This window comes from Antarctobacter aquimaris, assembly GCF_900184945.1.
In the GTDB taxonomy this organism is placed as follows: Bacteria; Pseudomonadota; Alphaproteobacteria; order Rhodobacterales; family Rhodobacteraceae; genus Maliponia; species Maliponia aquimaris.
The window spans coordinates 1-54658 of the sequence record NZ_FXYF01000011.1 but is presented as its reverse complement, the minus strand read 5'-3'; the positions used below and the strand labels follow the sequence as shown (position 1 = coordinate 54658).

Here is a 54658-nt window from a genome sequence, read left to right as displayed (position 1 = left end):
CGTCCACGCCGCGCTTTTCGAAGAACTCGATCATCGCCCGAGGTGCCGCCGACCCGCCGATCACCAGCTGGTCCAGCGACGACGGTACCGCGCCGCGCTTTTCCACCTCGGCGCGCAGACCCAGCCAGACCGTCGGCACCCCCCAGGAGGCGGTGACCTTCTCCGTCTCCATCAGGTCAAACAGAGACGCGCCGTCCAGCTTGCCCCCCGGCATGATCAGCGACGCCCCCACCACCGGCGCGGCATAGGGCAGCCCCCAGGAATTGACGTGGAACATCGGCACCACCGGCAGCACCCGCGATCCTTCGCTCAGCGACCTTGGTACGGTGATCGACAGGAACAGCGCGTGCAGCACGGTCGAGCGGTGCGAATAGAGCGCGCCCTTGGGGTGGCCCGTCGTGCCCGAGGTATAGCACAGCGCCGCCGCCGTATCCTCTGGCAGCACCGGCCAGTCATAGGTGCCCGGCTGGCCCTCCAGCAGTTCCTCGTAGCAGAGCCACTCCAGCTTGCCCTCGGGAATGTGCACGCGGTCGGTCATCGCCACCAGTTTCAGACCGGCGGGCAGATGCGCGGCCAGCGCCTCGACCAGGGGCACAAAGGTCAGGTCGACGCAAAGCACCCTGTCCTCGGCGTGGCCGATGATGTAGAGCATCTGTTCTGCCGAGAGGCGCGGGTTGATGGTGTGGCAGACCGCCCCCATCCCCGAGATGGCGTAATACAGCTCGAAATGCCGGTAGCCGTTCCAGGCCAGCGTCGCCACCCGGTCGCCGGTCTGCACCCCCAGCGCCTTCAGCCCGTGCGCCAGCTGCGCGGCGCGCGCGTAGGCCTCGGCATAGCTTTCGCGGTGAATGTCGCCCTCGGTGCGGACCGAAACGATCTCGCCGCCCGGATGGGCAAGCGCCGCGTAGTCGAGAATCTCGATGATCCTCAGCGGCATATGCATCATCATGCCTTGCATCTGGCCCTCCCTTGCCGTCAGCCTGCGTCGCGGTAGACTGTGCCTGTCGCCACGCCGCGCGCAACCCAATTCCCGCATAGAGTGACGCAAGGAGCCCCCATGTCCAGCCAGATGCGCCGAATCGCCCTCGCCCGCCGCCCCACCGGCATGCCCGTGCCCGAGGATTTCTCGCTCGATACCGGCCCGCTGCCGCAGCCGAAGGACGGCGAGGTGCTGGTCGAGGTCACGCACCTGTCGCTGGACCCCTACATGCGCGGCCGCATGGACGATGCCGGCAGCTATGCCGCCTCGGTCGATCTGGGCGGGACCATGGTGGGCCAGGGCGTGGGCCGGGTGGTCGCCTCCCAGGCGCCGGGCTTTGCCGCCGGAGACATGGTGACCGGCATGACCGGCTGGGCCAGCCACGCCGTGCTGCCGGGCGCGGACCTGCGCAAGCTCGACAACGCCTTGCCGCCCAGCACGGCGCTGGGGGTGCTTGGCATGCCCGGCTTCACCGCCTGGACCGGCCTGCGCGAATACGGCCGCCCCAAGGCAGGCGAGACGCTGGTCGTCGCCGCCGCCACCGGCCCGGTCGGCTCGATGGTCGGCCAGCTGGCCAAGGCGGCGGGGCTGCGCACCGTGGCCGTGGCGGGCGGACCCGAGAAATGCCGCCTGGCCACCGAAACCTTCGGCTTTGACGCGGCGGTCGACCACCGGGCCTTTGTCGGCGCCTCGGCGCTGCGCACCGAACTCGCCAAAGCCTGCCCCGATGGCGTGGACATCTACTGGGAAAACGTCGGCGGCAAGGTGCTGGAGGCGGTCATTCCGCTGATGAACACCCACGGCCGCATCCCGGTCTGCGGCACCATCGCCTGGTACGGCGGGGCCGAGGCCACCGAGGACCGGCTGCCGCGCGTCTGGCGGTCGATCCTGGTCAAGCGCCTGTCGGTCAACGGCTTCATCATCTTCGACCACTGGGCGCGCTTCCCCGAATTCCTGGCCGAGGTCGCGCCCAAGGTCGCCTCGGGCGAGATCGCCTACCTCGAGGATTTGAGCGAGGGTCTGGAGACCGCCCCCGCCGCCTTCATCGCCATGCTGACCGGCGGCAACACCGGCAAGCAGGTGGTGAAAGTCGCGGACTGACCGTTTCGGCGGGTCGTCACACGGACGGCCCGTCGACCTCCGCCTCCAGCACCAACGGCGCCGCCGGACTGGCCAGGTCGTCCACCCCCAGCGGCTGCGACGGCCGCGCCAGGCGATTTCGGACCACCCAGTACAGCCGCGACTGCGCCCGCGTGATCGCCACATAGGCCAGCCGTTTCCACAACGGCTGGCCAGCTTCCGTCCGCCCCGCCCGCGCTGCGGCGTAGAGGTCGGGGGCAAAGACCTGCACCTCGTCCCACTGCGATCCCTGCGCCTTGTGGATCGTCACCGCCGCGCCGTGCAGAAAGGTCGCCCCCATCCGCGCCGCGTAAGGGAGAAAGGGCTCTTCCTCGTCCGGCTTTTCGATCTTGACGATCGAGGCGGCCGAGACCTGCGGCTCAGTGGCGCCAACCACGTGCAGCCGCGAAAAGCCCGGCTTCTTGCCCGGCCCCAGATAGATCACCTGCGCGCCCTTGATCAGCCCGCGCGCCTCGAGATCCAGCCGCTTCTTGCGATGCTTGAGCGGCAGCTCGATGCCGTCGCAAACCAGCGGCTCGCCGGGCAAAAGACTGTCCTCGGGCGCGCCGTGGACCTGGCGAAAGGCATTGATCAGACGAATCCGCGTGGCGTTGCGCCAGACCAGCACCGGCGAGCGCGCCATCAGGTCGACCTCGACCCGCTGCGCCAGCACCACCCGGTCATCGCGCTGCGCGGCCTGCTCGATCATGCGTTCGAAATCCTCGAAGCTCAGCGCCGGATCGGCCAGCGCATGGGCCAGGTCGAGGATCGGGTTGTCCGCCTCCTGCCGGTGGATGCGGTGCAACTCGCGCTTCTGGCTGTCCTTCAGCCCGTCAAAGACCATCGCGCCGGACTGGTTCACCGGGGCCAGCTGCGCCGGATCGCCGAACAGCACGAGGTTGGGAAAGATCTCCTGAAGGTCCTCGAACTGCCGCTCATCCAGCATCGAGGCCTCGTCGACAAACCCGATGTCCAGCGGCTCTTCGCGGCGTTTCCAGCCTGTGATGAAATCGCTGCCCCTGAGTCCCGCCGCCGCCAGCGCCGCCGGGATCGACTTGTGCTGTTCGTAGACCGCCTTGGCCCGCGCCAGCGCAATATCCGGCAGCCCCTCGATGACCGGAGTCTCGTCCTCGTTGCCCATCAGCCACTCGGCGACGCGCTCGTACTCGGGATCGTAGACCGGGGTATAGATGATGCGGTGGATCGTGGTCGCGGGCACGCCGCGCATGCGCAGGACGCTGGCCGCCTTGTTCGTCGGGGCCAGCACCGCCAGGGTCCGGCGATCTCGCGCGCGGCGGCTTTCGTAATCGCCCGAGACGGTCTCGACCCCCACCGCCTCCAGCGCCTTGACCAGTTCGGCCAGGAGCAGGGTCTTGCCGCTGCCCGCCTTGCCCATCAGCGCCATCACGCGGCCCCGCCCCTCGGTCGCGGGCAGGCAGAGGCCGTCCTCGAGGTCCACGCCGGCAGCGCGCAGCAGGTCGGCCACGCTGTCATAAGCGGCGGCCTGGTCATCGGAAAAAACAAGGGCGGGAAGCGTCATGCGCGCACCCTAGCGCCTGCCAGCCCGGCCCACCAGAACCCAATACCGCTTCTTCTCTGTCCAAATACCCCAACCCGGCCAAACCGCCCGCGCCCCGCCCGGACAACGCAAAACGCGCGCGGGCGTCAGCCCGCGCGCGCCGGTCGGACGCGGCAGCGTCCGAAATGCCTCAGGCGGCGAGTTCCTGTTGGGTGACGGTCTGGCCGAAGGACAGCGCGAACCAGCGCTTGGACATCTCCGGGGTGATCCCCGCGCTGCGCGCGACGCTGGCCTGTCCATCGCGGGTGAACTCCCACAGGCCGACGCTGATCTGGTCGCGGCCTTCGCCCTGGCTGCCCAGCACTTCGGGCGAAGAGCCGATACGGCGGTAGATGCGGACCATGCGGGCGTCGAAGACGCCGATGTAGTGTTCGACCCCGAATTCCTGCATCACCTCGCCCCCGGCCAGCATCAGCGCCGCCGCGACCCCGGGCTTGGCGCCCCGCGCCAGGCAGAACCGGGTGCATTCCCAGATCACCGGCGACTGGATGCGCACGCCGTCGGTCAGGTGGACAAAATGATCGTTCACCATGGTCCGGCCCACGGTGGGCAGCAGCCGCATGGAACCGCCATGGCTGCCGTCCTCGTTTTCCCAGATCACGTAGAGCGGGTTCAGGCCGTCGTACTCGTCCCGCTCGTGACCGTCCGCATCGACCGAAACCTCCCAGCCAAGGCGCGTCTTGAACTGGTCCGCGCGGTCGCGGAACATGGTTTCGGCCAGCTTCGGGAACTTGTGCAGGTCGGTACCGTAAACGTAGCGGATCATTGAGTTTTTCCCCTCGAGATGTGTGTTCGATGGGGTAACTCTGCCAGTGCATCAGTTAACGGGATTCAACCTGAGCGCGCGCATGGCAAACGCGCGCTTTACCCAAGCGCGTTCTCAGACCACGATCACTCCCCGGCTCAGCGCGCGGGCGACCGCGTGGGTGGTGTTCATCGCGCCCAGTTTGTGCCGCGCGCTTTCGACGTAGACCCGCAGCGTGTGCTCGGAAATCGAAAGCGTATCAGCGGCTTGGGCCCGGCTGTAGCCTACCGCGAGCAGCGTCATGGCTTCGATCTCGCGCGGGGAGAGGGGTTGCGCCGGTTCGGGCGTGCGGCCCGGTTCGAATTCCAGTGCCTTCTGGTTGAAGTAGTGCGCGATCAGGATCAGGTCGCGCCGGTTGGTGACTGTGAACGCCTCCCAGTCCTCGTCGCTGCAATTGGTCGACAGCGAAAACAGTGCGAACTGCCCGTTCGGCCCGCGCAGGGGAATCGAGTAGCCCTGGTTGCCGACACCGTGGGCAATGGCATCCTGCATGAGCGCGCGCGACGCCTTGCTGGACCAGTCGAGGCGCTTCCAGTCCACCGGGTGGAACCGCTGGTAGCAGCCCGCCACAACCGGATCGACGCGCAGATAGCCCTTTTCAAGGTAATGGTTGACCCATTCCAGGTCATAGGTCCCGCAACCATACTGCTCACCGTTGCTGTTGACCCAGTGATAGACGATGTGATCGACACCATACCTGTCCCGCAGCTCCTCGATCAGGATCTGTAGATCCTCGAGCCCCTCAGCGGACTCGAGCCGCTCGATCACCCCGTCCAGGCGCGGCGCGTTTGCCGACATAAACCCCAATTCCCTTGCCCTCGGCCTGCGACGTGATCTCTGCCTGTGCCACGAAGGTGGCGTCGTCCAGCTGCGCGGCCAGGGACGGCATGCCGTTGGCGCGTGCGAAGGTCTTCAGGTCAGTGAGAACGTCCAAAATCCAGTCATGTCCCATGGTGAGCCTCGTGCATAGATGGTTAACGCTTCATTAAGACAACTCTAGCATGCGGGTTTCTCCACCGAAATTCACGGAATCTAACTCCCCAGAAATAGCGAGGGGGTCTCCGGTCAAACGACTGAAAGTCTTGGAACCGGCCCGGAAACGCGAAACGCCCGCGATGCCGGGAGGCGATTCGCGGGCGTCAGCTGGCCGGTACGGCCGAGGGAAAGGTTACTTGCGGGCGTCCAGCGCGTCCTCAAGCGTGCGCAGCCCGGTCCGGGGTGCCTGCACGAGGACGGCCATGTTGCCCGGCTTGTGTTCGTTGCGAAGCATCTTCATGTGCGCGTCCGGGATCTCGGTCCACGGAAAGACCTCGGACATGCAGGGATCGAGGCGGCGTTCGCACATCAGCCGGTTGGCCGAGGCGGCCTGCTTGAGGTTGGCAAAGTGCGAGCCCTGCAGGCGCTTCTGGTGCATCCACATGTAGCGCACGTCAAAGGTGCAGTTGAAACCCGAGGTGCCGGCGCAGATCACCACCATGCCGCCCTTCTTGACCACCAGGGTGGAGACCGGGAAGGTCGCCTCGCCCGGGTGCTCGAACACCATGTCGACGTTCACGCCCTTGCCGGTGATGTCCCAGATCGCCTTGCCGAACTTGCGCGCCTCTTTCAGCCAGGCATTGTATTCCGGCGAGTTGACCGTGGGCATCTGCCCCCAGCAGTTGAAGTCCTTGCGGTTGATGACGCCCTTGGCGCCCTGGTCCAGCACGAACTGGCGCTTGCTTTCATCCGAAATCACGCCGATCGCGTTGGCGCCGGCGGTGTTGGCCAGCTGGATCGCGTAGGACCCGAGGCCGCCCGAGGCGCCCCAGACCAGCACGTTCTGGCCAGGCTTCAGCTCGTGCGGGTGGTGGCCGAACAGCATCCGGTAGGCGGTGGCCAGGGTCAGCGTGTAGCAGGCGGCCTCCTCCCAGGTCAAGTGCTTGGGGCGCGGCATCAGCTGCTGGGCCTGCACCTTGGTGAACTGCGCGAAAGAGCCGTCGCCCGTCTCGTAGCCCCAGATCCGCTGCGAGGGCGAGAACATCGGGTCGCCGCCGTTGCACTCCTCGTCGTCGCCATCGTCCTGGTTGCAATGGATCACGACCTCGTCGCCGACCTTCCAGTTCTTCACAGCCGAACCGACCTTCCAGACGATCCCCGAGGCGTCGGAGCCGGCGATGTGGAAGTCCTGCCCATGCACGTCAAAGGGAGAGATCGGCTTGCCCAGGCCGGCCCAGACGCCGTTGTAGTTGACGCCGGCCGCCATCACCAGGACCAGCACTTCCTTGCTGTCGATTTCCCAGGTGTCGACGACTTCCTGCTGAAAGCTGACGTTCGGTTCGCCATGGCGTTCACGGCGGATGGCCCAGGCGTACATCTTCTTGGGCACGTAGCCCATCGGGGGCATCTCGCCGACCTCGTAGAGGTCTTTTTCCGGCGCATCGTACTGGGCGATTGTGGGTTGCGTGTCCAGAGCCATGGCGGCCTCCTGTAGGGTCTGAGTTCTCGGTGCGACCGCTTCTGCAACGCAGAATCGCGGGGCTGATCCCCGAAATATGACGCATTGCGCAACATTGCAACATCCGTTGGCGTGATTTTGAAATTTTATAACCGAGCGAACGCAGAAACATCGGTGCGGGCGCAGAAAGCCCGCGATTGCAGGGGGACCGCTGGATCAGAGCAGGTGCGCAACCGAGTTGGCGTAGTAGCGCGCGACCGGGATCCCTCGCAGGGTGAGGGCGAACTGGCCGTTTCGATCCTCGACGAAGCCGCGTTCTGTCAGGGCGCGGAGGCCGGTTTCCACTGCGTCGGCAAGGTCGCCCTGCGGCAGGCGCACGTGGGCGCGCGCGTCGTCGCCCAGCAGGTCCGTCATCGCCCGGTCCAGCGCGGCGCGGCTGTGCGGGGCCTTCAGCAGGAGATGGCAGAGCAGCGGCACCGGCAGGATCGGGATGATCCCGGCAATCCGCGTCATCAGGGTGTCGGCCAGCGTCTTGGGGTTGGCGACCAGTTCGGGGTGCGCCCGCAGGGACAGCGGCTTGCCAAAGCTCACCGCGGCATAGCCGAAACGGTGAAACCGCCCCGTCAGCCGCAGCCAGGCCTGCTTCGCGATGGTCCGCAGGACCCGCGTGATCGAGGCCTTGAACCGGCGGATGCCGGCCTCTCCGGCGCGGATCAGCACGGTGTCCTCGAGCACCCGGTCATAGTTCAGCCCCACCGGAACAAACACAACATCTCGAGCGGAAAGGTCCAGATCGCCCAGGATATAGGAAATCACCCCCAGCTTGGGCGGCGCCAGCGCCCCGTCGAGACTGAGCCCACCCTCGAGAAAGATCGCCTGCGTCACGCCCCCGGCGGTGGCCATCTGCACGTAGCGGCGCATCACCCGCCGGTAGAGCGGATCGCGCGAGGTGCGGCGGATGAAGTAGGCGCCGGTCGACCGCACCAGCGAGGACAGCGGCCAGACGTTGGCCCATTCGCCGACCGCGTAGGACAGCGCCGAGCGGTTGGCGGCCAGGTAGGTGACCAGCACGTAGTCCATGTTGGAGCGGTGGTTCATCACGAAGATCACCGCGGACTCGGTCCCGATGCCCTTCAGCGGCGTCTCCTGGTGGTCGCCGACCCGCACGCGGTACAGGCTGTTGGACAGCAGGCGGGCCCCGCGCAACCCCAGGCCGAAATAGGTAAATGCCGAGAAAGACGGCACAATTTCGCGCGCGTAGCGGCGGGCGCGTTCAAAGGCGACGTCTTCGCGGACGCCTTCGGTGGCGGAATGTTCGACAATCGCCTGAGTCACGTCGGGGTGGTAAAGCAGGCGCTGCATCAGGTCGTAGCGGCGCAGCAGGCGGAACGGTTCGATCGGGCGTTCCAGCCGCTGGTTCAGGCGCTCCACCGCCTTTTCCAGCCGCCGCCGCAGGAACCAGCGCACCGAGGGAAACAGGAAATGTGTCGCGAAACTGACCGTCGCAAAGGCGGAGATCAGCACGAACAGCCACAGCGGCAGGGTCACGGGCGCGGTCATCGGGGGGACTCTTGCAGGGGGCGCGGCCTCCGGCAAGAGGTGCCGGCGTTTTGTACGTTATGTACGTCCTGTACGCGATTTATGTCTATTTGTACAAAACCGGAAACGCCCCCGAAAGCCCCCGCCGAAAGCACCGCGAACCCCTCTGCGCCCCCTGCCCCGCCGATGCGGCACCGCGGCATCGGCGCGCGGGGGCCTTCCGGCTTTCCTTCCGCCGGGCGGGCAGTATTCTGCACCTGCTCGCGCTGCGTCGCGGCGAATTGACAGCGACATAATATTTCGCTTATCCATGCCTGGACGCAACAAGATTGCCGACCACGATTCACGCCCAACGGAGGCCCCGATGACCGACACGCCGATGCCGCCCCGCGACAAACCCTGGCTCATCCGCACCTATGCCGGACATTCGACCGCGCAGGCCTCGAACGCGCTCTACCGCAGCAACCTGTCCAAGGGGCAGACCGGCCTGTCCGTGGCCTTCGACCTGCCGACGCAGACCGGCTATGACAGCGATCACGTGCTGGCGCGCGGCGAGGTGGGCAAGGTCGGCGTGCCGGTCTGCCACCTGGGCGACATGCGCGCGCTGTTCGACCAGATCCCGCTGGACCAGATGAACACCTCGATGACGATCAACGCCACCGCCCCCTGGCTGCTGGCGCTCTATATCGCGGTGGCCGAGGAACAGGGCGCGGACGTGTCGCAACTGCAAGGCACGGTGCAGAACGACCTGATCAAGGAATACCTGTCGCGCGGCACCTACATCTGCCCGCCGAAACCCAGCCTCAAGCTGATCGGCGACGTGGCGGAGTACTGCTATATCAATGTGCCCAAGTGGAACCCGATGAACGTCTGTTCCTACCACTTGCAGGAGGCGGGGGCGACGCCGGAACAGGAGCTGGCCTTTGCGCTGGCCACTGCCATCGCGGTGCTGGACGAGCTGAAGACCCGCGTCCCGGCCGAGGATTTCCCGACGCTGTGCGGGCGCATCTCTTTCTTTGTCAACGCGGGCATCCGGTTTGTCACCGAGATGTGCAAGATGCGCGCCTTTGTCGATCTCTGGGATGAGATCCTGCAGGAACGTTACGGCGTGGAGGACCCCAAGGTGCGGCGGTTCCGCTACGGCGTGCAGGTCAACAGCCTGGGCCTGACCGAGCAGCAGCCGGAAAACAACGTCTACCGCATTCTCATTGAAATGCTGGCGGTGACGCTGTCGAAAAAGGCCCGCGCGCGCGCGGTGCAGCTGCCCGCCTGGAACGAGGCGCTGGGCCTGCCGCGCCCCTGGGACCAGCAATGGTCAATGCGGATGCAGCAGATCATGGCATTCGAGACCGACCTCTTGGAATTCGACGACCTGTTCGACGGCAACCCGGCGGTGGATGCCAAGGTGACCGAGCTGAAGGCGGGCGCTCGGGCCGAGCTGGCCAATATCGACAGCATGGGCGGCGCGGTCGAGGCGATCGAATACATGAAGGGCCGGCTGGTCGACAGCAACGCCGAGCGGCTGAACCGGATCGAGCGGGGCGAAACCGTGGTGGTGGGCGTCAACAAGTTCACCCACGGCGAGCCCAGCCCGCTGATGGACGCGGACGGCGGCATCATGACCGTCGACCCGGCGGTGGAGCAGGAGCAGATCGACCGGCTGAACGCCTGGCGCGCGGACCGCAACGAGGGCATGGTCAAGGCAGCACTGGCGGACCTGCGGGCGGCGGCGGTGGCGGGGCGCAACGTCATGCCGGCCAGCATCCTCTGCGCGCGGGCCGGGGTGACGACGGGCGAATGGGCGGCGCAGATGCGCGCGGTGTTCGGCGAGTATCGCGGCCCTACCGGCGTGTCGCGCGCGGTGTCCAACAAGACCGAGGGGCTGGACGACCTGCGCGCCGCGGTGGACGCGGTCAGCGACCGGCTGGGCACGCGGCTGCGGTTCCTGGTGGGCAAGCCGGGGCTGGACGGCCATTCCAACGGCGCCGAGCAGATCGCCTTTCGCGCGCGGGACTGCGGCATGGAGATCGACTACGAGGGCATCCGCCTGACGCCCGAACAGATCGTCGAGGCGGCGCGCAACGGCGCGCATGTGGTCGGCCTGTCGATCCTGTCGGGCAGTCACATCCCGCTGGTCGAGGAACTGATGGACCGGATGCGGGCCGAGGGGCTGGGCCATGTGCCGGTGATCGTCGGCGGCATCATCCCCGACGAGGACGCGCGGCGGCTGACGGCGATGGGGGTGGCGCAGGTCTACACCCCCAAGGATTTCGAGCTGAATGCCATCATGCGCGATATCGTGACGCTGGCCGATCCCGCCTCTGTCGCGGCGCAATAACCCGCCCATTTCCCTGGTCCGGATTTGAAAAGCCCGCCGTTTCGGCGGGCTTTTGCCTTGCTGCATTGCGGCATATCTGCGGTCTTTTGATTTCGCCAAAAGATCAGCTATTGTCTATACCAAAGCGTATTGGCGCTGAATAGCACCAGCTTGCGCCACGAATTCTTGAAAATTCCAAAGATTGACACAAACTGTCACTTGAAACCCCACAACTCCCCGATCAGAACACGCAAAACAACAAAAGGACGGCAGAGATGGAAATGGACCTGGAAAACCTGACGCGCGATGAATTGCAGCAATTGATCATCGACGCGCAAAAGGCGATGAAAACGGTGGACATGCGCCGCAAGGCCGAGGCGAAACGCGCCGCAGAAAAGGCCGTGAAGGCCTATGGCTATTCGCTGGACGACGTGCTGGAAGGCGCGCCGAAAGGCAGCAAGGGCGCCCCGAAATACGCCAACCCCGCCGACCCGAGCCAGACCTGGACCGGCCGCGGACGCAAGCCGAACTGGGTGATCGACGCGCTGAAGGCGGGCAAGTCGCTGGAAGATCTCGCGCTCTGACATGACCATTCATATCGGAGCGGCCCCGGGGGAGATCGCCGAAACGGTCCTGATGCCCGGCGATCCCCGGCGCGCCGAATGGGCCGCGAAGACCTTTCTCGACGACGTGCGCTGCGTCAACGAGGTGCGCGGGATGTCGGGCTTTACCGGCACCTGGCGCGGCCACCGGGTGTCGATCCAGGGCTCGGGCATGGGAATGCCCAGCCTGTCGATCTATGCCAATGAACTGCTGCGGGACTATGGCGCCAGGACGCTGATCCGCATCGGGTCCTGCGGCGCGATGCAAAAGGACGTGAAGATCCGCGATATCGTCATCGCGATGACTGCGTCAACCATTTCGACTCCGTCAAAGGGGCTGTTCCGCGAGTTGAGCTATGCGCCCTGCGCGGATTACGGGCTGTTGGCGGCGGCGGTCGATGCGGCGCGGGCCAAGGGTGTGACTCCGCATGTCGGCGGGATCTATTCGTCGGATGTTTTCTATGACGAGCGGCCGGACCTCAATGAACAGATGGTGCGGCACGGGGTGCTTGCGGTGGAAATGGAAGCGGCGGAGCTGTATTGCGTCGCCGCCCGTTTTGGCGCGCGGGCGCTGGCGGTGCTGACGGTTTCCGATCACCTCATCACTGGCGAGGCGATGCCGTCGAAGGACCGCGAGCAATCGTTTGGCGAAATGGTCGAGATCGCGCTGGAGGCGGCCTTCGCCGGTTAGGCGGGCGGGGCTCAGGCCCCGCCCCCCATGCCGTGACTGCGGTCGTAGCCGTTGACACGCGGGCTGTGCCAGCCTGCCAGCGCGCCCGGGACCGGGCGCAGCACCTCCACCTGAAGCGGATAGCAGGCGGAGGTGTCCGAGCTGTGTTCGGCCGAGCAATCGCCGCCGGGACAGGCGCTGAGCGCGCCCAGCAGGTCGATCTCTGCGAAAAAGGTCAGGTGGTCGCCGGGGCGCACCGGGCTGGCCTTCATGAAATACTGCCCGGTGTCGCGGGTGAAGCCGGTGCACATGAAGACGTTCAGCACGTCATGCACGTGACGCTCGGCCTCACCCGTGGACAACCCGCGCGCCGCGGACAGGGCGCGGATCAGGTTGGAATGGCAGCAGTGGTGGTAGTGCGTGCCGGACAGCAGGTTGCCGGTGTAGGGGTCGCAGCGCGTGCCGATCACGTCATGCACCGACCCGCCGAAGGCATCGAAGCCGTACCAGTCCAGCGTGTCGGCGACGATGGTCGCCATCTGACGCAGGAAGGGAAAGCTGGACCACAGCCGGTCGCCGGTGGTGACATGGGTGCCGTGCAGCGCGCGGGTCTTGCCGGAATAGAAGCGTTCCGTCAGGTCGTGCGCGTTCCACAGGTTGAGGTCGCCCACCTGCGGCCCCTCGACAGAGACGATGCGAAAGAAGTGCCCGGCCGGGACGGCAAAGGTGCAGGCCTCGCGCGGGGCGGCGCGAGTGGTGTGGGTGATCTCTGCCCCCTCCAGCGCGGCGCGGTAGAGGCCAAGGTCCGGTTTCGGCAGGGTCTCAACGGGGTAGCAGATCACCGGGGCGATGGCGCGGCGGGCCTCTGCGTCAGGCGGTTGGGTCATGTGCGGACTCCCTTTTTCCCGCGACTGAACCCCTGAATGCGGCGAAAGGCAAGGTGGCGCCGGTCAGGGGGGCGGTTCGCGGTCGTGCCGGTGACGCCATTCGCGGGCATAGACCGACTCTTCGCCGTACTTGCGGGCAAGGGCCGCGGCGCGCGCCTCGGCCTCGGTCGCGGTTTCGGCGCGAACGGTCGCGTCGGTGATGGCAGCCCGCCGTTCGAAGGGCACGACCTGCACCATGGGCGTTCCGGCGGGCAGCGCCACCCCTTCGCCCGGGTCCGTCCAGAGAAAGGGGATGTTGACCGGCACCTCGAGCGCGTCGCAGTCGACGACGCCGTTGAAGGCGGTGAACGGCAGTTCGAAATGGTTGACCGGGTGCAGGAAGGCGGCCGACCAGCCGGGCGGCAGGACGATGCGCCAGGGGTTGATGAATTTCAGCGGCATCCGCCCATGGAACGGCGCGTCATAGGCGCCGATCTGCGCCGGGTGGTGCTGTTCGACCGGGGCAAAGGGCAGGTCCGTGGCCCAGTGAAAGCGCAGCTGGCCAAAGCTGTCGCGCGAGGTCTGGATGTCGAACGGCAGCGGGATGATCCAGCCCAGGGCAAAGGCATCGGTCACCGGCAGGCAGGCGCGCACGGTATGGGCCTGCAATCCGTGCGCATCGGGCATGCCCAGCGCACGCGGCAGGGCGCGGAACCACTCCGGCAGGAATTTCGCCGCCGGGCGGGGCGGCGGGATGCGGCCGTCAAGCGCAGGCGGACAGAGGAAGGCGAGGCTGGACATCGGCGGGCGCTCCTTTGATCGCCACAGTGCCGGGGGTGTCGCGGGCTGTCCATGGGGTCCCGCATCTGCCCCGTTTACCGCCGCACGGCCGCCCCCTAGGGTGGCGGCATGACCTGGCCCCGCAACAGACCCGACCCGCGACAGGACGGCGATTCCGCCGCCGGGATCGAGGTCACGGAGGATTTTGAGCCGTTCACCCAGCGCAACGACATCTTTACCCGCGCCTTCTGGGATCCGAAGGTGCGCAGCGCGAAGACGGACGCCTTTTTCGCCTCCTACCGGATGGAGGCCGCGCCGCGCCGGGGCGACGGCTTCAGCCAGCGCGACTTTGCCCTGCGCAACGCGGCCTGGCTGGTGTCCGACCTGATTTCCAACCGGCAGGCGCAGGACGGGGTGCGCGAGGGGTTCCAGGCGCCGATCCGCTGCGACACGCCGGTCGCCGAAGACCGCGCCGAGATGGGCGGGCCGGAGGCGGCGGCGGCAGAGGTCAAGCGGGTGGCGCGGTTCTTTGGCGCCGATCTGTGCGGCATCACCGATTTCGACCGCCGCTGGCTGTACGCCAGCCGGGTCGACACCCGCGACATGAGCGAGGCGCCGCACGGCCTGCCCGAGGGGCTGACCTCGGTCATCGTGCTGGGCCACGAGATGGACCGCGAGTTGGTGGCGACCTACCCCTCGGCGCTGGCCGGGGCGGCAACGGGGCGCGAATACAGCCACGAGGCGGCGGTGGCGATGCAGTTGGCCGCCTACCTGCGCAACCTGGGCTACGAGGCTGTGCCGTCGATGAACGACACCGCGCTGGTGATCCCCTACGCGGTCAAGGCGGGCTTGGGCGAATACGCGCGCAACCAGCTGGTCATTACGCCCGAGTTCGGCCCGCGCCTGCGGTTTTCCAAGATCTTCACCAACCTGCCGCTGGCGCATGACGCGCCCACGCCGCGCGGGGTGCGGGCGTTCTGCGACATCTGCACGAAATGCGCCGACGCCTGCCCGGTCAAGGCGCTGCCCTACGGGCCGCCGACGGACGCGGGGCCGAATGTGTCGGCGATCCGGGGGGTGCGGAAATGGACCTCGGACGCCGAGAAATGCTTTGGCTTCTGGGCCAAGACGGCGACGGACTGCGCGATCTGCATGCGGGTCTGCCCGTTCAACCGGGATTTCACGCGGCTGCGGGACCGGCTGTGGCTGCGGTTGGCTTTGGGGCGGCTGCGGCGGGTGGCGCTGTGGCTGGCGCGCGGGCATGGCACGCGGAAAAAGCCGTCGGACTGGTGGGCGCGGCGCTGAGGATCAGGCGCGCAGGCAGGTGCGGGGCGGTTCGCCCGGTTTGCCCTCGACACGCGCGCCACAATGGATGCAGGTCCATGAACTGGCGTCGCCGTGGCGGCGTTCGCGCCAGCGGCAGTGCCGCGTGGCCCGGTTGGAAAACACCGCGATCAGGACAAAGGCGAGGATGAGACCGACGACGACAAGCATGCGCTTTCCCTAGTCGTTTGGGTCGATCGGCGAAAGGCCCGGGGGTCGTTCGGCCGTAGGAGGGGCGCGCCCGAGCCTGGGTGCGGTTTGGAATGGTCCGCGGCACGCGGCAAACGAGACCGGGACGCGTTTGCATGACAAGGCAAAACCCCGAGACGCCGGCAAGCTTCTCGGGGCGGTTGCATTTCGGCGGTGCGGCGGGTGTCAGACCGCGCGGTCGACCATCATCTTCTTGATCTCGGCAATTGCCAGCGCCGGGTTCAGGCCCTTGGGGCAGGTCTTGGCGCAGTTCATGATGGTGTGGCAGCGGTACAGCTTGAACGGATCCTCGAGCTGGTCGAGCCGCTCACCCGTCGCCTCGTCGCGGCTGTCGATGATCCAGCGGTAGGCGTGCAGCAGCGCGGCCGGGCCGAGGTAGCGGTCGCCGTTCCACCAGTAGGACGGGCAGGCGGTCGAGCAGGACGCGCACATCACGCATTCATAGAGACCGTCGAGTTTCTTGCGGTCCTCGATGGACTGGCGCCATTCCTTGGCCGGGCGGTTGGTCTTGGTCTCCAGCCAGGGCATGATGCTGGCGTGCTGGGCGTAGAAATGGGTCAGGTCGGGGATCAGGTCCTTGACCACCGGCATGTGCGGCAGCGGGTAGATCTTGACGTCGCCGGTGATCTCGTCGAGGCCGTAGATGCAGGCCAGCGTGTTGATGCCGTCGATGTTCATCGCGCAGGACCCGCAGATCCCTTCGCGGCAGGAGCGGCGGAAGGTCAGGGTGGGGTCGATCTCGTTCTTGATCTTGATCAGCGCGTCCAGGACCATCGGGCCGCAGCTGTCCATGTCGAGGAAATAGGTGTCGACCTGCGGGTTCTTGCCGTCATCGGGGTTCCAGCGGTAGATCTGGAACTTGCGGACGTTTTTCGCGCCCTCGGGCTTGGGCCAGGTCTTGCCGGTCTTGATCTGCGAATTCTTGGGGAGCGTGAATTGGACCATCTCTCTCTCCTTAGCGAAGCAGGGCTGGCAGGCCGGTCGTGGCCAGGCAGCGGAGGGTTTCGGGTTTGGACGCGATGTCCCGCGTGATCTGGAGCGTGTTCTCGTTCGGGCCAAGCAGGGCGTCCGCCGCCAGCGTGCGGATCTGCTGCGCGCTGGCGTTGTCGATGAGGCAGTTCAGCGTCGGTTCCACCGGCACGCCGGGGAATTGTTCCATCACCACCGGGGTCAGCGCCGAACGCGCGGCGTTGCGGGCGATCTGGTCCTGCGACTGCGGCGTGCAGGCGGTGAGCAGGAGAAGGCCCGCGACCAGCGCCGGGGCGCGGGCGTGACGGCGCGGGGCGCCCGCGCGCCCTGCCCCGCCCTTTGTCCCGGCGATGGTGCGCATCAGAAGGTCCGCGCCTTGGGGGCGATGCGCTTGAGCTCGATGCCGCCCTGCTCTTCGGTGGTGAGGGGGTCGGTGATCACCGGGCGGTAGGTCAGGTCGACCTTCGGTCCGTCGACGCGGCTGATGGTGTGGACGCGCCAGTTTTCATCGTCGCGGGTGGCGAAATCCTCGTGCGCGTGGGCGCCGCGCGATTCCTTGCGCGCCTCGGCGCCGACGATGGTGGCCAGCGCGTTGGGCATCAGGTTGGTCAGTTCCAGCGACTCCATCAGGTCGGAGTTCCAGACCAGGCTGCGGTCGGTGACCTTGATGTCGTCCATCTTGGCGGCGATGGCGGTCATCGCCTCGACGCCGTCGGCCATGGTCTTGGCGGTGCGGAAGACGGCGGCGTCGCGCTGCATGGTCTTCTGCATCTCAAGGCGCAGTTCGGCGGTGGGCATCGTGCCCTTGGCGTTGCGGATGCCGTCGAAACGGTCAAACGCCTTGTCGATCTGGGACTTGGGCGCGGTCGGCACGGCGCTTTCACGGTCGACGACCTTGCCGGCGCGGATCGCGGCGGCGCGGCCAAAGACGACGAGGTCGATCAGCGAGTTGGAGCCAAGCCGGTTGGCGCCGTGGACTGAGGCGCAGCCGGCCTCGCCCACGGCCATCAGGCCGGGCACGATGCGGTTGGGGTCGCCCTCGGTGGGGTCCAGAACCTCGCCCCAGTAGTTCGTCGGGATGCCGCCCATGTTGTAGTGCACGGTGGGCAGGACCGGGATCGGCTCCTTGGTGACGTCGACACCGGCAAAGATCTTGGCGCTTTCGGAGATGCCGGGCAGGCGTTCGGCCAGCGCCTCTTTCGGCAGGTGCGACAGGTTCAGGTGGATGTGATCCCCCTCCTTGCCCACGCCGCGGCCTTCGCGGATTTCCATCGTCATGCAGCGGCTGACGTAGTCGCGCGGCGCGAGGTCCTTGTAGTTGGGGGCGTAACGTTCCATGAAGCGTTCGCCCTCGGAGTTGGTCAGGTAGCCGCCTTCGCCGCGCGCGCCCTCGGTGATGAGGCAGCCCGAGCCGTAGATGCCGGTGGGGTGGAACTGCACGAACTCCATGTCCTGGAGCGGCAGGCCCGCGCGGGCCACCATGCCGCCGCCGTCGCCGGTGCAGGTGTGGGCGGAGGTGGCCGAGAAATAGGCGCGGCCGTAGCCGCCGGTGGCCAGCACGACCATCTTGGCGTTGAAGACGTGGAAGGTGCCGTCGTCCAGCTTCCAGCAGAGCACACCCTTGCAGACGCCGTCCTCCATCAAGAGGTCGATGGCGAAATACTCGATGTAGAACTCGGCGTTGTTCTTCAGCGACTGGCCGTAGAGCGTGTGCAGGATGGCGTGGCCGGTGCGGTCGGCGGCGGCGCAGGTGCGCTGCACCGGCGGGCCTTCGCCGAACTCGGTGGTGTGGCCGCCAAAGGGACGCTGGTAGATCTTGCCTTCTGCGGTGCGCGAGAAGGGCACGCCGTAGTGCTCCAGCTCGTAGACCGCCTTGGGCGCCTCGCGGGCGAGGTATTCCATGGCGTCGGTGTCGCCCAGCCAGTCGGACCCCTTGACGGTGTCGTACATGTGCCACTGCCAGTTGTCCGGCCCCATGTTCGACAGCGAGGCGGCGATGCCGCCCTGTGCCGCGACGGTGTGCGACCGGGTCGGAAAGACCTTGGTCACGCAGGCGGTGCGCAGGCCCTGTTCGGCCATGCCGAGGGTGGCGCGCAGACCGGCGCCGCCCGCCCCCACGACCACGACGTCATAGTCATGCGTCTCGTATTCGTATGCTGCCATTGGTGTTTACCTATCGATCTTGTGCGGGGGACGGGGCCGCGCAGGGGGCGCCCGCCGCTGTCAGTGTGGGAGGTCGCGGCTAGAGCGCGAGGCGGGCGACGGCAAAGACGCCGACAGCGGCCGCGCCGTAGCTGAGGCAGGTCATCGCCAGGATCAGGATCTTTTCCATCGGACCATGAACGTAGTCCTCGATCAGGACCTGCACACCCATGTTGAAGTGGTGAAAGCCGACAAGAATGGTCAGCGCCGCGACGATGGCCGGGAAGGGCCGCGCGTAATAGGCGGTGATTTCCTCGTAGCTGCCGCCCAGCGCGGAGCCGAAGGTGAAGACGAAGAACGGCACCAGGATCAGCAGCGCCACCGAGCTTTTCTTCATCGCCCAGTGGTGCGCGGTTCCGGATTTGGCCGCGCCCCAGCCCACGGCGCGCTTGCGGTCGGTCAGGAATGCCATGGGTCTCTCCTCAGACGACGACGATGGTGAAGATGGTCAGGACGAAGGAGCCGATGATCACGCCCCAGCCGAGCATCTCGGCGCGCTCGATCTCGAGCATCTTGGCTTCGTCCCAGATCAGGTGACGGACACCGGCCAGCAGGTGATACCAGATCGCCCAGGCCGAACCGAGCATCACCACGTCCCCGAACCACGAGGTCAGCACCGCGTCGGCATAGGCGAAATACTCGGGCGAGGTCGCCGCGGCGAGAAACCACCAGACGATCATCAACGACCCGATCAGCAGCGCGTTGCCGGTGATCCGGGTCAGGATGGAGGTGATCGAGGTCAGTTGCGGGCGGTAGACTTGCAGGTGCGGAGACAGCGGGCGGTTGCCCCGGTTCACGTCGGCCATGGAGGTGTCCTTTCGGTTCCGTTGAGTCTGTTCTACCTCTTTCAAAGGGCGTGTCACGGGGCACCCCCGCGAAATTCTGCGGTTTTTTGGCGCAACTGGCCGGATTTTCCGGTCTTGTGATCACACTCCCGCGGAGTGTGATCACAGTATTTGCGCTAACGTTGCGGGGTTTGCATCCGTTCCGCGGGAATCGAGCCCGGGGGCGCGGGTGTCGCGCCTGCGGCGGTCTGCTTGGTGATTTCACGCAGCAGCTTTTGCCGGATGCGCCTGGGGTAGTCGGCGTAGCCGTTCGCCGTGGCGACAAAGGCGCCGGGGCCGTGGATGACGTTTTCGTAGAAATAGGCGGTGAGATCCGCCTCGGCCCCCTCGATCGCCAGCGCGTTGACCACGATGCCCTGCGCGCCGAGCGCGGGTTTCAGGGTGGCCGGTTCGGGGCCTTCGTTGGACAGCCCGTCGCCGGACAGGTCGATCACCCGGCGGCGGCAGTCGGGCACCTCGGCGAACAGCGCGATGGCGGCGCGCAGGGCCTCGCCGATGGCGGTGGAGAAGTGGCGCCAGGCGCGCGGCGCGGTTTCGATGTCGCGGGCCAGCGCCTCGGCCTCGGCAAAGCTGGCGATCTCGCGCCAGGGCAGCGTGACCTGCTGGCGCGAATTGCCGGTCCATTGCAGCAGGGCGACCCGGGCGCGGCCCTCGACCAGCGCGCCGACCACCGCGCCGTCGCGCAGCGCGGCGGCAAGGCCCTGCATCTGGATGTCGTATTCCTGCACGTCGACCGAGCCGGACACGTCCACCGCCAGCACCAGCGCGATTTCGCAGGCGGCAAGCCGCAGCGGCAGCAGGCAGAGGACAAGGATGGGCAGGAGGCGCATGGCGGCGATGACACGCCCGCGCCGCGCCGCGCGCAAGTCACGAGACGGTGACCGTGGACCGGGGGCCTATTCGGACAGCCTGTAAAGGTCGCGCAGGTAGGGCGGGAACTCGGTGCACATGACGATCTCGGGGCCGTCGGCGACGTAGAAGGCGTTCGGCTCTCCGCAGTCCTCGACGACGACGGTCAGCGGTTCGGGCCAGCGGAAGATCGTGTTCAGCTCGGCGATCTCATCGGCCATCAGCCGGGCCAGCGGGCTGTCGTCCTCGGAGACGAACGCCAGCGGGTGGCCGCCGGCGTCGGAGAGATCCTCCAGCACCGGGCGCCAGCTGGACCAGGCGAGGTTGAATTCCTCCTCGCAGACCTCGGCGCGCTCTTGGGGCAGGCCCATGTCGGCGGCGAAATCGTCGCGGTCCTCGGTGTTGGCGCCGTAGAAGAGGCACACGGTGTTGTAAAAGCGCTGTTCGTCGGGGCCGTGGCTGTCCCACCAGGCGATCTCGTAGTCCTCGTGATCGCGCATCATCGCCTCGGCGGCAAAGCCGAAGGAGGCGTCGTAGGCGAGGTCGAGCGCCGACGCCGGCTCGAACATCCAGTCGATCAGCAGGATCGATGCGACGTCGGCGGCGTCCTCTTCCTGGCCGTAGACGGGCAGCTGCAAGAGGTCGATCATGGCGTGGCCAAGCTCGTGGTAGAAGATGGCGAGGATGTTGGCCTCGACAAAGGCCTCCTCGGCCTCGTCGGCCCGGGCGGGGGCGGTCAGGCTGGCCAGCGCCAGTGCGCCCGCCAGCAGCGCGCGCGGCGCGGACCGTTTCAGGAAGGCGGGCGGTGCCGGCGGTGCGGGTGGGAAGGTCATGCGCGGTGATCCCCTGAGCGGGCCGATTCGGCCCTTGGGGACGATGGTAGGCGGGCGGCGCGCGCCCGCTCCAGCGGTTTTTCGCGCGGCTCGCGCTCAGACCGGCATCAAGGCCCAGTAGTCGAGGTCCAGCAGCACGTCGGGCAGGTATTTGCCATCCGGGCCTTTCAGCTCGAACGGGCCGCCGCCCTTGGTGGCGACCAGCCGCAGGCGGATCGCGCCGACGCCGGGGGCGCTGGTCTGAGCGGTGTCCAGCACCTCGGACCAGGCCTTGACCGTGTTGCCGGCGAGGCAGGGGTTGGCGTGCGCGCCGCCGTTCAGCCCGACGATCATCTGCGCGTTGGCCAGCCCGTTGAACGACAGCGCGCGCGCCATGGAGATCACGTGACCGCCGTAGATCAGCCGCTGATCGGGGCGCGCGGTGACGTCGAAGTGGACCTTGGAGGTGTTCTGCCAAAGGCGGGTGGCCATCATGTGCTCGGCCTCCTCGATGGTGACACCGTCGACGTGGTCGATGGTCTCGCCCACCGCGTAGTCCGACAGGCGGTGCCGCTCACCGGCGAGGGTGAAGTCGTAGTTCGAGAAGTCCAGCCCCTCCGGGATCACCAGGTCGGCCGGATCGACGGTGGACTTCAGATCGGGGATCACCGGATCGGGCGCGGGGGCGTCCATGTCGCGTTTGCGCAGCATGACCCAGCGAGCGTATTCCATCACCGTTTCGCCGTGCTGGTTGATCCCGCGCGAGCGGACGTAGACCACGCCGGTGCGGCCGTTGGAGTTCTGCTTCAGCCCGATCACCTCGGACTGCGAGCGGATGGTGTCGCCCGGCCAGACCGGCTTCAGCCAGCGCCCCTCGGCATAGCCGAGGTTGGCCACCGCGTTCAGCGAGACATCCGGCACCGTCTTGCCAAAGACGATGTGAAAGGCGGCGAGGTCGTCGATGGGGGCGGCGGGCAGACCGCAGCTCCGGGCGAATTCGTCCGAGGAATAGAGCGCGTGGCGCATCGGGTAGAGCGCGTGATACAGCGCGCGCTCGCCGCCCGAGATGGTGCGCGGCACGGCGTGGTCGATGACCTCGCCGACGCGGTAGTCTTCGAAGAAGCGGCCCGGATTGGTCTTGGCCATGTCTCAGTGATCTCCCAGCTTGGTATCGGGGGTGTAGGTGCCGTCCACCTCTTTGACGACCGCCTGGCCGCAGCGCATGACGCCGTTGGCGGCGTCGAAGGCGTAGGTGGGGCCGCCGTGCAGCGCCCACCCCTTGTTGAGGGCCGCGGTGACCTTGTGGCAGAAGGCCGAGGTGTCGTCCTCGGTCAGGAAGCGGTAGAGTTTCATGGCGTCATCCGAAGGCAGGGTAGCCAAGCAGGCCGTGGACGTAACCGATGACCACCAGCAGCACCAGCGAGGCGGCCATGAAGATGCCGTCCTTGGCGATGGGGCCGGGTGTGCGCGGGGTCCAGTTCGGCTCGGCGCGGTTGATGACGACGATTTCCGCCAGCGCCCACAGCGCGAGGCCGCCGAACAGGACAAAGCTGGGCACGTCGCCGTTCACCAAGAGGTGCGCGAGCGCCCAGAGGGCAAAGCCGGTCAGCATCGGGTGGCGCATCCCGGCCAGCAGCTTGCCCTTCTTGGCGGCGGGGCTCATCAGGTAGATGGCGGCCAGCACCAGCAGGTTCATGATGCCCACGGTGGCGGGCGAGCGGCCCCAGAAAAAGGCGCCGTCGGCCATGCGGTAGCCGAAGATCATCAGCACGACGGACAGCGCCAGCGCCAGCGCGACCGGGCCCTTGCCCTTGTCGCCCATGGGTTCGCGGATGCCGGGGGCGATGCGCTTGAAGAAATGCGCGGCCCACCAGAGCGCTACGCCGAGAATCAATAGAGCCATGTCAGTCTCCCTGTTTGCTGGCGGGAGCCTGCGGTCATTCGGTCAGGGCTGCAATGGCTTCGGCCTTGGCCAGCGTCTTGCGGGCGGTCTCGACGTGCAGGTTCTCGACGATCTTGCCGTCGACCACGGCCACCCCCTGCCCGGCCCTCGCGGCCTCCTCATAGGCGTCGATCTGGCGGCGGGCGAGGTCGATCTCGGCGGCATCGGGGGCAAAGGCGGCGTTGGCGATATCGACCTGCGCGGGGTGGATCAGCGTCTTGCCGTCCATGCCCATGTCACGGCCCTGGGCGCATTCGGCGCGCAGGCCGTCGTCGTCCTTGAAGGCGTTGTAGACGCCGTCGACGATGATCACGCCGTGCGCCTTGGCGGCCAGCAGGCACAGGCCGATGCCGGTGAGCATGGGCAGGCGGTCGGCGCGGAAGCGGGCGTTCAGCTCCTTGGCGAGGTCGTTGGTGCCCATGACCATGCCGGCAAGGCGCGGGTGGGCGGCGATTTCAGCGGCCGCAAGCATCCCGGCGGGGGTTTCCATCATCGCCCACAGCGGCTTGTCCGTCAGGGCGGCCAGCGCGTCCAGTTGCGCGGTGCTCTCGACCTTGGGCAGCAGGAGGGCGTCGCAGTCCATGGCATCGGCGGCGCGGGCATCGTCCTGCCCCCATTCGGTGTCAAAGCCGTTGATGCGGACGATCCGCGTGCGGTTGCCGTAGGGGCGCGACAGCGCCTCGGCCAGGGTGGCGCGGGCGGCGGTTTTCTCGGCCGGGGCGACGGCATCCTCGAGATCGAAGATCACCGCGTCGACCGGCAGCGTGCGCGCCTTTTCCAGCGCCCGCTCCTTGGAGCCGGGAATGTAGAGGACGGAACGGTAGGGGCGCGCGCGCAGGTCCATCTGAGTCTCCTCGGGTAATATTGTTGCGCAGAGATGCGCATTTTTTGCCGGATAGTTCAAGCCAAAATACGCCGCAGCGCAGAAATCGGTCTATCATCGTATACAACGGCGCGTCAAATCCTGTCGATTTGACCGAACGGCCCACAAATCCCGTCGATTTGAGGCAACGCGCGGTGCGTTAACCGGATTGGAAGGGGCGCGGGCGGACGATGTTGCCATGTCGTTGAACGCGGCATGGGCCTGCGGCCACAGGGATGCCGGGCCAGACCAGAGGGGACTTACCCTGCGCCGGACCCGCGGCAAAGCCGCGCGACAGGTCCGGCGCACAGCCGAAAGGTGGGACTATGACGGAGAAGTTCTTCAAGTTGACGATGCTCTCGGCCGGCCTCCTGATCGGGGCGGCGAGCCTGGTCCACGCGCAGGACCTGCGCCACTGCGCGCCGCGCGACCAGGTGGTCGACCGGCTGGCGACGAAATACGGCGAGACCCGGCAGAGCATGGGCCTGGGCGCCAACAATGCGGTGATGGAGGTCTTTGCCTCACCCGAGTCGGGATCCTGGACCATCACCGTGACCATGGCCAACGGCATCACCTGCCTTGTCGCCAGCGGCCAGGCCTTCGAGGAGCTGGCCGAGGTCCTGCCGCCCAAGGGGGACCCTGCGTGAGCCAAAGGGGGGCCGGCGTTTCGGTGAAACACGGCCTCCCCAGGCGCGGTCAGGTGAGCGCGTCCCAGACCAGCTTGGCCCCGGTCAGGCTGAGCGCGACGTAGGCGAAGGCAAAGAACCAGCGTTCCGGCACCATGTGGTGCGCCTTGACCCCCAGCCAGGTGCCCAGAAGCGCAAAGGGCATCAGGAGCGCCGCCAGCTTCAGCGTGTCGAGGGTAAAGATCCCCATCCCGGCGTAGATGCCGGATTTCGACAGGTTGACCGCCCAGAACACCAGCACGGTGGTGGCCTGGAACGTCGTCTTGCGCAGTTTCTGCCCAAGCAGGTAGACCGAGGCCGCCGGCCCGCCGGCATGGCTGACAAAGCTGGTGAAGCCCAGCACCACCCCCAGGGTCAGGCCGACCCCGGGGCCGAAACTGGTCCCGCCCAGCCGGATCAGGCCAAGCTTGACCACCATCTGCCAGGCGACGAACAGCAGCGCGACAAGGCCGATCAGCAGGCGCACCGTGTCCGGGTCCGTCCAGGCGTAGAACAGCGCGCCCAGCAGCGTGCCGGGGATCGAGCCGATCAGCAGCACCTTGGCCGCGCCCCAGTCCCACTTGCGCCAGTAGGCCGGCAGGCTGGCCACGTCGATCAGCATCAACAGCGGCAGCATCAGTCCCAGCGCGGTGCCGGGATCCAGCATGATGGCGAGAATCGAGGAGCTGGCAAAGGCCACGCCCGAACCGAAGCCGCCCTTGGAGATGCCGGCAAAGATGACGGCCGGAATGGCCACCGCAATGACGGGCGCCGTAAGGAGATCCATGCCTGCACCTGGGAATTCGTGTCGCGCTACAGGTCCTTATCCCGACCGCACCGGGCCGGACAAGGCCCCCCGGACCAAGCGCCGCAGCGCAGCGCCCTTGCGCGGAGCCGCGTCAGGGCGTAGGCACACCGCCAAATTAACGCAGGAGCGGAGTTCAATTCCATGGCCAGACCCAAGATCGCCCTGATCGGTGCGGGACAGATCGGTGGCACGCTTGCCCACCTTGCAGCAATGAAGGAACTGGGCGACATCGTCCTGTTCGACATCGCCGAGGGCGTGCCCGAAGGCAAGTCGCTGGACATCGCCGAGTCCGGTCCCTCCGAAGGCTTTGACGCGCGCCTGAAGGGCACGCAGGACTATGCCGACATCGCCGGTGCCGACGTCTGCATCGTCACCGCCGGCGTGGCGCGCAAGCCGGGCATGTCGCGCGACGACCTGCTGGGCATCAACCTCAAGGTGATGAAATCGGTCGGCGAAGGCATCCGCGACAACGCGCCCGACGCCTTTGTCATCTGCATCACCAACCCGCTGGACGCCATGGTCTGGGCCCTCCAGCAGTTTTCGGGCCTGCCCGCGCACAAGGTCTGCGGCATGGCCGGCGTGCTCGACTCGGCGCGCTTCCGCCACTTCCTGAGCCTGGAATTCGACGTGTCGATGAAGGACGTCACCGCCTTCGTGCTGGGCGGCCACGGCGACACCATGGTGCCGTCGGTGCGTTATTCCACCGTCGCCGGCATCCCGCTGCCCGACCTGATCGAGATGGGCTGGACCACCAAGGAAAAGCTGGACGCCATCGTGCAGCGCACCCGTGACGGAGGCGCCGAGATCGTCGGCCTGCTGAAGACCGGCTCGGCCTATTATGCGCCCGCCACCTCGGCGATCGAGATGGCCGAGGCCTATCTCAAGGACCAGAAGCGCGTGCTGCCCTGCGCCGCCTACTGCGACGGCGAGTTCGGCCTGAACGGCATGTATGTCGGCGTGCCGACCGTGATCGGCGCCGGTGGCGTCGAGAAGGTGGTCAACATCAAGCTCAACAAGGAAGAGCAGGAGATGTTCGACACCTCGGTCAAGGCGGTCAAGGGTCTGGTCGAGGCCTGCAAGGCGATCGACGGATCGCTGGCCTGAGCCTTTCGGGGCGCGACCGACACGGAATGAAAAAGCCCCGGTGATGCACCGGGGCTTTTTTGCTTTGTGTCGGCTGGCCGCAGTCAGGACGATTTGCGGCGACGTCCGAACCAGCCAAGCCCGACCATGCCCGCCAGCATCAGCGGCAGCGAAGCCGGCAGCGGAACCGGCGAGATGGTGGCCGCGGCGAGGTAGAACTGTTCGTTGTTGCGCGCCAGGCCCCGGCCGATGACCGGATCGAACGACGCGTCATCGAACCCGAAGGTCGCGCTGGTCACGCCGTTGAAGGTCAGGCCCATCAACTCGCCGAAGGTGTAGCGCGCCAGCGACCCGCCGTTGATGCCGAACAGCAGCGTCTGCGTGTTCGTGGAGGCGAACAACGTGTGCCCTTCCTTCGAGAACAGCAGGTTGCTGAGGGTTCGCGCGCCTTGCCAGGCGATCGTAACCGCTTCGGTCACGGTCACGTTGTCATCGGCCGAACCGGAGGTACACATGTTGCCGGTTCCGCCGCTGGCGGTGGCGCCGGGATTTGCGACGTTCTGGCAGACGCCAAGGCCCGCGTTGCCGTGGTCGAAGTACGGATAGAACGTGCTGTTGGCGAAGAAGGTCACCGCCTCGCCGTCAAACGCCGCATCGGTGATGGTGGTTCCGCTGACCACGCCATGTTCGTTGTTGTTTGAAAACGCGATGAAATCAAGGGTCGCCGCCCGGGTATCGGAGGCCCCGAATGCCAGCGCGCCTGAAGCAATCAGCGCAAGTGACAGTAGTTTCATAATTTTCCCTTTTCTACTTATTACCTTTGGGTGCCCGATGCTCGCCGTAAAGTCCTGCCTTGCCCCGCCGGTAGGTTCGGCGGGTGCATCAAAAGATGCTTAATCCACCAAGGATGCCAGAAAACGGGTGCCGTGGCCTAAGGGAAAACACCCCCCGGCGGATTTTTCGCCGATAATACAACCTCGATAAATTATCCAAGACCTCACGTCGCAACAAAAAGTTGCGAGACCCTCTGCCCCCCGGTCCGACCCTGGCCCTACCTCGCGGGGGCACGTTTGCCGGCTTTCGCGAGCGGGGTTTCCGATTCGGCTGCGCCTGAACCGCCATCCTGGGGGCCGCCAACCGGGCGCGTTTCAAGCACGACACCCGGGCCAGCGCGGTGCGCGATACCCCGGTCAAGGCCGGCGGCCTGACCCGGCCGGGCGGCGGGTGGAAACACGGCTTGAATGCCGCATGTCCGGCGCGCATGGTGGCGTCATGACCCGGTTTGCATTTGCCGCCCTTCTCGCCCTGACCGGCGCCGCCGCCGCGCAGGACACCCCACCTGACATCGACCTGACGCCGCTGGTTGCCTCGGTGGGGCTGACCGACACGCTGACCGCGCTGGAGGCCGAACCCGCCAGCCCGGGGCGAGACTTTGCCCTGGGCGGCCTGCGGTTCCTGCTGGCCATCGAGAAGACCTTGCAGCTGCGCTATCGCCACAACGCGGATTTCGGCGACATGGACCTGCCGGTGCTGCGCCTGCCCCTGCCCGACAACCCCGCGGCCGAACCGTTCTATGCCGCGCTGGTGGCGGACCTGTTCCGCGACCTCGTCGCCGACATGGCGACGGCGCGCGAGGACCTGCGCGGCGCCACCGGTGAATTTGGCGTGACGCTGGACCTGACGCGGCTCTGGTTCGACATCAACGGCAACGGCGCCCCGGACGCGGGCGAGGGCCTGCTGGACGCCGCCGGTGCCGCGCTGGGACAGGGCCTGCCGCAGGACCTGAACGCGCTGACGGTGCGCTTTGACAGCGCCGATGCCGCCTGGCTGGAGGCCTATACCCATCTGCTGGAGGGCTTTGGCCACCTGGTGCTGGCCTTCGATCCGACCGAGGTGATCGAGGAGGTCAACACCAGCATCGCGCAGATGCAGGCGCTGCGCGGCGCGCGCTCGTCGGACTATTATTTCTGGTTCACCGGGCAGGAGAGGTTTGTCGACGCCTTCGCGGTGATCTACGGCGCGGTGAACCGGCAACCGGACGTGGCGCATGTCCACGCCGCGCGTGACAACCTGCTGGCCATGGTCGCGGCGAACCGGCGGTTCTGGGAGATGGTGCCGCAGGAGACCGACAACAACGCGGAGTGGATCCCCGCGCGCGGCCAGGTCTCGGCGCTGGGCATCACCCTGCCGGAGGACACGGCCGACCGCTGGCTGGCGGTGTTGCAGGATGCCGAGGACGTGCTGCTGGGCAAGCAGCTGGTCGGGCACTGGCGGCTGGAGGGCAAGGGCGGCGTGAACGTCGCCCGGCTGTTGCAGGACCCGGTGCCCATCGACATCGTGACCTGGCTGCACGGGCACGGGCTGGTCCGCTACATGGAAACCGGGCCCGTCGTCGACGAGGGCAACCTCAACCGTTTCGCCGAGATGTTCCGCGGCGATGCGCTTTTGTTCATGGTCTGGCTGAACTGAGAGCGCTCACTTCGAATCAGCCCGGAGCGTGACCGGAAAACATTTGTGATCACACTTTTTGGACGTGTGATCACAAATGTCGGAAATCTGCCCAAATCCTGCTCATGCGGCAAAAAAGCAGTTCTAACCGGCGGCCGAGCCTGCGTAGGTAGGGGAAATCCGCAGCAAAACGGGGACAGTCGACCCATGAATATCCACGAATACCAGGCCAAGGCGCTGTTGCGCAGCTACGGGGCTCCGGTCTCGGACGGCCGCGTCGTCCTGAGGGCCGAAGAAGCCAAGACCGCCGCCGGCGCGCTGGACGGCCCGCTCTGGGTGGTCAAGGCGCAGATCCACGCCGGTGGCCGCGGCAAGGGCAGCTTCAAGGAGGCCGACGCCGGCGAAAAGGGCGGCGTGCGCCTGGCCAAGTCGGTCGAGGAAGCGGCGGAAGAAGCCAAGAAGATGCTGGGCCGCACCCTGGTGACCAAGCAGACCGGCCCGGCCGGCAAGCAGGTCAACCGGATCTACATCGAGGACGGGTCCGACATCACGTCGGAATTCTACCTCGCGCTGCTGGTGGACCGGCAGACCTCGCGCATTTCCTTTGTCGCCTCGACCGAGGGCGGCATGGACATCGAGGAAGTGGCCGAGAACACCCCGGAAAAGATCCTGTCGTTCTCCGTCGACCCGGCGACCGGCTACCAGGCGTTCCACGGCCGCCGCATCGGCTTCATGCTGGGCCTCGAAGGCAAGGCGATGAAGCAGTGCGTGCAGCTGATGGGCACGCTCTACAAGCTGTTCGTCGACAAGGACATGGAGATGCTGGAGATCAACCCGCTGATCCTGACCCCCGATGGCACGCTGAAATGCCTCGACGCCAAGATGGGCTTTGACGGCAACGCGATGTACCGCCACCCCGACGTGGCCGAGCTGCGCGACGAGACCGAGGAAGACCCCAAGGAGCTTGCCGCGTCCAAGTACGACCTGAACTACATCGCGCTGGACGGCGAGATCGGCTGCATGGTCAACGGCGCGGGCCTGGCCATGGCGACGATGGACATCATCAAGCTGTACGGCGCCGAGCCCGCGAACTTTCTCGACGTGGGCGGTGGTGCCACCAAGGAAAAGGTCGCCGAGGCGTTCAAGATCATCACCTCCGATCCGAACGTGAAGGGCATCCTGGTCAACATCTTCGGCGGCATCATGCGCTGCGACGTGATCGCCGAAGGCGTGGTCGCCGCAGTCAAGGAAGTGGGCATCGAGGTGCCGCTGGTCGTCCGGCTGGAAGGCACCAACGTCGAGAAGGGCAAGGAGATCATCAACACCTCCGGCCTGAACGTGATCGCCGCGGACAACCTGTCGGACGGGGCCGAGAAGATCGTGAAAGCCGTGAAGGGGTAACCACGTGATCGAGACGTGGATTCGCGCTCAAACCATAAACGCAGACGGTAGCCTCGTCTTCCGTCTGACCGAAGCAAAGTCACGTATTCCGCGCGAGGCTTTCGTCACTGGCACGGCGCCCTCTATAGCGTCGCCGCCGCCGGGTGCGAAAACTATCTCCATCACATGGCCGGACGGGGTTTCGACCGAGCACTTCGTTCGCGGCGATACAAACAAGTACATGATCACTGATCGCACCGACGCAGCCAAAAAGCATCTTGCGCCCCACATAAGCTATTCGGGACAAAAGATCGCAATAACCGCAATTTCCGACGGCGAATTCATAGTTTCGCTTTTGGAAGAGTAATCAGGAGAACGCCACGATGGCAGTCCTCGTCAACGAAAACACCAAGGTCATCTGCCAGGGCTTCACCGGCTCGCAGGGCACCTTTCACTCTGAACAGGCGATCGCCTACGGCACCAAGATGGTCGGCGGCGTCACGCCGGGCAAGGGGGGCACGACCCACCTGAACCTGCCGGTCTTCAACTCGGTCCACGAGGCCAAGCATGTGACCGACGCCAATGCCTCGGTGATCTACGTGCCGCCGCCGTTCGCCGCGGACAGCATCCTCGAGGCGATCGACGCCGAGATGGAGCTGATCATCTGCATCACCGAGGGCATCCCGGTGCTGGACATGATGAAGGTCAAGCGCGCGCTGGAGACCTCGTCCTCGCGCCTCATCGGGCCGAACTGCCCGGGCGTCATCACCCCGGACGCCTGCAAGATCGGCATCATGCCGGGCCACATCCACAAGCGCGGCAAGGTCGGCGTCGTGTCCCGTTCGGGCACGCTGACCTATGAGGCAGTCAAGCAGACCACCGACATGGGCCTGGGCCAGTCCAGCGCCGTGGGCATTGGCGGCGACCCGATCAAGGGGACCGAGCACATCGACGTGCTGAACCTGTTCCTGGACGACCCCGAGACCGAAGCGATCATCATGATCGGCGAGATCGGCGGATCGGCCGAAGAGGATGCCGCCGCCTTCCTGGCCGCCGAAAAGAAGAAGGGCCGCTGGAAGCCGACCGCCGGGTTCATCGCCGGGCGCACCGCCCCTCCGGGCCGCCGTATGGGCCACGCCGGTGCCATTGTCGCCGGCGGCAAGGGCGGCGCCGAGGACAAGATCGAGGCCATGAAGTCGGCCGGGATCGTGGTGGCCGACAGCCCCGCGACGCTGGGCGAGGCCGTGATGAAGGCGATCAAGAACGGCTAGGCGCAACCCGTCCCGGGCCTGTCCCGGGACATCAACGCTGGAGGCCCCGGCGCAAGCCCGGGGCGCGTAGGACCAGATGGCAGACGGTTCGGCAAGATCTCGGCACGCAGCGACCGCCCCCGGACGGGGGCGCGGTGCCGCGCTCTGCCGGGGCGCCGCCATCGTGCCGCCGCTGCCGACGGAGGCCGCGTCATGAGGCGCAACGACACCTCCCCCGCCGGGCGCCCGGGCGTCCCGGGCATCGCGCCGCGCCTGCCATGGCGCGCGATGAACGTGACCATCGGCGGGGTGCTGCTGCTGGCCTGCCTCGCGATCTGGCTGAACGCCGCCGCGCGGCCGCACGCGCTGGACCTGCCGGGCGGGGTGCGGATCGCCGTGCAGGACGCCCCGCCCGGCACCACCCTGCTGACCTATGTGCCCGCCCGGATCGACGAGACCGGGCTGGACGGCTACGCCGCCGCGCTCTGCGGCAGCGGCCGCTACGACATGCAATCCATCCGCCCCACCTGGACCGACCGGCTGCAACACCGCGCCCGCGTCCAGCTGACCTGCCAATAATCGGTAGAGGAGAGACCGATGACCGACCAAAGCCCGAACGACCTCTTCCATGCCTCCTCCTTCATGCAGGGGCACAACGCGGAATACCTCGAACAGATGTACGCCCGCTACGCCGCCGACCCGTCCGCCGTGGATGACGCCTGGGCCGATTTCTTTCGCCAGCTGGGCGATGCCGAGATGGACGTGCAAAAGGAAGCGCAGGGCCCGTCCTGGGCGCGCCGCGACTGGCCGCCGGTGCCCGACGACGACCTGACCGGCGCGCTGACCGGCGAATGGCCGATGCCCGCCGTCCCGGCCGAGGCCAGGGGGGCGGCGAAGAAGATCAAGGAGCAGGCCGATGCCAAGGGCGTGACCGTGTCGGACGAGGTCATCCAGCGCGCCGTGCTGGACAGCATCCGCGCGCTGATGATCATCCGCGCCTACCGCATCCGCGGCCACCTGGCCGCCGATCTCGACCCGCTGGGCCTGCGCGACACCTCGAACCACCCGGAGCTGGACCCCAAGTCCTACGGTTTCACCGAGGCCGACATGGACCGGCCGATCTTTATCGACAACGTGCTGGGTTTGCAGATCGCCTCGCTGCGCGAGATCCTGTCGATCGTCAAACGCACCTACTGCGGCACCTTCGCGTTGCAGTACATGCACATCTCCGACCCCGAGCAGGCCAGCTGGCTCAAGGAGCGGATCGAGGGCTATGGCAAGGAGGTCAAGTTCACCCGCGAGGGGCGCAAGGCGATCCTGAACAAGATGGTCGAAGCCGAAGGCTTCGAGAAGTTCCTGCACGTCAAATACATGGGCACCAAGCGCTTTGGCCTGGACGGCGGTGAAAGCCTGATCCCCGCGATGGAACAGATCATCAAGCGCGGCGGCGCGCTGGGGGTCAAGGAAATCGTCATCGGCATGCCGCACCGCGGCCGCCTGTCGGTGCTGGCCAACGTGATGAACAAGCCCTACAGGGCGATCTTCAACGAGTTCCAGGGCGGCAGCTTCAAGCCCGAGGACGTGGACGGCTCGGGTGACGTGAAATACCACCTCGGCGCCTCGTCCGACCGCGAATTCGACGGCAACACCGTGCACCTGTCGCTGACCGCCAACCCCAGCCACCTCGAGGCGGTGAACCCGGTGGTTCTGGGCAAGGTCCGCGCCAAGCAGGACCAGCTGAACAACCCCGAGCGCACCAAGGTCATGCCGATCCTGCTGCACGGCGACGCGGCCTTTGCCGGCCAGGGCATCGTGGCGGAATGTTTCGCCCTGTCGGGCCTGCGCGGCCACCGCACCGGCGGCACCATCCATGTCGTCGTGAACAACCAGATCGGCTTTACCACGGCGCCGCACTTCTCGCGTTCGTCGCCCTATCCCACCGACAACGCGCTGGTGGTCGAGGCGCCGATCTTTCACGTCAACGGCGATGACCCCGAGGCCGTGGTCCACGCCGCCAAGGTCGCCACCGAGTTCCGCCAGAAGTTCGGCAAGGACGTGGTGATCGACATCTTCTGCTATCGCCGGTTCGGTCACAACGAGGGCGACGAGCCCATGTTCACCAACCCGATCATGTACAACAAGATCAAGAAGCAGAAGACCACGCTGACCCTGTACACCGAGCGGCTGGTCAAGGACGGGCTGATCCCCGAGGGCGAGATCGAGGACATGAAGGCCGCCTTTCAGGCGCAGCTGAACGAGGATTTCGAGGCCGGCAAGGTCTACCGCCCCAACAAGGCGGACTGGCTGGACGGCCGCTGGAGCCACCTCGACAAGCAGAAACAGGGCAAGTACCAGCGCGGCAAGACCGCGATCAAGAAAGAGGCGCTGCGCGACATCGGCAAGGCGCTGACCACGCTGCCCGAGGGCTTCCCGGTGCACAAGACCGTGGCCCGCCTGCTGGAAACCCGCGGCCAGATGTTCGAGACCGGCAAGGGCTACGACTGGGCGACCGCCGAGGCGCTGGCCTTCGGCTCGCTCCAGCTGGAAGGCTACCCGGTGCGGCTGGCCGGCCAGGACAGCACGCGCGGCACCTTTTCGCAGCGTCATTCCGGCATCGTCAACCAGGAGACGGAAGAGCGCTATTACCCGCTCAACCACATCCGCGAGGGCCAGGCGCGGTTCGACGTGATCGACTCGGCGCTGTCGGAATACGCGGTGCTGGGCTTTGAATACGGCTATTCGCTGGCCGAACCCAACGCCCTGACCCTGTGGGAAGCGCAGTTCGGCGATTTCGCCAACGGCGCGCAGATCATGTTCGACCAGTTCATCAGCTCGGGCGAATCCAAGTGGCTGCGGATGTCGGGCCTGGTCTGCCTGCTGCCGCACGGCTTTGAAGGCCAGGGCCCGGAACACAGCTCGGCCCGGCTGGAACGCTTCTTGCAGATGTGCGGCCAGGACAACTGGATCGTCGCCAACTGCTCGACCCCGGCCAACTACTTCCACATCCTGCGCCGCCAGCTGCACCGCTCCTACCGCAAGCCGCTGGTGTTGATGACGCCCAAGTCGCTGCTGCGGCACAAGCTGTGCATCTCGGACGTCGAGGATTTCGTGACCGGCAGCAGTTTCCACCGGGTCCTGTGGGACGACGCGGAAAAGGGCCATTCCGACACCAAGCTGCAACCGGATGACAAGATCAAGCGCGTGGTCATGTGCTCGGGCAAGGTCTACTTCGACCTGCTCGAGGAACGCGATGCACGCGGCATCGACGACATCTACCTGCTGCGGGTCGAACAGTTCTACCCCTTCCCGGCGATCAGCCTGGTCAAGGAATTGGAACGCTTCAAGGGCGCCGAGATGATCTGGTGCCAGGAAGAGCCCAAGAACCAGGGCGCCTGGAGCTTTATCGAGCCCAACATCGAATGGGTGCTGGGCCGCATCGACGCCAAGCACAAGCGGCCCCGCTACGTCGGGCGCGCCACATCGGCCAGCCCCGCCACGGGCCTGGCCAGCCAGCACAAAGCACAGCAAGAGGCGCTCGTGAACGAAGCGCTGACGATGGAAGGAAACTGAGATCATGACCGAAGTACGTGTTCCCACCCTTGGGGAATCGGTGACCGAAGCGACGGTCGCAACCTGGTTCAAGAAGCCCGGCGATGCCGTGGCGGTGGACGAGATGCTGTGCGAACTGGAGACCGACAAGGTCACGGTCGAGGTGCCCTCGCCGGTGGCCGGGACGCTGTCCGAGATCGTCGCCGCCGAGGGCGAGACCGTGGGTGTCGCCGCGCTGCTGGCCAACATCTCCGAAGGCGCCGGCGCGGCCGCCAGCCCCGCCGCGGCCAAGCCCGAAAAGGCCGCCGCCCCGGCAAAACCCGAAAAAGCCGCCGCCCCGGCGGCCGAGGCCAAGGGCGGCGACAGCATCGACGTCATGGTGCCCACCCTGGGCGAGTCGGTGACCGAGGCGACCGTCTCGACCTGGTTCAAGAAGGTCGGCGACGCCGTGGCGCAGGACGAGATGCTGTGCGAGCTGGAGACCGACAAGGTCTCGGTCGAGGTGCCCGCCCCCGTGGCCGGCGTGCTGACCGAGATCCTCGCCGCCGAGGGCGCCACCGTGCAGGCCAACGGCAAGCTGGCGGTGCTGTCCTCCGGCGGCGCCTCGGCCTCGGCTGCGCCCGGCGGAGACGCGGCGGACGGTGAGCAATACACCACCCCGGCCGCCGGCGACGCCGGTCCGGGCAAGGACATCAAGGACGGCCCCGCCGCCGAAAAGGCCATGGCCGAGGCCGGGATCAGCCGTGACCAGGTCACCGGCAGCGGCCGCGACGGCCGCGTGACCAAATCCGACGTCGCCGCCGCCGTGGCCGCCGCCGCCGCGCCGTCGCAGGCCTCGGTCCCGGCGCAGGCGCCGCGCGCCCCGGTCGCCGCCGAGGACGCCGCGCGCGAGGAGCGGGTCAAGATGACCCGCCTGCGCCAGACCATCGCCCGCCGCCTGAAGGACGCGCAGAACACCGCCGCGATCCTGACCACCTACAACGAGGTGGACATGACCGAGGTCATGGCCCTGCGCAACGAATACAAGGAACTGTTCGAGAAGAAGCATGGCGTGAAACTCGGTTTCATGTCGTTCTTCACCAAGGCCTGCTGCCACGCGCTGAACGAGGTCCCCGAGGTCAACGCCGAGATCGACGGCACCGACATCGTCTACAAGAACTTTGTCCACATGGGCATCGCGGCGGGCACGCCGCAGGGCCTGGTGGTGCCGGTGATCCGCGATGCCGACCGGATGAGCTTTGCCGAGATCGAGAAGGCGATCGCCGAAAAGGGCCGCCGCGCCCGCGACGGCAAGCTGTCGATGGCGGAGATGCAGGGCGGCACCTTCACCATCTCGAACGGCGGCGTCTACGGCTCGCTCATGTCCTCGCCGATCCTGAACCCGCCGCAGTCGGGCATCCTGGGCATGCACAAGATCCAGGACCGGCCGATGGTCATCGGCGGCAAGATCGAGATCCGGCCGATGATGTACCTCGCCCTGTCCTACGATCACCGCATCGTCGACGGCAAGGGCGCGGTGACCTTCCTCGTCCGCGTGAAAGAGGCGCTCGAGGATCCGCGCCGCCTGCTGATGGACCTGTAACGGCGGGGGAAACACCGCCCTATGGACGGGTGCGCCAGCGGCGCGCCCGTTCCCCTTTCACAAGGACCCGGACCCCGTCCCCGATGAGCGATGCACACGACAGTCCGCGCAAGGCCCGGCGCATCGCCCTCGCCGCCTGCATGCGCAACGAAGGCCTCTTCCTGCTGGAGTGGCTGGCGCATCACCGTGCGCTGGGCTTCGCTGAGGTCATCGTGGTGACCAACGACATCACCGACGGGTCGGACCTGCTGCTGGACGCGCTGGCGGACAGGGGCCTGGTGACGCATCTGCGGCAGTCCGTCCCCGAGGGCACCGCGCCGCAGGACAGCGGCATGGACCTCGTGCTGTCGCACGCCCGCGCGCAGGGGATCAGCCATCTCCTGCACATCGACAGCGACGAGTTCCTGGTCCTGCATGACGGCACCCTGGCGGACCTGATGGACCGCACCCAGCGCGCCGATGTTGTCCCGATCCCCTGGCGCATGTTCGGCGACAGTGGCGTGACGGACTGGACGCCCGGCGACCTGGTCACGGTGCGCAATACCCGCGCCGAGCCCGCGCCAGAGCCGGGCGTGACCAAGTTCAAGTGCCTGTTCAAGGTCGCCAGCTTTGCCCGCGCCACCGACCACAACCCGCTGGAGCCGCAAACCGACAATCCGTTGGTGCTGACACCGGACGGCGCGCCACTCTCCAACCGTTCGCTGCGACAGCCGAAATCCGCCCGCTTTCGCCCGCACGACATCGCGGCATCCGCAAAGAGCGCGCAATTGTTTCACTACGCGGTCCGGTCGCAGGATTGTTTCCTGATGAAGAACGATCGCGGCGACGGCCAGGGCAAGATGGGCGACACCAAGTACCACCTGAACAGCCACTGGCACCGCAAGGCCAACCGCAACGAGGTCGAGGACCGCACCCTGGCCGACCCCGCGCCTGCGCTGCGCGCCACGCTGGCACACTGGCGCGGCGATCCCGCCATCGCCACGGCCGAACGCGCCTGCCAGGACTGGTTCACCGCCACCCGCGCCCGCCTGCTGACCCCGGAAAACCGCGCCCGCTGGACGCGGGGAAAGGCCACCGCATGACACCCGAACTCACCGCCCTCACGCTGGCCGCGCTGTTGCAGGTGCTGCAATACGTCCTGATGTCGGTGCCCGCCAACCGCGAGCTTGGCACCGGCAAGACCCTGTCGCCGCGCGACGGCATGAACCTGCAAGCCGAGCTGTCGCCACGCACCGCGCGCCTAGTCCGCGCGCTGAACAACCACTTCGAAGGGCTGATCCTGTTCTCGATCGCCGTCTTCGTGATCACCTTCTCGGACCAGGGCAACGGCTTTACCGCCGCCATGTCCCTGCTCTACCTCGCCGCCCGCACGCTCTACATCCCGGCCTACTACTACGGCTGGACGCCCTGGCGCTCGGTCATCTGGATGGTCGGCTTTGTCGCCACCGCCCTCATGCTGCTGGCGGCGCTGGCATGACGCCGCAACACCTCACCACCCGGCCGCATCCTTGGTCCGGAACTATCCCGGGGTGAATGGGCCGCAGGCCCAGAGGGGCAGCGCCCCTCCCCCCGCCGACAACGAAAGGAACATCACATGGCACAATACGACGTCATCGTCATCGGCTCTGGTCCCGGCGGCTACGTGGCCGCCATCCGCGCCGCGCAACTGGGGCTGAAAACCGCCTGCGTCGAGGGACGCGACACGCTGGGCGGCACCTGCCTCAACATCGGCTGCATCCCCTCCAAGGCGCTGCTGCACGCCTCCCACCAGCTGCACGAGGCCGAGCACAACTTTGCCAAGATGGGCCTCAAGGGCAAATCGCCCTCGGTCGACTGGAAACAGATGCTGGCCTACAAGGACGACGTCATCGGCCAGAACACCAAGGGCATCGAGTTCCTGTTCAAGAAGAACAAGATCACCTGGCTCAAGGGCTGGGGTTCGATCCCCGAGGCGGGCAAGGTCAAGGTCGGCGACGAGGTCCACGAGGCGAAGAACATCATCGTCGCCACCGGATCGGAGGCCAGTTCGATCCCCAATGTCGAGATCGACGAAAAGGTGGTGGTCAGCTCCACCGGCGCGCTGGAACTGGCCAAGATCCCGAAAAAGCTCTGCGTGATCGGCGCCGGCGTGATCGGGCTGGAGCTGGGATCGGTCTATGCCCGGCTCGGGTCCGAGGTGCAGGTGATCGAATACCTCGACGCCGTCACGCCGGGGATGGACGCCGAGGTGTCCAAGCAGTTCCAGCGGCTGCTGGCCAAGCAGGGGCTGTCCTTCACCCTGGGTGCGGCCGTGCAGGGCGTCGAGGCGACCAAGACCAAGGCCAAGGTCACCTACAAGCTGCGCAAGGACGACAGCGAACACAGCGTCGATGCCGACGTGGTGCTGGTGGCCACGGGGCGCAAGCCCTACACCGACGGGCTGGGGCTGGAGGACCTCGGGGTCGAGATGATGCCGCGCGGCCAGGTCAAGGTGGACAGCCACTGGCGCACCTCTGTGCCGGGCATCTACGCCATCGGCGACTGCATCGAGGGCCCCATGCTGGCCCACAAGGCCGAGGACGAGGGCATGGCCTGCGCCGAGGTGATCGCCGGCAAGCATGGCCACGTCAACTATGGCGTGATCCCGTCGGTGATCTACACCCACCCCGAGGTGTCCAGCGTGGGCGCCACCGAGGAGCAGCTGAAGAAGGAAGGCCGCGCCTACAAGGTCGGCAAGTTCTCCTTCATGGGCAACGGCCGCGCCAAGGCGAACTTTGCCGGCGACGGGTTCGTCAAGCTGCTGGCGGACAAGGAGACCGACCGCCTGCTGGGCGCGCACATGATCGGCCCGATGGTCGGCGACCTGATCCACGAGATCTGCGTGGCGATGGAATTCGGCGCCTCGGCCGAGGACGTGGCGCTGACCTGCCACGCCCACCCGACCTACTCCGAGGCGGTGCGCGAGGCGGCACTCGCTTGCGGCAGCGGCGCGATCCATATGTAGGTGCCGCTCGTGATGGCGGTGGACGCGGGGGTTTCACACCCCCGCACCCCCGTGGAGGTATTTTCACCAAGAAGAAACAGGCGGGCCAGGCTGCGTCGGGAACGCGGGACGCAAGGCGGCGCTGGCCAGTGGCGGCGGGGCTTTTCACCTATATGCGGGCCACAGTCACCGTGACAGGACAGGCCGCCCCCCGGGGCGGCTTGTTCGTGCTAGGATGACAGGACAACCGAAAGGATCCCGTCATGCAACTGGGCGCGTTTTCCGTCAGCCTCGCGGTCAAGGACCTCGCCGCCTCCCGCAGCTTCTACGAGGCGCTGGGCTTTACCGTCGCGGGGGGCGACGCCGACCAGGGCTGGCTGATCCTGCGCAATTCCGGCACCACCATCGGGCTGTTCGAGGGCATGTTCGAGCGCAACATGCTGACCTTCAACCCCGGCTGGGACCAGATGGCCCAGCCGCTGGAGGCGTTCACCGATGTCCGCGACTTGCAGGCCCAATTGCAGGCGCGCGGCCTGACTCTGACCCAGACCGCCGATCCGGACGGCAGCGGACCGGCCTACCTGACCCTGACCGACCCGGACGGCAACCCGATCCTGATCGACCAGCACCGCTGAGGCGCGCCTACCACATCCGGGGCTTGGCGGCCTCGGGATAGCTGCGGTCGTAGTCCTTGCCGCCCATCTCGCCCTTCGACATGTCGGCGAGGAAATCGCCCATCGTCGGCAGGCCGGTCGAGATGTCGCCGCAGGTCCACATGCCCGAGCGCATCAGCGCCTTGGCACATTGCGGGTAGACCTCGGCCACCTCGACCACGATCACCGTGGCGGGCAGACGCTCGCCCCGGGCGAAGCCCTGCCGCAGCCCGGCGTCGTCGGTGAGGCAGGCGCGGCCGTTGACCCGCAGCGTGGTGTTCGTCCCCGGCACCAGGAACAGCAGCGCGCAGCGCCCGTCCGTCACGATGTCGCGCAGGCAGTCCAGCCGGTTGTTGCCCCACCAGTCGGGCAGCATCAGCGTCCGTTCGTCCGCCACCCGCACCACCGGACCGTCGTCGCCGCGCGGCGAACCGTGCACCCCCTCCGGGCCGACCGTCGACAGCACGGCAAAGCGCGCGCCCTCGATCCAGCGGCGGTAAAGGGGCGTCAGGTGCTGCGCCACCTTGGTCAGCGCGGCGGGGACCGGCGGGCCATAGAGCGCCTCCAGATCGGCAATCGTCTCAAGCCGTCGCATCGAAACCGGCCTCCTTCATGAGCGCGTTGGAGGCGGTTTCGACCTCGCGCTCCAGCCGTTCAAGGAATCGCTCCTTGGTCAGCCCCGGCTGGATCACCGGCAGGAACTGCACCACCGCCAGCCCCGGCTTGCGGTAGATGCCCTTGCGTGGCCAGAACACGCCGACATTGGTGGCGGCGGGGACGCAAGCCTCGCCGGTCTGTTCGTACAGCAGCGCGGCGCCGACCTTGTAGGGCGCCTTGACCCCCGGCGCGATGCGCGTGCCCTGCGGGTAGATGATCAGCTGCCCGGGATCGGCCGAGCCGTCGGCCACGTCGCTCAGCATCTTGGCGATGGCCTGACCGCGCTTGCCGCGCTCGACCGGGACGCAGCCGATGCGCAATGCGTACTGGCCGATGACCGGCATCCACATCAGCTCGCGCTTCATGATGAACTTGCCCGCGGGAACCGCGCCAAAGATCAGGATGATGTCGAGAAAGCTCTGGTGCTTGGCGGCGATCAGCACGTTGCCGGTGGGCACCTCGCCCCGCACCTCGGTGCGCAGGCCCACCATCAGCCGCGCCGTCAGCCGCACCCACTTGCAGTAAGTCCGGCAGGCCGTGCGCGCGCCGTGGCGCGAGACCAGCGCCCAGGGCAGAAAGAGAATCCCCATGATCGCCATCATGGCGTACATCTGGATCACGAACAGGAACGACATCACCCAACGCATCAGGCCAGTTCTCCCAAGACACGGCGCGCGGCCAGTTCGGTGGCAACAAAGGCCACCAGCGCGGCCAGAGGCGGAACGAGCAGCGGCCAGAACCATTGCAGCCCGGCAAAGCGCAGCCCGGTCAGGATGTCCCCGGCGCCGCCACCCACCGGCATCAGCAGCAGCAAGGCCAGCCCGGCGACCGTGCCCAGCGCGGCACCCGTCAGCGTGCGCAGCGTGTAGCGGCGCACGAAGGCCCCGGCGATGTAGCCGTCCGTCGCCCCCACCAGCCGCAAGACCGCGATGACCTGCGCATTGGCGGCCAGCGCGGCATGCGCAGCCAGCGTCACCATCGCCCCGGTGGCGGCACCGATCAGCCCGATCGCCAGCCAGCCCAGCAGGCGCAGCCGGTCCGCCGCCGCCACCAGCGGCCGCCGCCAGCGGCTGTGTTCGTCCAGCACCGCGCCCGGCGCCTCGGCGTGCAACCGCAGGCGCAACCCGTCGGTGTCAAAGCCCTCGCCGCTCTCCTGCACTTCGATCAGCTGCGGCATGGGCAGGCTCTCCAGCGGCAGGTCGGGGCCGAACCAGGGCGCCAGCAGCGCGCGCTGCTCATCCGCCGTCAGCGCCCGCGCCGAGGCGATGCCTGGCGTCTGCTCCAGCACCCGCAGCACCGCGCCGGTCTGCGCCGCCAGCTGGCCCTCGGGGGCCGAGATGCGGATCGTCGAGGCCCGCGCCAGGTCCTCGCCCCAGCTGGTGGCCAGCCGCCCCGCCGCCAGCGACAGCGCCAGCGCAAAGACCGTCAGAAAGGCCATCGCGGCCGAGGTGAACAGCGTCAGCCGCACGGTAAAGCCGGCGGGCGGCACCACCCGGTCGGCACCGGGATCGCGGGGGATCATCCCCTTGAGACGCCTGGCAAGGTCCGTCACAGGTCCACCCCCGCCGCCTGCAGGCTGCCACCGGCGATTCGCAGCACCCGCGCCGAGACCAGGCTTTTCGCCGCGCGGATCAGCATCATGTCATGGGTGGCGATCATCACCGTCTTGCCCATCCGGTTCAGCTCGACCAGCAGGCGCAGCAGGCGCTGCGACATCTCCCAGTCGACGTTGCCGGTGGGCTCGTCCGCCAGGATCACGTCCGGCGACAGGATCAGCGCCCGGGCCAGCGCCGCACGCTGCCGTTCGCCGCCCGACAGCTCGGGCGGCAGGGCATCCCTGCGTCCGGTCAGCCCGACCCAGGTCAGCAGCTCGTTGAGGTTGTCCGCCTGGTCGGGCGAAGCCTGCCCCGACACGGTCAGCGGCAGCGCCACGTTTTCGCCCACCGGCAGGTGATCGAGGAACTGGCAGTCCTGGTGCACCACGCCGATCCGCCGCCGGGCATAGGCCACCGCGTCGCGGTCCATCGTGCGCAGGTCCTCGCCGAACAGGCGGATACCGCCGCCGGTGGGCCGCAGCGCGCCATAGCACAGCTTGAGAAAGGTCGTCTTGCCCGAGCCGGACGGCCCGGTCAGGAAATGGAACGCCCCCGGCGCCAGTTGCAGCGAGATGCCCGCAAGCAGCGCCTCGCCGCTGTAGGAATAGGCCACGTCGTCCAGCTCGATCACGGGCTCTGCCTCTGCCTTGTCATGTGGTGGCAGTTTTGCCCTAGGCGTCAGCCTCTTGCAACGCGGCGCCGGTCGGAAATGGACTTTTCCCGCCGATCCGGGCAGCTTAAGGTTTCAATGACCCGCCGGACTGGCGGGAAAAACGGGACAAGAGACGGGAACATAGCGGAATGCGGCTGGTTTGCCCCAATTGCGGCGCGCAATACGACGTGCCCCTCGAGGTCATCCCCGAAGCGGGACGCGACGTGCAGTGTTCGAGCTGCGGCCACACCTGGTTTCAGAAACGGGTGGCCCAGGCGACCGAGCGGCCGCGCCGCGGCCCCGAGGCGGACACGCCGCCCTCCCCGGCCCCCGCAGCCGCACCAAAGCCAGCAGCCGTGCCAGAACCCGCGCCCGAGACCGCGCCAGAGCCGCCGACCGTGCCGGACCCGGCGCCGAAACGCAGCATCGACCCGGAGATGGCCGAGCTGTTCCGCGAAGAGCGCGAGTACGAGGCGCGCCGCCGCGCCTCCGAGCCGCTGGAAACCCAGGCCGAGCTTGGCCTTACCCCGCCGGACGAGGACGAACAGGCCCGCCGCGCCCGCGAAAGCCGCGAACGCATGGCCAAGATGCGCGGCGACAAGCCCGAAACCCCGATGCCACCCGCCACCCCCGAGCCGCCCGACCGCACGGAAGCCGAAGTGCAGGCCGCCGCTGCGGCCGCCGCCTCGCGGCGCGGCCTGCTGCCGGACGTGGAGGAAATCAACCAGACCCTGCGCGCAACCTCCGAACCGCGGGTCGTCGACCGCGGCGCCTCCAGGCCCGAGGCCGAGCCCGCCGCGCGCGAGACCGGCAGCCCCTTTGCCCGCGGCTTCATGTTGATGGTGCTGCTGGCGGTGCTGCTGGTGGCGGGCTACGTCCTGAAACCCAAGATCGTCGCAACCCTGCCGCAGGCCGAACCGATCCTCGACGCCTACACCGACGCGGTGGACAGGGGCCGCCTGTGGCTCGACGAGACGGTCACCGCCCTGCTCGTGAAGCTCGACAGCCTCAGCTCCGAGGCCGAGGCTCCCGCAGACCCCGCCGGAAACTGAGCCGGCCCCGGGCTTCTTCTTGGCCAAAATACCTCCGGGGGGAGACTGCCGCAGGCAGGCGGGGGGCAGCGCCCCCCTCGCCCGCGCCGCGTGTCAGACCCGCCCCTTCCAGGGCACCAGCGCCTTTTCGGCGATGCGCATCAGGATATCGATGCCGAAACCGATCACCCCGATCAGGATGATCCCCATCAGCACGATGTCGGTCAGCTGGAACTTGGACGCCACCATGATCATCATGCCGGCGCCCTTCTCGGCGGCGACCAGTTCGGCCGCGACCACGGTGCCCCAGCACACCCCCATCGCCACCCGCGCCCCGGTAAAGATCTCCGGCAGCGAGTTCGGCATGATGACGTGGCGCATGATCTGGAACTTGGACGCGCCCAGCGAATAGGCCGCGTGCACCTTGGAAATCGCCACGCCCGAAACCCCCGCCCGCGCGGCGATGGCCATGATCCAGAGCGCCGCCAGGAACAGCAGGATGATCTTGCCCAGTTCGCCGATGCCCGCCCAGATGATCACCAGCGGGATCAGCGCCAGCGGCGGCACCGGGCGCATGAACTCGACAATCGGGTCGAACCAGCCGCGGAACCAGTTCGACAGGCCCATGGCATAGCCCAGCGGGATGCCCACCAGCGCGCCAAAGAAAAAGCCCACGACCACGCGGAACAACGAATAGCCCAGGTGTTCCCACAGCGTCGAATCGCGGTAGCCCTGGTCGGCGATCTCGGCCAGCCGGGCCACCACCGCCTCGGGCGGCGGCAGCCAGATCGGCTCCATCTGCCAGCCCTTGGCCGGCTCGAAGTTCAGCGTGCCCTTGGGTGACATGCCGACGCGGCCGAACTCGGTCTCGACCGATTGGCCCGGGGCGATCGGCTGTCCGTTCACCGCCACCACGGTGTGCCCGGCGTCGCGCCCGACCTCGTCGTTCCGGTCCACCCGGACCAGCCCCGAGCGCCAGGCGCCCACGGTGTCGGCGTCGTTCTTGGCCCAGCCCTCGCCCGGCTCGACCACCGGAACCTCGACATCGGTGCCCACCTGGAAGACCCGCACCGTCACGGTCGCGTCGTTGGGCTCCTGCCCCTCCGCCGTGGCGGTGTAGGTGAAGGTGGCGTCGCCGATGAACGGCCCCGGCGCGTGCAGAAAGCCTGGCACCATCTTGGAGCCGGTGAAGGCGCCCCAGAGCAGAAAGATCGACAGCACCGAGATCACGCTGGCGATGCGGTTCGGCGTGACCGCCGATTCGTCGCCGAATGTCACTGTCTTGAGCGAGGTGTAGTCGGTCACCGTCTTGTGGACGACGAATTTCACCACGAAGAAGGACACCACGAAGATGGCGATGTAGATTGCAAAGACGATCATAGTGCCTGCTCCACCCGGACCAATTGTGCCTGCTCCGCCAGGGCCGTTGTGACTGACGCGTTCCGGTTCATGCGCTTTCCTCCGCGCGGCCCATGATTTCCTCTTCCATGTCCCAGATCATGCCCAGGATCTCCTCGCGCCGCTGGCCGAACTCGGGGTGCTTCTTGACCTGGCGCAGGTCGGAATTCACCCCCATGTCGGCAAAGGGCAGCCGGTATTCGCGGTGGATGCGGCCGGGGCGCGGCGCCATGACCAGCAGCCGTTCGCCCAAGAGCAGCGCCTCTTCGACCGAGTGGGTGATCAGGATGATGGTCTTGCCGGTCTCCTTCCAGAGCTTCAGCACCAGGCCCTGCATCTTTTCGCGGGTCAGCGCGTCCAGCGCGCCCAATGGTTCGTCCATCAGGATCACGTCCGGGTCATTGGCCAGACAACGCGCCAGCGCCACGCGCTGCTGCATGCCGCCCGACAGCTCGTAGACGGCTTTTTCCTTGAAGTCGCGCAGGCCGACCACGTCCAGCAGGTGGTCGACGTGGCTGCCCCAGTCGGCCTCGCGCCGCCCGGCCATGCGGGGGCCGAAACTGACGTTGTCGCGCACGTTCATCCATTCGAACAGCGCGCCCTGCTGGAACACCATGCCGCGTTCGGCGTCCGGGCCCTTGACCTGGTGGCCGTTCAGGGTGATCTCGCCCGAGGTGGGGGCCAAAAAGCCCGCGACGATGTTCAGCAGCGTGGTCTTGCCGCAGCCCGAAGGGCCGAGGACGCTGAGCAGCTCGCCCTCGGCGAGCGTCAGCGAGACGTCCTTGAGCGCCTGCACCGAAGCGCCGTTGGGCAGGTCGAACCGCATGGAGATCTTGTCGATGGACAATCCGCTCATGGCCTGAGGTCTCTCTGTCGGTGTCAGGGGTGGGGGAAAGGCGTTTGCAAACGCCTTTCCAAAGGTTTTTCTCAAAACCTTTGCCACCGGGGTCGCCCTGCGGGCGCCCGCGGTGGCCTGTGGCCTTACATGCCGCCGGCCGCGCCGAGCGGGCCGGTGTTCACGTGGTCGACATAGCTGTCGAGCGCCTTGTCGATGGATCCCGCCGCGACGAACACGTCGGCCACGCCCTTCATGAACTCCTGCGCGCCGCCGCCCAGCCACTTGGCGGTCAGCTGCTCTTCCACCGTCGGGAAGATGAAGGTCGAGATCGTCGCCATGGTGGCGTCCGGGTCCATGCCGGCGTCCTTGGCGATGACCGGCAGCATCATCTCGTGGTTGGCGGCATCGGCCCACATGGCGTTCGCCTCGGCCGTCACCTTGAGAAAGGCGGTCACGGTGTCCGAATTCTCGGCGACCCAGCCGGACGGGCCGGAGGTCACGTCGAACACCAGGATGCCCAGGTCTTCCTTTTCGGCGCCGGTCAGCAGCGCGTTGCCGTGTTCCTTCATGCGGCGCAGCGAGCCACCCCAGCCGCAGGCCATGTCGACCGATCCCTGGGCCAGCGCGGCGGCACCGTCCGGCGGCGCCATGTCGACCACTTCCATGGTCGCGATGTCGACGCCGAAGTGGTCCATCTGCTTGAGGAAACCGTAGTGCGCCGCGGTGCCCAGCGGCACGGCGACCTTCTTGCCTTCCAGTTCCTTGGCCGAGGTCTTGTCGATCTCGAGCGCTTCACGCACCACGCAGTTGTCGTTTTCCGAGTAGCTCACCGCCACGTCGAGGATCTGCAGGTCCTGCCCCGCCGAGGTCGCCACCACGAAGGGCGGCACGCCCTGGCTGACGCTCAGCTGCACGTCGCCCGAGGCCATCGCGGCGGACATCGCGGTGCCGGTGTCAAAGCTGACCCAGTTGACGGTCATGCCCATGGCCTCGTCGTACATGCCGGTGGCCTTGGCGTACTGGAACGGCATCGGCCATTCCAGGAAGTAGCCCACGGTGATGTCCGCCGAAGCGGCCTGCGCGCCGGTCAGCAGGGCCAGGCCCGCGGTCGCCGCCTTGAGGGTGGTCTTGAAAGTCATTGTCATTCTCCCGGTTGTGTCCGCCGTGGCCAGCGGGTCAATTGTGATGCCGCAAGGTGCGGCGGCGCCTCGTTTCGGACGCCCTGCCCAATTCCGACCGGAAAACAGGCAGCGGATCAACGGTTTTTCCGGGCCAGGGGCCGGATTTGTCGAGACCGGCCGCCACATTCGAAAATCGTGAAACCACCCATCCGACTGGAATCGCAGGGGAACCGTATCCATGGCGGTGGCGGTTCGCCGCGCATGAGCGCAAACTGGCATGATACGAGTCCGAAATCTGGACCTAACCGCTGCCCATCATTCTGGCACATGTGCTAATGTCCCGCGCACGCGATACAGCAGCCATGGAGGGCTTTCAGATGGACGGCACCTATTCGCAGAACGACCTCACCCGTGTGGTGGAGGCCGACAAGGCCCATGTCTGGCATCACCTGATCCAGCACAAGCCCTTCGAATCCAAGGACCCGAACATCATCATCGAGGGCAAGGGCATGCGCGTCTGGAACCAGGCGGGCAAGGAGCACCTCGACGCGGTCTCCGGCGGCGTCTGGACGGTCAACGTCGGCTATGGCCGCGAACGGATCGCCCGCGCGGTCTATGACCAGCTGATGCGGGTGAACTATTTTGCCGGTTCCGCCGGATCGGTGCCGGGCGCGCTGTTCTCGCAGCGGCTGATCGAAAAGATGCCGGGCATGACCCGCGTCTATTACTGCAACTCCGGCTCCGAGGCCAACGAGAAGGCCTTCAAGATGATCCGCCAGATCGCGCACAAGCGGTACGGCGGCAAGAAGCACAAGATCCTGTACCGCGACCGCGATTACCACGGCACCACCATCGCCTGCCTGTCGGCCGGCGGCCAGGATGAGCGCAACGCCCAGTACGGGCCCTACACCCCCGGTTTCGTCCGCGTGCCGCACTGCCTGGAATACCGCAAGCACGAGCAGGACGGCGCGCCCTCCGAGCATTACGGCGAATGGGCCGCCGACCAGATCGAACAGATCATCCTGCGTGAAGGCCCAGACACCGTGGGCGGGCTGTGCCTTGAGCCGGTGACCGCGGGCGGCGGCGTCATCGTCCCGCCCGAGGGCTACTGGCAGAAGGTCCAGGAGATCTGCCGCAAGTACGACATCCTGCTGCACATCGACGAGGTGGTCTGCGGCGTCGGCCGGACCGGCACCTGGTTCGGCTACCAGCACTACGGCGTGCAGCCGGATTTCGTGACCATGGCCAAGGGCGTCGCCTCGGGCTATGCCGCCATCGCCTGCTGCGTGACTTCCGAACGCGTGTTCGAGATGTTCAAGGACGATGCCAGCGATCCGATGAACTATTTCCGCGACATCTCGACCTTTGGCGGCTGCACCGCCGGGCCGGCGGCGGCGCTGGAAAACCTGTCGATCATCGAGGAAGAGGACCTGCTGGGCAACACCGTGGCGATGGGCGACTACATGCTCGACCAGCTGCGCGCGCTGCAGGACCGCCACGCGGTGATCGGCGACGTGCGCGGCAAGGGCCTGTTCCTGGGCGCAGAACTGGTGACGGACCGCCAGACCCGCGACCCGCAGCCCGAGGCCCGCGTACAGGCCGTCGTGGCCGACTGCATGGGCCAGGGCGTGATCATCGGCGCGACCAACCGCTCGGTCCCCGGCAAGAACAACACGCTGTGCTTCTCGCCCGCGCTGATCGCCACCAAGGACGACATCGACCACATCCTGTCGGCGGTGGACGGTGCGCTGACCCGCGTCTTCGGATGACCGAAACCAACGCGCTCGGGCAGCCTGTCGGGCTGCCCGTGACCGGCGTCTTTCCCCGGCCCCGCCCGCCCCATGCCACGCTGCAAGGGCGCCATGGCCGGCTGGAGCCGCTGCGCGAACACCACGCCGAGGGGCTGTTCGCGGCCTTTGCCGAGGACAGCCAGGGGCACGGCTGGACCTACCTGCCCATCGCCCCCTGGCAGGACGTGGACGAGGCGCGCCGCTGGTGTCGCACCGGACAGGGCAGCGCCGATCCGCAGTTCTACTGCATCGCCGACAACGCGGGCGAGCCGCAGGGCTTCTGCTCGCTGCTGCGCATCGCGCCCGAGGTGGGCAGCGTCGAGGTCGGTTACATCCACTACGCGCCGCGGCTGCAACGCACCCGGCTGGCGACCGAGGCGATGGTCCTGCTGATGCGCCTTGCCTTCGACGATCTGGGCTATCGCCGCTACGAATGGAAATGCGACGCGCTGAATGCGCCGTCGCGGGCGGCGGCGGTGCGGCTGGGCTTCACCTTCGAAGGCGTCTTCCGGCAGGCGACCATCACCAAGGGGCGCAACCGCGACACCGCCTGGTACGCGATCCTGGACAGCGAATGGCCGGCGCTGCGCGGCGCCTTCGACACGTGGCTGGCACCGGAAAACTTCGACGCCGACTCGCGCCAGCGCCAGTCGCTGAGCACGCTGACCGCTGCGGCCCTGGCCACGGTCTGACCGGCAATAGCCCGGACAATCCGACCGATCGCGGCATCCCTTCAGGAATCGGAAACCCCCGGCGTGACACAAACGGGCACCCCGGCCCGCCCGGCCGGGCCCCGTTTGCCGCAGCGGAGGCGCCGATGCCGACCAGATACCCCAGCTACCCCTACGTGGAGCCGCAGGCCGCCGGCGTCACCGACGAGGAGATCGACCAGGTCATCGCCGACATGATGTCGCAGACGCCGGGCCTGACCCTGCGCGACGGCGGGCCGCTGGACCCGCTGTGCCGCGCGCTGAACGTCGACCTGGAATACTCCGGCCCGCCGCATGACGTGCTGCTGGACGTGCCGCTGCACCGCAAGGCCTGCATCTACCTGCCGAAGAAGGGCAAGCCGCGGCAGGACCGTTTCATCGCCGCGATGGGGGTGGGCCACTGGATCCTGCAGGTGCCCCTCACCCGCGAGGCGCATCCCGGCTGCGGCATCCAGGCGCTGCACAAGCCCGCCAGCCGCGATGCCCTGCGCGAGGCGGTGCGCTTTGCCCGCATCCTGCTGATGCCCCGGCAGGAGTTCATGGCGCTGTGGTACGAAGGCCGGGCCAACCTGGTGGCCGACACGCTGAACGTGCCCACCCAGGTGGTCTATGAACGCGCCACCATGCTCGACATCCCGACCGAGGATACCGAAGGGTCCAAGTACCACTGGGCCGAGCGTGGCCACGTCTCGCAGGGGTTCTAGCCGGCGGTCCGCCCGGACCCTGAAATCGGCCGGAGATGATCAGAACCGGACATGATCAGGGCCAGACATGGAAAAGGGCCGCCGAAGCGACCCTTCTGACCCCTGCGGCCCCTGACGGGACCGGCAAGGCGATCAGGCGTTCACGCTGTCCTTCAGCGCCTTTGCAATGGTCACCTTGACCTGCTTGTCCGCCTCTTTCTTGAACTGCTCGCCGGTGGCAGGGTTGCGCACCATGCGCTCGGGGCGCTCGCGGCAGTAGATCTTGCCCACGCCCGGCAGGGTCACGGCACCGCCCGCGGCCACTTCGGCCGTGATCAGGTCCGTCAACGCGTCAAGCGCGGCGCCTGCCGTCTTCTTGTCCGCGTCCATCTTTTCCGCCAGCGCTGCGACCAGTTGCGTCTTGGTCATCGGTTTCGCCATTTCATGGTCTCCTTCACCGCCCGTTTCTCTTTGGGCCTCTGCGGCGGAATAAAACCGGATGTTGAGGCGAAACACAACGATTAGGGGGCCTCCGGAAGGCGACAAAGTGCATTTTGTGCCAGTTTCCGCCGCGTCAAAGGAACGCGGTTTCCTCGAAACTGCGCAATTTCCGGCTGTGGATGCGTTCCAGCGGCATTTCACGCAGCGCCTCCATGGCGCGAATCCCGATGCGCAGATGCCGGATGACCTGGGTCTTGTAGAAATCCGTGGCCATGCCGGGCAGCTTCAACTCGCCGTGCAGGGGCCGGTCCGAGACGCACAGCAGCGTCCCGTAAGGCACCCGAAAGCGAAAGCCGTTGGCGGCGATGGTGGCGCTTTCCATGTCCAGCGCGATGGCCCGCGACTGGCTGAGCCGCTTGACCGGGCCGCTGTATTCGCGCAACTCCCAGTTGCGGTTGTCCAGCGTCGCCACGGTGCCGGTGCGCATCACCCGCTTCAGCTCGAAGCCGGACAGCCGGGTCTCCTGCGCCACGGCCCCCTCCAGCGCGATCTGGATTTCCGCCAGCGCCGGGATCGGCACCCAGACCGGCAGGTCGTCGTCCAGCACCTTGTCCTCGCGCAGGTAGGCATGGGCCAGCACGTAGTCGCCCAGGCTCTGCGAGTTGCGCAGCCCGGCGCAGTGCCCGACCATCAGCCAGGCATGCGGCCGCAGCACGGCGATGTGGTCGGTCGCGGTCTTGGCGTTGGACGGGCCGACGCCGATGTTGACCAGCGTGATGCCGCCCTGCTTGGGCCGCTTGAGGTGATAGGTGGGCATCTGCGGCATGCGGTCCGGCTGCGCCAGCGGCGCGTCGGGATCGGTGATCTCGGCGTTGCCGGTGCTGACAAAGCTGGTGTAGCCGCTGTCGGGGTCGGCCAGCATGGCGCGGGCGTAGGCCTCGAACTCGCTGACGTAGAACTGGTAATTGGTGAACAGCACGTGGTTCTGGAAATGCACCGGGTCGGTCGCCGTGTAATGCGCCAGCCGCGCCAGCGAATAGTCCACCCGCTGCGCGGTAAAGGGCGCCAGCGGCAGCGCGCCGTCCTCGGCCGGCTCGGCCTCGCCGTTGACGATGTCGTCGTTGGTGGTCGACAGGTCCGGCACGTCGAACACGTCGCGCAGCGCGAAATCGGCCGCGCCCTCCTGCGGGACGGTCACATCGGGGAAATTCGCCACCGCGAAATGCACCGGCATCGGCGTGTCCGACACCCCGATGCGCACCCGGACGCGGTGGTTGTGCAGCAGCAGGCTGATCTGCTGGGTCAGGTAATGGCGAAACAGGTGCGGCCGCGTGACCGTGGTGGCATAGGTGCCCGGCATGGTCACGTGGCCAAAGCTGAGCCGGCTGTCGATCTTGTCGAACCGCGTCGTCGTCAGGCGGATCTCCGGGTAGAAGGCGCGCAGCCGCACGCCCGGGTGCCCTTCGGCCATGGCCTTGAGAAAGGTGTCGCGCAGGAATCCCGCCGCCGCGTCGTACAGTTCGCACAGCCGCGCGACCGCGGCCTCGGCGTTGTCAAAGCTTTCCGGCGCCGGGATCTCCGGCGTGACGATGTCCAGTGTCGTGGCCGTGTCCTGCATGTCTGCCCCCTGTTTGGCGGCAAGGTTGACAGGGTGTTGCGGCAGGTTCAAGCTGCCGAAAGGGTCACAGGTGCTGACATGGATTACGAGAGCGTCCCGGCGGCGGACTTCGGCGCATCGCTGCGCGGGCTGGGGCTGAACCTGCTGGTGTCGGATGTGCCCGCGCGCTGCGCGATGTTGCAGGCCGTCTTTGGCATGAGTGGGCACCGGGTCAGCCGCGATTTCGCCATCCTGCGCTATGGGGCGGCCGTGTTCCAGCTGCACGCCGACCACACCTATTTCGCCAATCCGCTGCTCGGGCTGCTGCCCGAGGCCGGAGCGCGCGGCGCGGGCGCGGAACTGCGCCTCTACGACAGCGACCCGGACACAGCGGCGGCCCTGGCCGAGGAACACGGGATGCACATCCTGCAACCGCCCACGGACAAGCCGCACGGGTTGCGCGAGGCCTACCTGCTGTGCCCGGACGGCTATGCCTGGGTGCCGTCGCGCCCGCTATGACCGCGGTCCTGGCGCAGCAACAGCAGCAGCGGAATCGCCGCGAACACCAACTGCCCGGCCAGCCCCGGCAGCGCATCGGGCCGCAGCATGGCCGCGAGGTAAGTGGCGGGCGGCAGTCCGAAGAGCGCGGCCGCCAGCAGGAATTCACCCGCCATCAGCACCGCGAAGCCCAGCGCCCCCATGGCCACCCGCGCCCCGGACCGCGCGGGCACCTGCCGCCGATCCACCAGGAAACGCGCCACCAGCCAGCTGATGATCAGCATGAAGGGCAGTTCGATCAGCACCGCCGTGACCGGGCTGACGTAGGGCAGCAGCAGGATGGTGCGCAGGGTGCCCAGCACAAAGCCGAAGCCGAAGACGATCAGGCCGTAGGACAGTCCGGCGGACAGGATGCGGTGCATGGCGAACCTCTCGGGGATGATCCGCGCAGAGTTCCCCAGGCGGCGTCCCGATGCAAGTGCCGCAGCGTTTGACAAGCCTCGCGGGCGCGGCCACTCTTTGCCGCACAAGGGGAGAGCCGCCATGAACGCACCAAGGAATGTTGCCAACATCGACCACTGGCAGGAACGAGTCGACCTTGCCGCCGCCTTTCGCTGGACCGTCCGGCTGAACATGCACGAGGCAGTGGCCAACCATTTCAGCCTGTCGATCAACGAGGACGGGACCAAGTTCTTGATGAACCCGGACCGGGTGCATTTCTCGCGCATCCGCGCGTCGGACCTGCTGGTGGTGGACGCCAACGACCCCGACACGCTGAACCGCCCCGGCGCGCCGGACCCGACCGCCTGGGGCCTGCACGGCGGGCTGCACCGGCACTGCGCACACGCGCGCTGCGCGATGCACGTGCATTCGGTCCATGCGACCGTGCTGGCCTGCCTCAAGGACAAGCGCCTGCCGGCGCTGGACCAGAACGCGGCGATGTTCTTCAACCGCCAGGCGGTGGACGACCAGTACGGCGGTCTCGCCTTCGAGGAGGAAGGCGTGCGCTGCGCCCAGCTGATGGCCGATCCCAAGGTCAAGACGCTGATCATGGGCAACCACGGCATCATGGTGATCGGCGACACCGTGGCCGAGACCTTCAACCGGCTCTACATGTTCGAACGCGCGGCACAGGTCTACATCACCGCGTTGCAGACCGGGCAGCCGCTGGCCATCCTGTCCGACGAGATCGCCGAGAAGACCGCGCGCGAGATCGAGGAGTATCCCGGCGGCGATCACCATCACCTGGACGAGTTGAAGGCGATCCTGGACGAGGAAGGCTCCAACTACGCCACCTGAGCCCCGTGTCGGCGGCGCGGGGGGCGCTGCCCCCGCCGCCCCTGCGGGGCGACTCCCCTGGGAGTATTTGAACAGAGAAGAAGCCCGGGGAGGCGCGTCTAGAGCATCGTCCACTTAATCTGCAACATAACCGGCAGCCTTGAAGAGGTTTCGGCACTCGTTTGGCGGGAAGAGGTCGCATGTTTGTGCGACGGATTGGAAAAGCGCGTCGAAGGTGCGGGCTTTGAGCCGTCGCAGGTGTGCCTTGAGTTTTGAGGACGCCAT

57 protein-coding genes and 1 pseudogene (1 of these 58 cut by a window edge) are annotated in these 54658 nt (G+C 67.1%); 24 read left to right on the top strand and 34 right to left on the bottom strand.

The window, feature by feature from the left end; all coding sequences use genetic code 11:
- Positions 1 to 958, bottom strand: the 5' portion of a protein-coding gene (locus tag MAA8898_RS18015; RefSeq protein ID WP_094022415.1) for a long-chain-fatty-acid--CoA ligase. The gene continues 677 nt to the left of window position 1, outside the view; 958 of the gene's 1635 nt are visible here — the first part of the coding sequence; its start codon is at positions 956 to 958; its stop codon lies beyond the left edge, outside the window.
- A gap of 99 nt (positions 959 to 1057) precedes the next feature.
- Here MAA8898_RS18015 and MAA8898_RS18010 point away from each other — a divergent pair, with 99 nt between their 5' ends.
- Positions 1058 to 2080 (top strand): NADP-dependent oxidoreductase, encoded by a 1023-nt coding sequence (locus tag MAA8898_RS18010; protein WP_094022414.1) that lies wholly within the window; start codon positions 1058 to 1060, stop codon positions 2078 to 2080.
- A 16-nt stretch (positions 2081 to 2096) separates the two neighbouring features.
- On the opposite strand, the gene MAA8898_RS18005 is transcribed toward MAA8898_RS18010, so the two are convergent.
- From MAA8898_RS18005 to MAA8898_RS17980, 6 genes are all read right to left on the bottom strand, one after another.
- A complete protein-coding gene (locus MAA8898_RS18005; RefSeq protein ID WP_094022413.1) occupies positions 2097 to 3638 on the bottom strand; it encodes an ATP-dependent DNA helicase in 1542 nt (513 codons plus the stop codon).
- A gap of 169 nt (positions 3639 to 3807) precedes the next feature.
- Complete coding sequence (locus tag MAA8898_RS18000; RefSeq protein ID WP_094022412.1) at positions 3808 to 4443, bottom strand: acyl-homoserine-lactone synthase; 636 nt, start codon at positions 4441 to 4443, stop codon at positions 3808 to 3810.
- Positions 4444 to 4557: 114 nt separating this feature from the next.
- Positions 4558 to 5280 carry a helix-turn-helix transcriptional regulator gene (locus tag MAA8898_RS17995; protein ID WP_094022411.1) on the bottom strand — a complete coding sequence of 241 codons (723 nt, stop codon included), beginning with the start codon at positions 5278 to 5280 and terminating at the stop codon, positions 4558 to 4560.
- Positions 5225 to 5434: a hypothetical protein gene (locus tag MAA8898_RS17990; RefSeq protein ID WP_094022410.1), complete on the bottom strand. Its 210-nt coding sequence runs from the start codon at positions 5432 to 5434 to the stop codon at positions 5225 to 5227. The genes MAA8898_RS17995 and MAA8898_RS17990 overlap by 56 nt, the downstream gene beginning before the upstream one ends.
- 216 nt (positions 5435 to 5650) lie before the next feature.
- Positions 5651 to 6937 carry a crotonyl-CoA carboxylase/reductase gene (gene ccrA / locus MAA8898_RS17985; RefSeq protein WP_094022409.1) on the bottom strand — a complete coding sequence of 429 codons (1287 nt, stop codon included), beginning with the start codon at positions 6935 to 6937 and terminating at the stop codon, positions 5651 to 5653.
- Between the two features lie 195 nt (positions 6938 to 7132).
- Positions 7133 to 8476: a 1-acyl-sn-glycerol-3-phosphate acyltransferase gene (locus MAA8898_RS17980; protein WP_094022408.1), complete on the bottom strand. Its 1344-nt coding sequence runs from the start codon at positions 8474 to 8476 to the stop codon at positions 7133 to 7135.
- Positions 8477 to 8765: 289 nt separating this feature from the next.
- Between MAA8898_RS17980 and MAA8898_RS17975 the strand changes: the two genes are divergently transcribed.
- The 3 genes from MAA8898_RS17975 to deoD all read left to right on the top strand — a co-directional run bounded on the left by MAA8898_RS17975 (position 8766) and on the right by deoD (position 12065).
- Positions 8766 to 10793: a methylmalonyl-CoA mutase family protein gene (locus MAA8898_RS17975; RefSeq protein WP_094022407.1), complete on the top strand. Its 2028-nt coding sequence runs from the start codon at positions 8766 to 8768 to the stop codon at positions 10791 to 10793.
- 254 nt (positions 10794 to 11047) lie between these two features.
- A complete protein-coding gene (locus MAA8898_RS17970) occupies positions 11048 to 11356 on the top strand; it encodes an H-NS histone family protein (RefSeq protein WP_094022406.1) in 309 nt (102 codons plus the stop codon).
- Position 11357: 1 nt separating this feature from the next.
- Entirely contained in the window at positions 11358 to 12065 is a 708-nt protein-coding gene (deoD, locus tag MAA8898_RS17965) for a purine-nucleoside phosphorylase (RefSeq protein ID WP_094022405.1), read from the top strand.
- Between the two features lie 11 nt (positions 12066 to 12076).
- On the opposite strand, the gene MAA8898_RS17960 is transcribed toward deoD, so the two are convergent.
- Together MAA8898_RS17960 and MAA8898_RS17955 are read right to left on the bottom strand one after the other, a co-directional pair.
- Positions 12077 to 12931, bottom strand: coding sequence for an urea carboxylase-associated family protein (locus MAA8898_RS17960; protein WP_094022404.1), 855 nt, complete (start codon positions 12929 to 12931; stop codon positions 12077 to 12079).
- 63 nt (positions 12932 to 12994) lie between these two features.
- A complete protein-coding gene (locus MAA8898_RS17955) occupies positions 12995 to 13711 on the bottom strand; it encodes a DUF6065 family protein (RefSeq protein WP_094022403.1) in 717 nt (238 codons plus the stop codon).
- Between the two features lie 108 nt (positions 13712 to 13819).
- Between MAA8898_RS17955 and MAA8898_RS17950 the strand changes: the two genes are divergently transcribed.
- Positions 13820 to 14995 carry a 4Fe-4S double cluster binding domain-containing protein gene (locus tag MAA8898_RS17950; RefSeq protein ID WP_094022402.1) on the top strand — a complete coding sequence of 392 codons (1176 nt, stop codon included), beginning with the start codon at positions 13820 to 13822 and terminating at the stop codon, positions 14993 to 14995.
- Between the two features lie 3 nt (positions 14996 to 14998).
- On the opposite strand, the gene MAA8898_RS17945 is transcribed toward MAA8898_RS17950, so the two are convergent.
- From MAA8898_RS17945 to MAA8898_RS17890, 12 genes are all read right to left on the bottom strand, one after another.
- Entirely contained in the window at positions 14999 to 15184 is a 186-nt protein-coding gene (locus MAA8898_RS17945; RefSeq protein WP_094022401.1) for a hypothetical protein, read from the bottom strand.
- Positions 15185 to 15388: 204 nt separating this feature from the next.
- On the bottom strand, positions 15389 to 16168 hold the full coding sequence (locus tag MAA8898_RS17940) for a succinate dehydrogenase iron-sulfur subunit (RefSeq protein ID WP_094022400.1): 780 nt from the start codon (positions 16166 to 16168) through the stop codon (positions 15389 to 15391).
- A 10-nt stretch (positions 16169 to 16178) separates the two neighbouring features.
- Positions 16179 to 16553: a hypothetical protein gene (locus MAA8898_RS17935; protein WP_245853473.1), complete on the bottom strand. Its 375-nt coding sequence runs from the start codon at positions 16551 to 16553 to the stop codon at positions 16179 to 16181.
- Positions 16553 to 18355, bottom strand: coding sequence for a succinate dehydrogenase flavoprotein subunit (gene sdhA / locus MAA8898_RS17930; RefSeq protein WP_094022399.1), 1803 nt, complete (start codon positions 18353 to 18355; stop codon positions 16553 to 16555). Before sdhA ends, MAA8898_RS17935 begins: the two co-directional genes overlap by 1 nt.
- 79 nt (positions 18356 to 18434) lie before the next feature.
- Positions 18435 to 18806, bottom strand: coding sequence for a succinate dehydrogenase, hydrophobic membrane anchor protein (sdhD, locus tag MAA8898_RS17925; protein WP_094022398.1), 372 nt, complete (start codon positions 18804 to 18806; stop codon positions 18435 to 18437).
- Between the two features lie 10 nt (positions 18807 to 18816).
- Positions 18817 to 19200, bottom strand: a complete 384-nt coding sequence (sdhC, locus tag MAA8898_RS17920; protein ID WP_094022397.1) for a succinate dehydrogenase, cytochrome b556 subunit — start codon at positions 19198 to 19200, stop codon at positions 18817 to 18819.
- Between the two features lie 155 nt (positions 19201 to 19355).
- On the bottom strand, positions 19356 to 20069 hold the full coding sequence (locus MAA8898_RS17915; protein ID WP_176445217.1) for a DUF1194 domain-containing protein: 714 nt from the start codon (positions 20067 to 20069) through the stop codon (positions 19356 to 19358).
- A 66-nt stretch (positions 20070 to 20135) separates the two neighbouring features.
- On the bottom strand, positions 20136 to 20921 hold the full coding sequence (locus MAA8898_RS17910) for a DUF4344 domain-containing metallopeptidase (RefSeq protein WP_094022396.1): 786 nt from the start codon (positions 20919 to 20921) through the stop codon (positions 20136 to 20138).
- 96 nt (positions 20922 to 21017) lie between these two features.
- Complete coding sequence (locus tag MAA8898_RS17905) at positions 21018 to 22046, bottom strand: MaoC family dehydratase (protein WP_094022395.1); 1029 nt, start codon at positions 22044 to 22046, stop codon at positions 21018 to 21020.
- A 3-nt stretch (positions 22047 to 22049) separates the two neighbouring features.
- On the bottom strand, positions 22050 to 22253 hold the full coding sequence (locus tag MAA8898_RS17900) for a DUF1737 domain-containing protein (protein ID WP_094022394.1): 204 nt from the start codon (positions 22251 to 22253) through the stop codon (positions 22050 to 22052).
- Between the two features lie 4 nt (positions 22254 to 22257).
- Positions 22258 to 22803, bottom strand: a complete 546-nt coding sequence (locus MAA8898_RS17895) for an NnrU family protein (protein WP_094022393.1) — start codon at positions 22801 to 22803, stop codon at positions 22258 to 22260.
- Positions 22804 to 22837: 34 nt separating this feature from the next.
- On the bottom strand, positions 22838 to 23686 hold the full coding sequence (locus MAA8898_RS17890) for an HpcH/HpaI aldolase/citrate lyase family protein (protein WP_094022392.1): 849 nt from the start codon (positions 23684 to 23686) through the stop codon (positions 22838 to 22840).
- A gap of 344 nt (positions 23687 to 24030) precedes the next feature.
- On the opposite strand from MAA8898_RS17890, the gene MAA8898_RS17885 reads away from it, so the two are divergent.
- The gene (locus MAA8898_RS17885) at positions 24031 to 24351 is read left to right on the top strand and encodes a hypothetical protein (RefSeq protein WP_176445216.1); all 321 of its coding nucleotides are present in this window, start codon (positions 24031 to 24033) and stop codon (positions 24349 to 24351) included.
- A gap of 49 nt (positions 24352 to 24400) precedes the next feature.
- On the opposite strand, the gene MAA8898_RS17880 is transcribed toward MAA8898_RS17885, so the two are convergent.
- A complete protein-coding gene (locus MAA8898_RS17880; protein WP_094022391.1) occupies positions 24401 to 25156 on the bottom strand; it encodes a sulfite exporter TauE/SafE family protein in 756 nt (251 codons plus the stop codon).
- A gap of 162 nt (positions 25157 to 25318) precedes the next feature.
- Here MAA8898_RS17880 and mdh point away from each other — a divergent pair, with 162 nt between their 5' ends.
- On the top strand, positions 25319 to 26281 hold the full coding sequence (mdh, locus tag MAA8898_RS17875) for a malate dehydrogenase (protein WP_094022390.1): 963 nt from the start codon (positions 25319 to 25321) through the stop codon (positions 26279 to 26281).
- Between the two features lie 83 nt (positions 26282 to 26364).
- Here the strand turns inward: mdh and MAA8898_RS17870 are convergent, their stop codons facing one another.
- Complete coding sequence (locus tag MAA8898_RS17870; protein ID WP_176445215.1) at positions 26365 to 26940, bottom strand: VPLPA-CTERM sorting domain-containing protein; 576 nt, start codon at positions 26938 to 26940, stop codon at positions 26365 to 26367.
- Positions 26941 to 27532: 592 nt separating this feature from the next.
- Here MAA8898_RS17870 and MAA8898_RS17865 point away from each other — a divergent pair.
- From MAA8898_RS17865 to MAA8898_RS17820, 11 genes are all read left to right on the top strand, one after another.
- On the top strand, positions 27533 to 28729 hold the full coding sequence (locus tag MAA8898_RS17865) for a hypothetical protein (RefSeq protein ID WP_094022388.1): 1197 nt from the start codon (positions 27533 to 27535) through the stop codon (positions 28727 to 28729).
- Between the two features lie 186 nt (positions 28730 to 28915).
- On the top strand, positions 28916 to 30109 hold the full coding sequence (sucC, locus tag MAA8898_RS17860) for an ADP-forming succinate--CoA ligase subunit beta (protein WP_094022387.1): 1194 nt from the start codon (positions 28916 to 28918) through the stop codon (positions 30107 to 30109).
- Positions 30110 to 30113: 4 nt separating this feature from the next.
- Positions 30114 to 30455, top strand: coding sequence for a hypothetical protein (locus MAA8898_RS25885; RefSeq protein ID WP_141194886.1), 342 nt, complete (start codon positions 30114 to 30116; stop codon positions 30453 to 30455).
- Positions 30456 to 30471: 16 nt separating this feature from the next.
- Positions 30472 to 31359: a succinate--CoA ligase subunit alpha gene (sucD, locus tag MAA8898_RS17855; protein WP_094022386.1), complete on the top strand. Its 888-nt coding sequence runs from the start codon at positions 30472 to 30474 to the stop codon at positions 31357 to 31359.
- A 192-nt stretch (positions 31360 to 31551) separates the two neighbouring features.
- Entirely contained in the window at positions 31552 to 31917 is a 366-nt protein-coding gene (locus MAA8898_RS17850; protein ID WP_094022385.1) for a hypothetical protein, read from the top strand.
- Between the two features lie 18 nt (positions 31918 to 31935).
- The gene (locus tag MAA8898_RS17845; RefSeq protein ID WP_094022384.1) at positions 31936 to 34908 is read left to right on the top strand and encodes a 2-oxoglutarate dehydrogenase E1 component; all 2973 of its coding nucleotides are present in this window, start codon (positions 31936 to 31938) and stop codon (positions 34906 to 34908) included.
- A 1-nt stretch (position 34909) separates the two neighbouring features.
- Positions 34910 to 36469, top strand: a complete 1560-nt coding sequence (odhB, locus tag MAA8898_RS17840) for a 2-oxoglutarate dehydrogenase complex dihydrolipoyllysine-residue succinyltransferase (RefSeq protein WP_094022383.1) — start codon at positions 34910 to 34912, stop codon at positions 36467 to 36469.
- Positions 36470 to 36552: 83 nt separating this feature from the next.
- On the top strand, positions 36553 to 37551 hold the full coding sequence (locus tag MAA8898_RS17835) for a glycosyltransferase family 2 protein (protein WP_094022382.1): 999 nt from the start codon (positions 36553 to 36555) through the stop codon (positions 37549 to 37551).
- Positions 37548 to 37946, top strand: coding sequence for an MAPEG family protein (locus tag MAA8898_RS17830; RefSeq protein ID WP_094022381.1), 399 nt, complete (start codon positions 37548 to 37550; stop codon positions 37944 to 37946). The genes MAA8898_RS17835 and MAA8898_RS17830 overlap by 4 nt, the downstream gene beginning before the upstream one ends.
- Before the next feature lie 117 nt (positions 37947 to 38063).
- Positions 38064 to 39452 (top strand): dihydrolipoyl dehydrogenase, encoded by a 1389-nt coding sequence (lpdA, locus tag MAA8898_RS17825; RefSeq protein WP_094022380.1) that lies wholly within the window; start codon positions 38064 to 38066, stop codon positions 39450 to 39452.
- 242 nt (positions 39453 to 39694) lie between these two features.
- Positions 39695 to 40066 carry a VOC family protein gene (locus MAA8898_RS17820; protein ID WP_094022379.1) on the top strand — a complete coding sequence of 124 codons (372 nt, stop codon included), beginning with the start codon at positions 39695 to 39697 and terminating at the stop codon, positions 40064 to 40066.
- 7 nt (positions 40067 to 40073) lie between these two features.
- Here MAA8898_RS17820 and MAA8898_RS17815 read toward each other — a convergent pair whose 3' ends face one another.
- Genes MAA8898_RS17815 through MAA8898_RS17800 form a run of 4 tightly spaced genes read right to left on the bottom strand, consistent with a single transcriptional unit; the run spans position 40074 to position 42967 of the window.
- A complete protein-coding gene (locus MAA8898_RS17815) occupies positions 40074 to 40679 on the bottom strand; it encodes a pyridoxamine 5'-phosphate oxidase family protein (RefSeq protein ID WP_094022378.1) in 606 nt (201 codons plus the stop codon).
- Positions 40666 to 41388: a lysophospholipid acyltransferase family protein gene (locus MAA8898_RS17810; RefSeq protein ID WP_245853472.1), complete on the bottom strand. Its 723-nt coding sequence runs from the start codon at positions 41386 to 41388 to the stop codon at positions 40666 to 40668. The genes MAA8898_RS17815 and MAA8898_RS17810 overlap by 14 nt, the downstream gene beginning before the upstream one ends.
- Complete coding sequence (locus MAA8898_RS17805) at positions 41388 to 42263, bottom strand: cell division protein FtsX (protein ID WP_094022377.1); 876 nt, start codon at positions 42261 to 42263, stop codon at positions 41388 to 41390. Before MAA8898_RS17805 ends, MAA8898_RS17810 begins: the two co-directional genes overlap by 1 nt.
- Positions 42264 to 42289: 26 nt before the next feature.
- Entirely contained in the window at positions 42290 to 42967 is a 678-nt protein-coding gene (locus MAA8898_RS17800; protein ID WP_094022376.1) for a cell division ATP-binding protein FtsE, read from the bottom strand.
- Positions 42968 to 43137: 170 nt separating this feature from the next.
- Here MAA8898_RS17800 and MAA8898_RS17795 point away from each other — a divergent pair, with 170 nt between their 5' ends.
- Positions 43138 to 44040 carry a zinc-ribbon domain-containing protein gene (locus MAA8898_RS17795; protein ID WP_094022375.1) on the top strand — a complete coding sequence of 301 codons (903 nt, stop codon included), beginning with the start codon at positions 43138 to 43140 and terminating at the stop codon, positions 44038 to 44040.
- Positions 44041 to 44133: 93 nt separating this feature from the next.
- Here MAA8898_RS17795 and MAA8898_RS17790 read toward each other — a convergent pair whose 3' ends face one another.
- The 3 genes from MAA8898_RS17790 to MAA8898_RS17780 all read right to left on the bottom strand — a co-directional run bounded on the left by MAA8898_RS17790 (position 44134) and on the right by MAA8898_RS17780 (position 47394).
- Positions 44134 to 45399, bottom strand: coding sequence for an ABC transporter permease (locus tag MAA8898_RS17790; RefSeq protein ID WP_094022374.1), 1266 nt, complete (start codon positions 45397 to 45399; stop codon positions 44134 to 44136).
- A gap of 67 nt (positions 45400 to 45466) precedes the next feature.
- The gene (locus MAA8898_RS17785; protein WP_094022373.1) at positions 45467 to 46273 is read right to left on the bottom strand and encodes a taurine ABC transporter ATP-binding protein; all 807 of its coding nucleotides are present in this window, start codon (positions 46271 to 46273) and stop codon (positions 45467 to 45469) included.
- 125 nt (positions 46274 to 46398) lie between these two features.
- Complete coding sequence (locus MAA8898_RS17780) at positions 46399 to 47394, bottom strand: taurine ABC transporter substrate-binding protein (protein ID WP_094022372.1); 996 nt, start codon at positions 47392 to 47394, stop codon at positions 46399 to 46401.
- A 359-nt stretch (positions 47395 to 47753) separates the two neighbouring features.
- Between MAA8898_RS17780 and MAA8898_RS17775 the strand changes: the two genes are divergently transcribed.
- From MAA8898_RS17775 to MAA8898_RS17765, 3 genes are all read left to right on the top strand, one after another.
- Positions 47754 to 49145, top strand: a complete 1392-nt coding sequence (locus tag MAA8898_RS17775; RefSeq protein ID WP_094022519.1) for an aminotransferase family protein — start codon at positions 47754 to 47756, stop codon at positions 49143 to 49145.
- Positions 49142 to 49858: a GNAT family N-acetyltransferase gene (locus MAA8898_RS17770; protein ID WP_094022371.1), complete on the top strand. Its 717-nt coding sequence runs from the start codon at positions 49142 to 49144 to the stop codon at positions 49856 to 49858. Before MAA8898_RS17775 ends, MAA8898_RS17770 begins: the two co-directional genes overlap by 4 nt.
- A 125-nt stretch (positions 49859 to 49983) precedes the next feature.
- Entirely contained in the window at positions 49984 to 50580 is a 597-nt protein-coding gene (locus MAA8898_RS17765) for an ImmA/IrrE family metallo-endopeptidase (protein ID WP_176445214.1), read from the top strand.
- Between the two features lie 132 nt (positions 50581 to 50712).
- Here MAA8898_RS17765 and MAA8898_RS17760 read toward each other — a convergent pair whose 3' ends face one another.
- Together MAA8898_RS17760 and MAA8898_RS17755 are read right to left on the bottom strand one after the other, a co-directional pair.
- Positions 50713 to 51000 carry an HU family DNA-binding protein gene (locus MAA8898_RS17760; RefSeq protein ID WP_094022369.1) on the bottom strand — a complete coding sequence of 96 codons (288 nt, stop codon included), beginning with the start codon at positions 50998 to 51000 and terminating at the stop codon, positions 50713 to 50715.
- Between the two features lie 133 nt (positions 51001 to 51133).
- Entirely contained in the window at positions 51134 to 52618 is a 1485-nt protein-coding gene (locus tag MAA8898_RS17755; RefSeq protein WP_094022368.1) for an AMP nucleosidase, read from the bottom strand.
- A gap of 78 nt (positions 52619 to 52696) precedes the next feature.
- Here MAA8898_RS17755 and MAA8898_RS17750 point away from each other — a divergent pair, with 78 nt between their 5' ends.
- Positions 52697 to 53116 (top strand): VOC family protein, encoded by a 420-nt coding sequence (locus MAA8898_RS17750; protein WP_094022367.1) that lies wholly within the window; start codon positions 52697 to 52699, stop codon positions 53114 to 53116.
- Here MAA8898_RS17750 and MAA8898_RS17745 read toward each other — a convergent pair.
- The gene (locus tag MAA8898_RS17745; protein ID WP_094022366.1) at positions 53086 to 53517 is read right to left on the bottom strand and encodes a hypothetical protein; all 432 of its coding nucleotides are present in this window, start codon (positions 53515 to 53517) and stop codon (positions 53086 to 53088) included. The two genes, MAA8898_RS17750 and MAA8898_RS17745, sit on opposite strands and share 31 nt — an antisense overlap.
- Before the next feature lie 121 nt (positions 53518 to 53638).
- Here MAA8898_RS17745 and MAA8898_RS17740 point away from each other — a divergent pair, with 121 nt between their 5' ends.
- A complete protein-coding gene (locus tag MAA8898_RS17740; protein ID WP_094022365.1) occupies positions 53639 to 54394 on the top strand; it encodes a class II aldolase and adducin N-terminal domain-containing protein in 756 nt (251 codons plus the stop codon).
- 114 nt (positions 54395 to 54508) lie between these two features.
- Here the strand turns inward: MAA8898_RS17740 and MAA8898_RS26820 are convergent.
- Positions 54509 to 54658, bottom strand: a pseudogene (locus MAA8898_RS26820) (IS630-like element ISSpo6 family transposase); the annotation flags it as partial.

Bases quoted from the DNA above. Each gene is read 5' to 3' on its own strand.
- MAA8898_RS18010 (WP_094022414.1), top strand. From the start codon at position 1,058: ATGTCCAGCCAGATGCGCCGAATCGCCCTCGCCCGCCGCCCCACCGGC.
- MAA8898_RS18005 (WP_094022413.1), bottom strand. From the start codon at position 3,638: ATGACGCTTCCCGCCCTTGTTTTTTCCGATGACCAGGCCGCCGCTTAT.
- MAA8898_RS18000 (WP_094022412.1), bottom strand. From the start codon at position 4,443: ATGATCCGCTACGTTTACGGTACCGACCTGCACAAGTTCCCGAAGCTG.
- MAA8898_RS17995 (WP_094022411.1), bottom strand. From the start codon at position 5,280: ATGTCGGCAAACGCGCCGCGCCTGGACGGGGTGATCGAGCGGCTCGAG.
- MAA8898_RS17990 (WP_094022410.1), bottom strand. From the start codon at position 5,434: ATGGGACATGACTGGATTTTGGACGTTCTCACTGACCTGAAGACCTTC.
- ccrA (WP_094022409.1), bottom strand. From the start codon at position 6,937: ATGGCTCTGGACACGCAACCCACAATCGCCCAGTACGATGCGCCGGAA.
- MAA8898_RS17980 (WP_094022408.1), bottom strand. From the start codon at position 8,476: ATGACCGCGCCCGTGACCCTGCCGCTGTGGCTGTTCGTGCTGATCTCC.
- MAA8898_RS17975 (WP_094022407.1), top strand. From the start codon at position 8,766: ATGCCTGGACGCAACAAGATTGCCGACCACGATTCACGCCCAACGGAG.
- MAA8898_RS17970 (WP_094022406.1), top strand. From the start codon at position 11,048: ATGGAAATGGACCTGGAAAACCTGACGCGCGATGAATTGCAGCAATTG.
- deoD (WP_094022405.1), top strand. From the start codon at position 11,358: ATGACCATTCATATCGGAGCGGCCCCGGGGGAGATCGCCGAAACGGTC.
- MAA8898_RS17960 (WP_094022404.1), bottom strand. From the start codon at position 12,931: ATGACCCAACCGCCTGACGCAGAGGCCCGCCGCGCCATCGCCCCGGTG.
- MAA8898_RS17955 (WP_094022403.1), bottom strand. From the start codon at position 13,711: ATGTCCAGCCTCGCCTTCCTCTGTCCGCCTGCGCTTGACGGCCGCATC.
- MAA8898_RS17950 (WP_094022402.1), top strand. From the start codon at position 13,820: ATGACCTGGCCCCGCAACAGACCCGACCCGCGACAGGACGGCGATTCC.
- MAA8898_RS17945 (WP_094022401.1), bottom strand. From the start codon at position 15,184: ATGCTTGTCGTCGTCGGTCTCATCCTCGCCTTTGTCCTGATCGCGGTG.
- MAA8898_RS17940 (WP_094022400.1), bottom strand. From the start codon at position 16,168: ATGGTCCAATTCACGCTCCCCAAGAATTCGCAGATCAAGACCGGCAAG.
- MAA8898_RS17935 (WP_245853473.1), bottom strand. From the start codon at position 16,553: ATGCGCACCATCGCCGGGACAAAGGGCGGGGCAGGGCGCGCGGGCGCC.
- sdhA (WP_094022399.1), bottom strand. From the start codon at position 18,355: ATGGCAGCATACGAATACGAGACGCATGACTATGACGTCGTGGTCGTG.
- sdhD (WP_094022398.1), bottom strand. From the start codon at position 18,806: ATGGCATTCCTGACCGACCGCAAGCGCGCCGTGGGCTGGGGCGCGGCC.
- sdhC (WP_094022397.1), bottom strand. From the start codon at position 19,200: ATGGCCGACGTGAACCGGGGCAACCGCCCGCTGTCTCCGCACCTGCAA.
- MAA8898_RS17915 (WP_176445217.1), bottom strand. From the start codon at position 20,069: ATGCGCCTCCTGCCCATCCTTGTCCTCTGCCTGCTGCCGCTGCGGCTT.
- MAA8898_RS17910 (WP_094022396.1), bottom strand. From the start codon at position 20,921: ATGACCTTCCCACCCGCACCGCCGGCACCGCCCGCCTTCCTGAAACGG.
- MAA8898_RS17905 (WP_094022395.1), bottom strand. From the start codon at position 22,046: ATGGCCAAGACCAATCCGGGCCGCTTCTTCGAAGACTACCGCGTCGGC.
- MAA8898_RS17900 (WP_094022394.1), bottom strand. From the start codon at position 22,253: ATGAAACTCTACCGCTTCCTGACCGAGGACGACACCTCGGCCTTCTGC.
- MAA8898_RS17895 (WP_094022393.1), bottom strand. From the start codon at position 22,803: ATGGCTCTATTGATTCTCGGCGTAGCGCTCTGGTGGGCCGCGCATTTC.
- MAA8898_RS17890 (WP_094022392.1), bottom strand. From the start codon at position 23,686: ATGGACCTGCGCGCGCGCCCCTACCGTTCCGTCCTCTACATTCCCGGC.
- MAA8898_RS17885 (WP_176445216.1), top strand. From the start codon at position 24,031: ATGACGGAGAAGTTCTTCAAGTTGACGATGCTCTCGGCCGGCCTCCTG.
- MAA8898_RS17880 (WP_094022391.1), bottom strand. From the start codon at position 25,156: ATGGATCTCCTTACGGCGCCCGTCATTGCGGTGGCCATTCCGGCCGTC.
- mdh (WP_094022390.1), top strand. From the start codon at position 25,319: ATGGCCAGACCCAAGATCGCCCTGATCGGTGCGGGACAGATCGGTGGC.
- MAA8898_RS17865 (WP_094022388.1), top strand. From the start codon at position 27,533: ATGACCCGGTTTGCATTTGCCGCCCTTCTCGCCCTGACCGGCGCCGCC.
- sucC (WP_094022387.1), top strand. From the start codon at position 28,916: ATGAATATCCACGAATACCAGGCCAAGGCGCTGTTGCGCAGCTACGGG.
- sucD (WP_094022386.1), top strand. From the start codon at position 30,472: ATGGCAGTCCTCGTCAACGAAAACACCAAGGTCATCTGCCAGGGCTTC.
- MAA8898_RS17850 (WP_094022385.1), top strand. From the start codon at position 31,552: ATGAGGCGCAACGACACCTCCCCCGCCGGGCGCCCGGGCGTCCCGGGC.
- MAA8898_RS17845 (WP_094022384.1), top strand. From the start codon at position 31,936: ATGACCGACCAAAGCCCGAACGACCTCTTCCATGCCTCCTCCTTCATG.
- MAA8898_RS17835 (WP_094022382.1), top strand. From the start codon at position 36,553: ATGAGCGATGCACACGACAGTCCGCGCAAGGCCCGGCGCATCGCCCTC.
- MAA8898_RS17830 (WP_094022381.1), top strand. From the start codon at position 37,548: ATGACACCCGAACTCACCGCCCTCACGCTGGCCGCGCTGTTGCAGGTG.
- lpdA (WP_094022380.1), top strand. From the start codon at position 38,064: ATGGCACAATACGACGTCATCGTCATCGGCTCTGGTCCCGGCGGCTAC.
- MAA8898_RS17820 (WP_094022379.1), top strand. From the start codon at position 39,695: ATGCAACTGGGCGCGTTTTCCGTCAGCCTCGCGGTCAAGGACCTCGCC.
- MAA8898_RS17815 (WP_094022378.1), bottom strand. From the start codon at position 40,679: ATGCGACGGCTTGAGACGATTGCCGATCTGGAGGCGCTCTATGGCCCG.
- MAA8898_RS17810 (WP_245853472.1), bottom strand. From the start codon at position 41,388: ATGCGTTGGGTGATGTCGTTCCTGTTCGTGATCCAGATGTACGCCATG.
- MAA8898_RS17805 (WP_094022377.1), bottom strand. From the start codon at position 42,263: ATGATCCCCCGCGATCCCGGTGCCGACCGGGTGGTGCCGCCCGCCGGC.
- MAA8898_RS17795 (WP_094022375.1), top strand. From the start codon at position 43,138: ATGCGGCTGGTTTGCCCCAATTGCGGCGCGCAATACGACGTGCCCCTC.
- MAA8898_RS17790 (WP_094022374.1), bottom strand. From the start codon at position 45,399: ATGATCGTCTTTGCAATCTACATCGCCATCTTCGTGGTGTCCTTCTTC.
- MAA8898_RS17785 (WP_094022373.1), bottom strand. From the start codon at position 46,273: ATGAGCGGATTGTCCATCGACAAGATCTCCATGCGGTTCGACCTGCCC.
- MAA8898_RS17780 (WP_094022372.1), bottom strand. From the start codon at position 47,394: ATGACTTTCAAGACCACCCTCAAGGCGGCGACCGCGGGCCTGGCCCTG.
- MAA8898_RS17775 (WP_094022519.1), top strand. From the start codon at position 47,754: ATGGACGGCACCTATTCGCAGAACGACCTCACCCGTGTGGTGGAGGCC.
- MAA8898_RS17770 (WP_094022371.1), top strand. From the start codon at position 49,142: ATGACCGAAACCAACGCGCTCGGGCAGCCTGTCGGGCTGCCCGTGACC.
- MAA8898_RS17765 (WP_176445214.1), top strand. From the start codon at position 49,984: ATGCCGACCAGATACCCCAGCTACCCCTACGTGGAGCCGCAGGCCGCC.
- MAA8898_RS17760 (WP_094022369.1), bottom strand. From the start codon at position 51,000: ATGGCGAAACCGATGACCAAGACGCAACTGGTCGCAGCGCTGGCGGAA.
- MAA8898_RS17755 (WP_094022368.1), bottom strand. From the start codon at position 52,618: ATGCAGGACACGGCCACGACACTGGACATCGTCACGCCGGAGATCCCG.
- MAA8898_RS17750 (WP_094022367.1), top strand. From the start codon at position 52,697: ATGGATTACGAGAGCGTCCCGGCGGCGGACTTCGGCGCATCGCTGCGC.
- MAA8898_RS17745 (WP_094022366.1), bottom strand. From the start codon at position 53,517: ATGCACCGCATCCTGTCCGCCGGACTGTCCTACGGCCTGATCGTCTTC.
- MAA8898_RS17740 (WP_094022365.1), top strand. From the start codon at position 53,639: ATGAACGCACCAAGGAATGTTGCCAACATCGACCACTGGCAGGAACGA.